This window comes from Actinopolymorpha sp. B17G11 (assembly GCF_040196095.1).
Lineage (GTDB): Bacteria > Actinomycetota > Actinomycetes > Propionibacteriales > Actinopolymorphaceae > Thermasporomyces.
Map to the genome: position 1 here is coordinate 1 of NZ_JBEFTW010000043.1, position 55,100 is coordinate 55,100.

Annotated in this window: 53 protein-coding genes, 1 tRNA gene, 2 pseudogenes and 1 riboswitch; of the genes and pseudogenes, 21 read left to right on the plus strand and 35 right to left on the minus strand. The window is 67.7% G+C overall.

The annotated features are described in order from the left end of the window. A pseudogene (locus ABN028_RS30405) lies at nt 1-212 on the plus strand (hypothetical protein); the annotation flags it as partial. Between the two features lie 547 nt (nt 213-759). On the opposite strand, the gene ABN028_RS30410 reads toward ABN028_RS30405, so the two are convergent. The 5 genes and pseudogenes from ABN028_RS30410 to ABN028_RS30425 form a co-directional block, all read right to left on the minus strand. Beyond that, nucleotides 760-1,479 carry a hypothetical protein gene (locus ABN028_RS30410; protein ID WP_349698984.1) on the minus strand — a complete coding sequence of 240 codons (720 nt, stop codon included), beginning with the start codon at nt 1,477-1,479 and terminating at the stop codon, nt 760-762. Between the two features lie 833 nt (nt 1,480-2,312). Continuing rightward, a complete protein-coding gene (locus tag ABN028_RS30415) occupies nt 2,313-3,056 on the minus strand; it encodes a hypothetical protein (protein ID WP_349698985.1) in 744 nt (247 codons plus the stop codon). Between the two features lie 13 nt (nt 3,057-3,069). Further along, a pseudogene (locus tag ABN028_RS35540) lies at nt 3,070-3,405 on the minus strand (hypothetical protein); the annotation flags it as partial. A 210-nt stretch (nt 3,406-3,615) separates the two neighbouring features. Then, a complete protein-coding gene (locus ABN028_RS30420; protein WP_349698986.1) occupies nt 3,616-4,668 on the minus strand; it encodes a LysR family transcriptional regulator in 1,053 nt (350 codons plus the stop codon). 513 nt (nt 4,669-5,181) lie between these two features. Then, nucleotides 5,182-5,493, minus strand: coding sequence for a hypothetical protein (locus tag ABN028_RS30425; protein WP_349698987.1), 312 nt, complete (start codon nt 5,491-5,493; stop codon nt 5,182-5,184). 226 nt (nt 5,494-5,719) lie between these two features. On the opposite strand from ABN028_RS30425, the gene ABN028_RS30430 reads away from it, so the two are divergent. Continuing rightward, entirely contained in the window at nt 5,720-6,154 is a 435-nt protein-coding gene (locus tag ABN028_RS30430) for a hypothetical protein (RefSeq protein WP_349699015.1), read from the plus strand. A 114-nt stretch (nt 6,155-6,268) separates the two neighbouring features. Here the strand turns inward: ABN028_RS30430 and ABN028_RS30435 are convergent, their stop codons facing one another. Next, a complete protein-coding gene (locus ABN028_RS30435; RefSeq protein WP_349332272.1) occupies nt 6,269-6,559 on the minus strand; it encodes a hypothetical protein in 291 nt (96 codons plus the stop codon). Between the two features lie 724 nt (nt 6,560-7,283). Between ABN028_RS30435 and ABN028_RS30440 the strand changes: the two genes are divergently transcribed. From ABN028_RS30440 to ABN028_RS30450, 3 genes are all read left to right on the plus strand, one after another. After that, nucleotides 7,284-8,702, plus strand: coding sequence for a serine hydrolase domain-containing protein (locus tag ABN028_RS30440; RefSeq protein ID WP_349698988.1), 1,419 nt, complete (start codon nt 7,284-7,286; stop codon nt 8,700-8,702). Between the two features lie 346 nt (nt 8,703-9,048). Next, complete coding sequence (locus ABN028_RS30445) at nt 9,049-9,549, plus strand: GNAT family N-acetyltransferase (RefSeq protein WP_349698989.1); 501 nt, start codon at nt 9,049-9,051, stop codon at nt 9,547-9,549. Nucleotides 9,550-10,080: 531 nt separating this feature from the next. Continuing rightward, complete coding sequence (locus ABN028_RS30450; protein WP_349698990.1) at nt 10,081-10,527, plus strand: hypothetical protein; 447 nt, start codon at nt 10,081-10,083, stop codon at nt 10,525-10,527. A 380-nt stretch (nt 10,528-10,907) separates the two neighbouring features. Here ABN028_RS30450 and ABN028_RS30455 read toward each other — a convergent pair whose 3' ends face one another. Beyond that, entirely contained in the window at nt 10,908-11,294 is a 387-nt protein-coding gene (locus ABN028_RS30455; protein ID WP_349698991.1) for a DUF2750 domain-containing protein, read from the minus strand. A 408-nt stretch (nt 11,295-11,702) separates the two neighbouring features. Here ABN028_RS30455 and ABN028_RS30460 point away from each other — a divergent pair, with 408 nt between their 5' ends. After that, nucleotides 11,703-12,692 carry a formylglycine-generating enzyme family protein gene (locus ABN028_RS30460; RefSeq protein WP_349698992.1) on the plus strand — a complete coding sequence of 330 codons (990 nt, stop codon included), beginning with the start codon at nt 11,703-11,705 and terminating at the stop codon, nt 12,690-12,692. 194 nt (nt 12,693-12,886) lie between these two features. Here ABN028_RS30460 and ABN028_RS30465 read toward each other — a convergent pair whose 3' ends face one another. Together ABN028_RS30465 and ABN028_RS30470 are read right to left on the minus strand one after the other, a co-directional pair. After that, on the minus strand, nt 12,887-13,666 hold the full coding sequence (locus tag ABN028_RS30465; protein ID WP_349698993.1) for a Stf0 family sulfotransferase: 780 nt from the start codon (nt 13,664-13,666) through the stop codon (nt 12,887-12,889). Continuing rightward, nucleotides 13,663-13,914, minus strand: coding sequence for a hypothetical protein (locus ABN028_RS30470; protein WP_349698994.1), 252 nt, complete (start codon nt 13,912-13,914; stop codon nt 13,663-13,665). Before ABN028_RS30470 ends, ABN028_RS30465 begins: the two co-directional genes overlap by 4 nt. A 203-nt stretch (nt 13,915-14,117) precedes the next feature. Between ABN028_RS30470 and ABN028_RS30475 the strand changes: the two genes are divergently transcribed. Next, nucleotides 14,118-14,975, plus strand: a complete 858-nt coding sequence (locus ABN028_RS30475) for a sulfotransferase (RefSeq protein WP_349331836.1) — start codon at nt 14,118-14,120, stop codon at nt 14,973-14,975. 296 nt (nt 14,976-15,271) lie between these two features. On the opposite strand, the gene ABN028_RS30480 is transcribed toward ABN028_RS30475, so the two are convergent. The 4 genes from ABN028_RS30480 to ABN028_RS30495 form a co-directional block, all read right to left on the minus strand. Then, nucleotides 15,272-16,195 carry a sulfotransferase family protein gene (locus tag ABN028_RS30480; RefSeq protein WP_349331837.1) on the minus strand — a complete coding sequence of 308 codons (924 nt, stop codon included), beginning with the start codon at nt 16,193-16,195 and terminating at the stop codon, nt 15,272-15,274. A gap of 686 nt (nt 16,196-16,881) precedes the next feature. Continuing rightward, nucleotides 16,882-17,427, minus strand: coding sequence for a nuclease-related domain-containing protein (locus tag ABN028_RS30485; RefSeq protein ID WP_349331838.1), 546 nt, complete (start codon nt 17,425-17,427; stop codon nt 16,882-16,884). Between the two features lie 398 nt (nt 17,428-17,825). Next, nucleotides 17,826-18,410, minus strand: a complete 585-nt coding sequence (locus tag ABN028_RS30490) for a tyrosine-type recombinase/integrase (protein WP_349698995.1) — start codon at nt 18,408-18,410, stop codon at nt 17,826-17,828. An 86-nt stretch (nt 18,411-18,496) separates the two neighbouring features. Next, a tRNA-Gln gene (locus ABN028_RS30495) sits at nt 18,497-18,567 on the minus strand. A gap of 216 nt (nt 18,568-18,783) precedes the next feature. Between ABN028_RS30495 and ABN028_RS30500 the strand changes: the two genes are divergently transcribed. Next, on the plus strand, nt 18,784-19,278 hold the full coding sequence (locus ABN028_RS30500; RefSeq protein WP_349698996.1) for a GNAT family N-acetyltransferase: 495 nt from the start codon (nt 18,784-18,786) through the stop codon (nt 19,276-19,278). A gap of 112 nt (nt 19,279-19,390) precedes the next feature. Beyond that, on the plus strand, nt 19,391-19,831 hold the full coding sequence (locus ABN028_RS30505) for a hypothetical protein (protein ID WP_349331840.1): 441 nt from the start codon (nt 19,391-19,393) through the stop codon (nt 19,829-19,831). 28 nt (nt 19,832-19,859) lie between these two features. Here the strand turns inward: ABN028_RS30505 and ABN028_RS30510 are convergent, their stop codons facing one another. The 5 genes from ABN028_RS30510 to ABN028_RS30530 form a co-directional block, all read right to left on the minus strand. Continuing rightward, a complete protein-coding gene (locus tag ABN028_RS30510; RefSeq protein WP_349698997.1) occupies nt 19,860-20,672 on the minus strand; it encodes a CPBP family intramembrane glutamic endopeptidase in 813 nt (270 codons plus the stop codon). Nucleotides 20,673-20,744: 72 nt separating this feature from the next. Then, nucleotides 20,745-21,575, minus strand: coding sequence for an NAD-dependent epimerase/dehydratase family protein (locus ABN028_RS30515; protein WP_349331842.1), 831 nt, complete (start codon nt 21,573-21,575; stop codon nt 20,745-20,747). A gap of 5 nt (nt 21,576-21,580) precedes the next feature. After that, on the minus strand, nt 21,581-22,057 hold the full coding sequence (locus ABN028_RS30520; protein ID WP_349698998.1) for a VOC family protein: 477 nt from the start codon (nt 22,055-22,057) through the stop codon (nt 21,581-21,583). Next, nucleotides 22,054-22,698: a GNAT family N-acetyltransferase gene (locus tag ABN028_RS30525; RefSeq protein ID WP_349698999.1), complete on the minus strand. Its 645-nt coding sequence runs from the start codon at nt 22,696-22,698 to the stop codon at nt 22,054-22,056. Before ABN028_RS30525 ends, ABN028_RS30520 begins: the two co-directional genes overlap by 4 nt. Beyond that, entirely contained in the window at nt 22,695-23,693 is a 999-nt protein-coding gene (locus ABN028_RS30530; protein WP_349699000.1) for a trans-aconitate 2-methyltransferase, read from the minus strand. Before ABN028_RS30530 ends, ABN028_RS30525 begins: the two co-directional genes overlap by 4 nt. Nucleotides 23,694-23,855: 162 nt before the next feature. Between ABN028_RS30530 and ABN028_RS30535 the strand changes: the two genes are divergently transcribed. Further along, nucleotides 23,856-24,377: a MarR family winged helix-turn-helix transcriptional regulator gene (locus ABN028_RS30535; protein ID WP_349699001.1), complete on the plus strand. Its 522-nt coding sequence runs from the start codon at nt 23,856-23,858 to the stop codon at nt 24,375-24,377. A 110-nt stretch (nt 24,378-24,487) separates the two neighbouring features. Beyond that, nucleotides 24,488-24,940 carry an RrF2 family transcriptional regulator gene (locus ABN028_RS30540; protein ID WP_349331847.1) on the plus strand — a complete coding sequence of 151 codons (453 nt, stop codon included), beginning with the start codon at nt 24,488-24,490 and terminating at the stop codon, nt 24,938-24,940. 187 nt (nt 24,941-25,127) lie between these two features. On the opposite strand, the gene ABN028_RS30545 is transcribed toward ABN028_RS30540, so the two are convergent. Both ABN028_RS30545 and ABN028_RS30550 read right to left on the minus strand, forming a co-directional pair. Then, nucleotides 25,128-25,472, minus strand: a complete 345-nt coding sequence (locus tag ABN028_RS30545; protein WP_349699002.1) for a hypothetical protein — start codon at nt 25,470-25,472, stop codon at nt 25,128-25,130. Between the two features lie 91 nt (nt 25,473-25,563). Then, a complete protein-coding gene (locus ABN028_RS30550; protein WP_349699003.1) occupies nt 25,564-27,447 on the minus strand; it encodes an ABC-F family ATP-binding cassette domain-containing protein in 1,884 nt (627 codons plus the stop codon). 163 nt (nt 27,448-27,610) lie between these two features. Between ABN028_RS30550 and ABN028_RS30555 the strand changes: the two genes are divergently transcribed. Then, nucleotides 27,611-28,876, plus strand: coding sequence for a mandelate racemase/muconate lactonizing enzyme family protein (locus ABN028_RS30555; protein WP_349699004.1), 1,266 nt, complete (start codon nt 27,611-27,613; stop codon nt 28,874-28,876). A gap of 229 nt (nt 28,877-29,105) precedes the next feature. On the opposite strand, the gene ABN028_RS30560 is transcribed toward ABN028_RS30555, so the two are convergent. Together ABN028_RS30560 and ABN028_RS30565 are read right to left on the minus strand one after the other, a co-directional pair. Continuing rightward, on the minus strand, nt 29,106-29,309 hold the full coding sequence (locus tag ABN028_RS30560) for a DUF397 domain-containing protein (protein ID WP_349331850.1): 204 nt from the start codon (nt 29,307-29,309) through the stop codon (nt 29,106-29,108). Beyond that, nucleotides 29,299-30,183, minus strand: coding sequence for a helix-turn-helix domain-containing protein (locus ABN028_RS30565; RefSeq protein WP_349331851.1), 885 nt, complete (start codon nt 30,181-30,183; stop codon nt 29,299-29,301). Before ABN028_RS30565 ends, ABN028_RS30560 begins: the two co-directional genes overlap by 11 nt. 270 nt (nt 30,184-30,453) lie before the next feature. Here ABN028_RS30565 and ABN028_RS30570 point away from each other — a divergent pair, with 270 nt between their 5' ends. Further along, complete coding sequence (locus ABN028_RS30570) at nt 30,454-30,732, plus strand: hypothetical protein (protein ID WP_349331852.1); 279 nt, start codon at nt 30,454-30,456, stop codon at nt 30,730-30,732. Nucleotides 30,733-30,748: 16 nt separating this feature from the next. On the opposite strand, the gene ABN028_RS30575 is transcribed toward ABN028_RS30570, so the two are convergent. From ABN028_RS30575 to rsmI, 10 genes are all read right to left on the minus strand, one after another. Beyond that, on the minus strand, nt 30,749-31,408 hold the full coding sequence (locus tag ABN028_RS30575) for a pentapeptide repeat-containing protein (RefSeq protein ID WP_349699005.1): 660 nt from the start codon (nt 31,406-31,408) through the stop codon (nt 30,749-30,751). A gap of 169 nt (nt 31,409-31,577) precedes the next feature. Beyond that, a complete protein-coding gene (locus tag ABN028_RS30580) occupies nt 31,578-32,798 on the minus strand; it encodes a serine protein kinase RIO (protein ID WP_349699006.1) in 1,221 nt (406 codons plus the stop codon). Between the two features lie 411 nt (nt 32,799-33,209). Continuing rightward, nucleotides 33,210-34,151 (minus strand): 4-(cytidine 5'-diphospho)-2-C-methyl-D-erythritol kinase, encoded by a 942-nt coding sequence (locus ABN028_RS30585; protein WP_502877661.1) that lies wholly within the window; start codon nt 34,149-34,151, stop codon nt 33,210-33,212. Next, complete coding sequence (gene rsmA, locus ABN028_RS30590) at nt 34,148-35,107, minus strand: 16S rRNA (adenine(1518)-N(6)/adenine(1519)-N(6))-dimethyltransferase RsmA (RefSeq protein WP_349699007.1); 960 nt, start codon at nt 35,105-35,107, stop codon at nt 34,148-34,150. Before rsmA ends, ABN028_RS30585 begins: the two co-directional genes overlap by 4 nt. A 75-nt stretch (nt 35,108-35,182) precedes the next feature. Beyond that, on the minus strand, nt 35,183-36,286 hold the full coding sequence (locus tag ABN028_RS30595) for a resuscitation-promoting factor (RefSeq protein ID WP_349699008.1): 1,104 nt from the start codon (nt 36,284-36,286) through the stop codon (nt 35,183-35,185). A gap of 673 nt (nt 36,287-36,959) precedes the next feature. After that, nucleotides 36,960-37,493, minus strand: a complete 534-nt coding sequence (locus ABN028_RS30600) for a DUF488 domain-containing protein (protein WP_349331857.1) — start codon at nt 37,491-37,493, stop codon at nt 36,960-36,962. A gap of 95 nt (nt 37,494-37,588) precedes the next feature. Continuing rightward, entirely contained in the window at nt 37,589-38,596 is a 1,008-nt protein-coding gene (locus tag ABN028_RS30605; RefSeq protein ID WP_349331858.1) for an aldo/keto reductase, read from the minus strand. A 119-nt stretch (nt 38,597-38,715) separates the two neighbouring features. Continuing rightward, the gene (locus ABN028_RS30610) at nt 38,716-39,600 is read right to left on the minus strand and encodes a TatD family hydrolase (protein WP_349331859.1); all 885 of its coding nucleotides are present in this window, start codon (nt 39,598-39,600) and stop codon (nt 38,716-38,718) included. Between the two features lie 41 nt (nt 39,601-39,641). After that, a complete protein-coding gene (gene metG, locus ABN028_RS30615) occupies nt 39,642-41,258 on the minus strand; it encodes a methionine--tRNA ligase (RefSeq protein WP_349331860.1) in 1,617 nt (538 codons plus the stop codon). A 45-nt stretch (nt 41,259-41,303) separates the two neighbouring features. Further along, nucleotides 41,304-42,191, minus strand: a complete 888-nt coding sequence (rsmI, locus tag ABN028_RS30620) for a 16S rRNA (cytidine(1402)-2'-O)-methyltransferase (RefSeq protein ID WP_349699009.1) — start codon at nt 42,189-42,191, stop codon at nt 41,304-41,306. A gap of 74 nt (nt 42,192-42,265) precedes the next feature. Here rsmI and ABN028_RS30625 point away from each other — a divergent pair, with 74 nt between their 5' ends. The 4 genes from ABN028_RS30625 (at nt 42,266) to ABN028_RS30640 (ending at nt 45,769) form a co-directional block, all read left to right on the plus strand. After that, nucleotides 42,266-43,912, plus strand: a complete 1,647-nt coding sequence (locus tag ABN028_RS30625; protein ID WP_349331862.1) for a dolichyl-phosphate-mannose--protein mannosyltransferase — start codon at nt 42,266-42,268, stop codon at nt 43,910-43,912. A 138-nt stretch (nt 43,913-44,050) separates the two neighbouring features. Continuing rightward, nucleotides 44,051-44,605, plus strand: a complete 555-nt coding sequence (locus ABN028_RS30630) for a DinB family protein (protein ID WP_349331863.1) — start codon at nt 44,051-44,053, stop codon at nt 44,603-44,605. A gap of 242 nt (nt 44,606-44,847) precedes the next feature. Next, nucleotides 44,848-45,051: a dodecin family protein gene (locus ABN028_RS30635; protein WP_349331864.1), complete on the plus strand. Its 204-nt coding sequence runs from the start codon at nt 44,848-44,850 to the stop codon at nt 45,049-45,051. A gap of 97 nt (nt 45,052-45,148) precedes the next feature. After that, entirely contained in the window at nt 45,149-45,769 is a 621-nt protein-coding gene (locus tag ABN028_RS30640; protein WP_349699010.1) for a CBS domain-containing protein, read from the plus strand. A gap of 309 nt (nt 45,770-46,078) precedes the next feature. Here the strand turns inward: ABN028_RS30640 and ABN028_RS30645 are convergent, their stop codons facing one another. Next, nucleotides 46,079-47,515, minus strand: coding sequence for a GuaB1 family IMP dehydrogenase-related protein (locus ABN028_RS30645; RefSeq protein WP_349691421.1), 1,437 nt, complete (start codon nt 47,513-47,515; stop codon nt 46,079-46,081). A 239-nt stretch (nt 47,516-47,754) separates the two neighbouring features. On the opposite strand from ABN028_RS30645, the gene ABN028_RS30650 reads away from it, so the two are divergent. Next, nucleotides 47,755-47,958, plus strand: coding sequence for a tautomerase family protein (locus ABN028_RS30650; protein WP_349331867.1), 204 nt, complete (start codon nt 47,755-47,757; stop codon nt 47,956-47,958). Between the two features lie 106 nt (nt 47,959-48,064). Here the strand turns inward: ABN028_RS30650 and ABN028_RS30655 are convergent, their stop codons facing one another. Then, a complete protein-coding gene (locus ABN028_RS30655) occupies nt 48,065-48,529 on the minus strand; it encodes a hypothetical protein (RefSeq protein WP_349699011.1) in 465 nt (154 codons plus the stop codon). A gap of 818 nt (nt 48,530-49,347) precedes the next feature. After that, a riboswitch (cyclic di-AMP (ydaO/yuaA leader) is annotated at nt 49,348-49,509 on the plus strand. A 7-nt stretch (nt 49,510-49,516) separates the two neighbouring features. Between ABN028_RS30655 and ABN028_RS30660 the strand changes: the two genes are divergently transcribed. Further along, nucleotides 49,517-50,734 (plus strand): transglycosylase family protein, encoded by a 1,218-nt coding sequence (locus ABN028_RS30660; RefSeq protein ID WP_349699012.1) that lies wholly within the window; start codon nt 49,517-49,519, stop codon nt 50,732-50,734. Nucleotides 50,735-51,395: 661 nt separating this feature from the next. Continuing rightward, complete coding sequence (locus ABN028_RS30665; RefSeq protein ID WP_349699013.1) at nt 51,396-51,947, plus strand: HdeD family acid-resistance protein; 552 nt, start codon at nt 51,396-51,398, stop codon at nt 51,945-51,947. 52 nt (nt 51,948-51,999) lie between these two features. Here ABN028_RS30665 and ABN028_RS30670 read toward each other — a convergent pair whose 3' ends face one another. Continuing rightward, nucleotides 52,000-52,572 carry a TetR/AcrR family transcriptional regulator gene (locus ABN028_RS30670; protein ID WP_349331871.1) on the minus strand — a complete coding sequence of 191 codons (573 nt, stop codon included), beginning with the start codon at nt 52,570-52,572 and terminating at the stop codon, nt 52,000-52,002. Nucleotides 52,573-52,828: 256 nt separating this feature from the next. On the opposite strand from ABN028_RS30670, the gene ABN028_RS30675 reads away from it, so the two are divergent. Further along, complete coding sequence (locus ABN028_RS30675) at nt 52,829-54,922, plus strand: beta-galactosidase (RefSeq protein ID WP_349699014.1); 2,094 nt, start codon at nt 52,829-52,831, stop codon at nt 54,920-54,922. Nucleotides 54,923-55,100: the final 178 nt, after the last annotated feature.

The following is a 55,100-nucleotide window of genomic DNA, read 5'->3' on the forward strand; positions in this document are numbered from 1 at the left end:
CAACCAAGTGGAGCGCTGGTTCGCCTTCCTCACCGACCAACTCCTACGCCGCGGCGTCCACAAAAGCGTCCAAGCGCTGGAGAAAGACGTCCGCGAGTGGATCAAGAACTGGAACGAAAACCCCAAGACCGTTCGTCTGGAAGAAGACCGCCGAGGAGATCCTCGACTCCCTCGCCCGATATATCGCACGAATTTCAGGCGGAGGACACTAGTCGATCGCCGGCCTACCCACTGCGGTGCAGGCCACGATGCTCTGCTCCCCCGGATCGATGAACAGGATGTAGTTCCAGCCATCAGGCGTCGGCCCTACCTGGCCCAGCTCTACGGGCGAGGCTCCGAGATCATGTAGACACTGAACCGTCTGGGCAAGTCCGAGAGTCGGGACGTCGTTCGCTCGGGTTTGTCTCAAGCGGACCCCATAGATCTTGGCCAGGGCGTGACGCCGGGACGGCGCCGTACAGGCTGTAGGCGGCGCCGTTGAGCAGGGCGTCGTGGCACTTGCGGCATGCCGGATCCGTCTTCGGGGCGAGGAGCGCCAGAAGTTCCGCACGGCTCATCTCCATCAGTGCAGGATCCCAGGCGAGCGCCATCGGATCCAAAATTCCATCCGGACCTTCTGCCGGCTTCCACAGACGTCCGTCACGCGGCGGCGGACAGACCGGAACGTCCGCGCAAGTCCAGGTCCGTCCAGACCCGGTGTTAGCAGCGGCGTTGGCGCTGATCTCGGCCCTCAAGTACATCGGGACAGGGCCGCGGGAGTTACAGCTGGTGGAAGTCGTAGAACACCGAGACCGGCGCCTCGACGGCGAGTGGCTGCATGGGAAAGCAGCTGGCGATGTCGCGCATATCGGCTTGGCGGTCGAGCCGCTCCAGGAATGTCGCCGCGGCGTCCGGCCGGACCTCGCCGTGGCGGTCGAGGAACTGACCCCAGAGCGGCATGTTGCGGAACCGGGGACCGGCAGGCTTTGCCGTCTCGACGTAGGCCGCTGGGAAGCAGCGCCGGTATGCGGCGAGGTTGTAGAGCCAGGACACGCCAGCTACGCGCGCCGACGCCTCCGCGTGGGCATGGACGTGCCGGAACAGTGCGCGCAGTTCGGCATGTCGCGCCGGCAGGCGGTCGCGGCTGAGTGGCGAGCGGCCGGGCGGCTCGGCGTTGTGAAAGTGCAGCCGGATGCGGTCGTCGCCGAGCTGCGCATAGCCGAAGCAGCCGAAGCGGCCAACCAGCGCCGGGACCTCCACCTCGCGCGGCCGACTCAGGGCGAAGCGATAGGTCCATTCGCCGCCATCGGCCTCGCTTTCCACGCCGACGAGATAGGCCTGCCAGACCGGATGCCTCGGATCGAAATCGCGGCCGAGACCGAAGCGGATGTAGAGGTTGGTGCAGTCGAGCAATGCCTGCTCGAGCGGCAGGCCCGACAGGCTGGCGATGCGGATGGCGAAGCGCCATTGCAGGTCGAAGAACGCCTTGGAGTAGGTCACGGCGAAAACCTAACGACACCCCGACTGGTTCCGGCTGACTGGTGATGCTGGAACAAGCCGCCCGCCGTGAAGGCTCCCCCTGCCGGAGACCTCCCACAGGGAGCAAGTGTCAAGATCTGGGTCACTCCTCTACCGGTAAGACCCGTCGTGCTGGGTTCGCACGAGACCGCACTTTCGCAGAGTCCAGAAGACGTGGCCTAGCAGCTGTCGCTGGTGGTCGTTGTGACGCAGCTGTGCGGCAATCCGACGCCAATGATGGCTGTCCGCGGTCAGGAAGGCGGACCGAGACAACCGCCTATCGCCGCAGTGTGTCTTCAGGGCATGGGATCGTTTTCGACTGCCGCCCGGACGGGCGCGAGCATGGCTTTGGGGATCATGCTGATGCTCACAGCTGGGGGATGTGGCACGTCGCAAGAACCGCTGGGCGAGGTCACACGTGATTCGCCTTGCCCATCGCCTGCCCTGGAGGACGGAAAACTGCCGGCAATGGAGGCGCGGGCGTGTCTTCTGCCAGGACGCAAACTGTCTGTAACCCTCCTAGGTAGTGGATCTTGCAAACCACGGCCGGTGGAGATGAGCGTGGAGTCGCGCCGCGTGCTGCGCATAGCGGTACGCCCTGACGTTGGGTCAGGTGGCGGCGTATGTAGCGCCGACATCTCGCCTGCTCACACGACCCTCCAGCTGCCCGAGGGGGTAGCGGTACAGACTGGTCTGCGGGTCCACGTGGTTGATGGTGATGGGTCTGGGTTCTGGCTCGATGCAAGACCACGGTCAAAGTCTTGAACTGCGCGTCCGAAGCGACACACTGACATAGACAGGGGCAGGCAACATGATCAGGAGTTGGCCAGGCGCACGCCACAGCCAGTCGACCGCGTGGTCATGTGCGGAGACAACGCCCCTGCACTTCGCAGATTCGGACTAGGCGGCGAAGGGCTCGGTGCTCGTCGTAGAGCTGGCCGGTGGCGAGGCAGTGGTGAACCATGCCGCACATTCGGTTGAACAGGTTGCGTTGGGCGGCTGCGTGGCGGTCGCCTCGGTCGCACCGGCGGGAGCTTGGCGCCGGGATGCTGGTGGAAGGCTTCGATGGTGGCTTCGGCCAGCTCCTCGCAGTTGGCGATGGCGGCGTTCAGCATCGCCAGCAGAGCCAGTACCTGGCGAGCGAAGGCACGCTCGACCTGAGCAGGCTGGCGCATGTACTCGGCGCCGAAGATCAGGTGAAGCCGTTCCGCGGAGGCGGACAACCGGCGACTGCGGCCCGCCTTGACCAACAACCTTGTCAGCCTCGCCACAGTGGGCCTGGCTGCCTTTTCCGGGTCCGGAGCGGTCTCGAGCAGCATCCGCGCTACCGGTGCGGCCAGACCGTCCTCCAGGCTGGCGGCAACCTTCAGCATGGCCGGATGGTACTCCCGGAGCAGACTGCGTAGCCGTAACACGACGGCGGTGGGGTCCCACACCGCGTCTTGCTGGGCTCTTGCCAGTACACGGACCGCTTGCGCCAGCTCGCTGTCGGTGGTACCTGCCGTGGACGGCAGCGTCGGTGCGCAGGATGTTAGCCAGCACCAGAGCGTCGCCGGCATCGGACTTCTTCCGCGTCGCCGAGTACCGGTCGCGATACCCCGACACTGCTAGCGGGTTGATCGCATACACCGGACGACCGGTCGCGCGCAGACAGGCGACAAGTAGACCGCGCGAGGTTTCGATCGCTACCGGGATCGGATTTTCGGCCGTGTCGCCGTGCGCGGCCAATAACGCCAAGAGGTCCGCGAACCCCCTGCTGACCTGACCGTTTGCCTGTCTGAGTTGCCACCGATGGCGGGCTTGGCCTTGCAGCCCCACTGGAGTAACCAGGACTGCTGACCTGCGGCGATGCCGAGGTGCCAAGTTGCAGGCTGACAATTGGCGCGACGATTGATGCACTGCCTGCATGGCTGGTTGCGCAATCGGCGGTTGTTCCGGCCGGGTCGTACAACCAGGCTGGTGCCATGGTCAGCGAGGTCATTGTCAAGAACACGGATCGTGGGCGTGCCGGGCGCTTGGTATCGGTCTGTTCGCCCTGGCTCTGGCCACGGTCAGTTCGGATCGAACCGGAGACCGACGCCGAGGCCCGGGAACGAGTGCGCAAAGAGCATGCTCCTGTCATACCTCCGGGCCCTTTTCGACTTCCACGTCCATGTGTCCCTGGACGGGTCTCAGGTGATGCCGACCGACGAACGGGTCACCGGCTGAAGGCCCGATCTCAGGCGGGTTGCGCGAAGAGGCATCTTGCTCGGCCGCGGCCGGCAGGTGGACTGCCGATGACGACTGCGCCGGCGAAGCCGTCGTCGCGTCGGAGACGAGATCGATCAGCCTGGTCAGATGGAGATTGCGAACTCCGTGCCTACGGACCAGGCACAACTCGAGCGGCGGCAGGTCGGTCGCTGGCACGAAAGCGATGTCGTCGCGACGGCATGACTCGGTCAGTGTGTCGACTGTGGCATGGCACAGGTCACCGCGGACAATCCTCATCAGCAAGGGCGGCAGCGTGGTCAGCCCGAGATGAGTGACTCGCACTGGCGTGCCGTCTGGAAGCCGCGGCGGCAGAAGCAGGTCAAGCACCGCCGGTGGTGCCGAGCCGTCATTTCGGATCCAGGAATCGATCTGGGTTGCCGAGATCATCTCCTCGCCGGCGAGTGGGTGGTCGGCCGACATGGCGATCACACGAGCCGGCCGCGCGATGGTGACATCTTCAACCAGGTCTGTGGGCGCCGCTCCGGACCGCCAATAGCACAACACGTCGATCCGATCCTCGCGGAGCGGGTCGTACTGTCGATCGGTCAGGGGAAGTTCAACATGTTCGACCACGGTCTCCGGATAACGGCGGGAGTAGGCTTCGAGCAGCCGGGTCAATGCCCGCCCGCCGGTCGTTGCCGTGAAGCCAACCCGGAGCACGGGACGACAGCCCTTCATCTCCTCCACCGCACCCTGGATCTCGCAGTACGCAGGCTCCACCCTGCTGCGGAACAAGGCACCGGACGCTGTCAGCTCGACACGGCGGCTGGTACGACGGAACAACTGGTTGCCCAACTGTCGCTCCAGCCGAGTGATCACCCGGCTCACGTTCGATTGAGGTATCCGCAGCCGTTCAGCGGTGCGGCCGAAATGGAGCTCCTCACACAGGGTCAGGAAGATTTTCAGCTCGGAAAGCTCCATCGGTATGGCTCCATCTGACTGGGGGCCCGCAGCGGACAGGCTGGCAAACAGTACGCCGATCATGCACGATCTGCGAGCCCGCACGCCAAGATGTCGGGGGAGCTGCCGGCTCGGTACGTGGCGGCGTTCGTCGACTTCTGAATCATCGAGGCCCCAGACCTCGACGTGGCACTCAAGCTCGCCGCCAAGGGGTCGAATGCCTGCAACGCCACGATCGAGGTGCGGCCCTCGGAGGGCAAGGTGAGCCCCGCGGGCATGCTCCCCGAGTATTTCGCAATCGTCGGCGCGGCCATCTCATCCTTCGGCGGTCTCTACTATCTCTACGAAACCACCGTCGGCAAGTCACAGCCCAACCGAGTCACCTGGCTGCTCTGGTGGCTGTTCCCGACGGTCATCTTCGTCGCCCAACGCGCCCAGGGTGTCGACGAAGCGTCTTGGCTGACATTCGCCGCCGGCTTCACTCCGCTTCTCGTCGTCATCGCCTCCTTCCTCAACAAGAAGGCCTACTGGAAGTCACGGCCGACGGATTACGGCCTGATGGCTGCGGCGATCGTCGGCATCATCGCGTGGGCGGTGACGAACGACCCGAACCTCGCGATCGTCTTCGCGTTGGCAGCGGACGTTCTCGCGGGCGTGCCGACATTCATCAAAGCGTTCAGGCACCCCGAAACCGAAAGCTGGATCGCCTACACCATCAGCACTGTCGGGTTCGGCCTGGGAATCCTGGCGATACGCAGCTTCAGCTTCGAGAGCAGTGCTTTTGCTATCTACGTCTTCCTCATGAACGGCGTTCTCGCGATAGTCGCCCGAAAGCGGGCAGGTCAACGATGTCCGTCCTCCACGATTCCTTTGGGAGCAAACCGTGAACCGAACCCAGATAGCCCGAACCATCGCCGTAGTGCTGTCTCTGTGCTCCGTCCTGCTCGGTACCGGCAACGTCGCGGCCGATCTGCCACATCACAAGGGTGGTCCCGGCGCACGCGTCGGGATACAGGACGAACCCAGGGACCTGCTGAGCCAGCTGGATGGGACCTGGAACGTGCAGCAACGCATGTGGACGGGCCCAGACAGCGATCCGGTAACATTGCCGGCCGCGACGGCACATCGCCGGTTCGTCCACAGCTCCTACGTCGAGGAGAAGATGGAGTTGGCGAAAGGTGTGGAGGGCGACTCGTTCACGAGGAGCGCCACGGTCAGCTGGAACGTCGTCACCCAGACCTATGAGTACTTCTCGATCGACTCGCGGCTTCCGCAGATGATGACGTACCCCACTGCCACCGAACACGCCGGCTCTCTCTGGTTCACGCTTCGCGAGCCGTTTGTCGCCCCGACGTGGGGTAACGACTCCGATGTGCCGTTCACAGCGCGACTCCGACTCCAGCCAGGCGCGCACCGCCAGGTCGTCAAGCTGTACCTGAAGCGACTGTCCGCCGAGCCGACCGAGGAGTTCGTCGCCTTCGAGTACATCTACACCCACGCGCGCTGACCCTTGGCCAGTTCCATGCCTGAACACCACAACCCAGCGACACCAGCGGCGGGCGGTTGCTGGGCATCCACTCCCAGCATCGCTCGCGGCAGCGCCGCAGCTGCGCGTAGAACTTCACAAGGGCGCGTGCGCTGAGCGTCCGGATCGGTATGTCGCCCAAGCCCGGTCTGATGACTCGCTCGACGTACCAGCGGTGGTTGTCGGGGTGGTCTCCTCGATGTCGTGGACCTGGATCCAGGAGTCGAGGACGTAACCGAGCGTCGCCTTGGTGGCCGCCTGGCGCTGCTTGTCGACCTGCGCAAGGAGCCGGGTGCGGATCTTCTCCGCCTCGCCTTGGTCCTTCGTCGACTCGGTGAGGTAGCTGTCCTTGCCGGTCAACGGGTCGAGGCCGGCGCACACCCCCAACGAGTCGCCTCGCCGCCGAACCGAGCCGCGTGGGCGCCGTATCGCCCCGCTTCCCGGCCATGCGGGGCATTGTGCTCATGGGCAACGCCATGGGGCACAGACCCGACGCAATGGTGTCCAGCGCACGTATCCGCTGGTCAGGGTGCTGGGGTGGGAGGACTCGAACCCCCATCATCAGATCCAAAAGGCGATGAGCACCTCCAGCATGCTGCTGACCTGCGACGATGCTGAGCCAACCTCTGTCTTCAGTGTCATCCGCGGCACCAGGAGCCTGCAGTTCATTGACAGAGCCATTGACAGCCGATCATGGTCCGGCCTGTGGGGATGACCCCTCGGTAGGAGATGTGGACAGGTAGACGGTGATCGTTCAGGCGTTCGTCACGGCATCGCGGGTCGATGCCGTTCGTTCCCGAAGGTGCGGTCCTGGACGTTGTGACCACAGAGCCGACACGGCTTCGGTCAGAGGTACGGTCGCCAGGCGTCAAACTGGGCGGTCATGCCGTCGAGGGCGGACTTCATCTCGAAGGTTACGTGCGAGCGTCCGGACTGCCGTCTGGACCGTCGTAACGTCCTCGGACCCGTGATCGGCCCTGTCTTGGGCACGCGGAGGGCCGCCGACATCGCATTCAGATCTCTCGCAAAAACAGGACACAACGGTGTCCGGCTTCGCCGGTACGGTCGTGGGCGAGTTCGGGTGCCTATCTGCGTCGGAAGGAGATCGAGGATGACGAGTTTCGGGCTACCTGATCCAAGGAAGCAGGTCGCGCCCGTCATGGGACAGCTGACAGGAATGCGAAGGCGGCTGGAGAAGCGGTTCGCTGACCTGGTTGCCGAGTGTCAGGTGCCTGGAGCTGCGGTGGCCGTGACGGCCGAGGGCGGCATGGTCGAGGCTGCTGCTGGCGTCCTCAGCAGGCGTACTGGTGTCGAGGTGACGCCGGACTCGGTGTTCCAGATCGGGTTGGTTGCCAAGGTGTGGACCGCAACGCTTGTAATGCAGCTGGTCGACGAGGGTCTCGTCGACCTGGACGTGCCCGTGCGTACATACGTCCCGAATTTCCGGGTGGCCGACGACGACGCATCCGAGACGATCACCCTTCGCCACTTGCTATGCCACACGGCAGGCTTCGAAGGCGACTACTATCCCGGGACGCACGGCGGAGCCGCTGAGACCCTCCAGAGGTATGTGGAGAGCGTCCTGCCAAACCTTCCGCAGTACTTCGCTCCTGGCGAGATGTGGTCCTACTCCACCGCCGGTTTCGACGTTCTCAGCAGGGTCGTCGAAGTGCTGCGGAACATGCCGTACGCCGACGCGCTGCGACACCATCTGGTCAGTCCGCTCGGCTCGGGACAATTCGCCTCGTGCGCCGACGAGGCGATCTTGTTTCGTGCTGCCGTGGGTCATGTACCGACGGGACCGGACGGGCCTGCGGAGCCGGTGACGACCTGGGCGCAGCCGTGTTGGCCGAACGGCGGCCTGGCCATGTCAGCACAGACAATGCTCGGCATCGCGCAGCTGCAACTGCGGAACGGCCTGGCGGCTGACGGCAGTCGGCTGCTGTCAGCGGACGCCGCTGCGGAAATGACGCAGCCACAGGTCGAGCAGCCCCGACTCGGAACGTCGGTCAGCTGGCACGGGCTCGGCTGGATGGTGCACGAGTGGGAAGGGCGAGAAGTGCTCGGCCATACCGGCGGAACCGTCGGCCAACACTCGTTTCTCCGGATCGTTCCTGACTGTGACGTTGCCGTCGCGCTGCTGACCAACGGCGGCGACGCGGGCAAGCTCCATAACGACCTCTGGACCCTTGTGCTCGCCGACCTGACGGGTCTCCGTCCGCCACCCGCGCTCGTCCCGCCCACGAAACTCGAGCTCCGCAACCCGGAACGCTATATCGGCTGCTACCAGCTCTTCCAACGGAGCGTCGAGACCGTACTGGCAGACGGCGCCGGCAAGCTCTGGCTTGTAAACGCAGCCGACGACGAGCGCGCCGAACTGGCGCATGTCGAGGGCGATCTGTTCGCCGCTCTCAACCCGAGTGGGCAGGTGACCCGAGCAGTGATGTTTCTCGGCGCCGACGAAAACCATCAAGCCGCGTACCTGCACTCCGGCGAAGCTGCCCCCAGGGTTGCTACAGCGCCCGGATGATGCAGATGTACGCGACCATGCGGAGTGTGGCGTCGGCAGCTCCCGCTCCAATCCTGGAAGGGTCGGGCCGTAGCCGCATTGTCGGCTGGCGCCCAGGGTCGTCCAGCCCGCCTGTTAGCAACGGCGTAAGCAAGGAACGACGCATTACGAGTAGGTTCTCGTGCGCAGGCCACTCCGTCGTCCTGGTGCCTCTGAGCCTGGCCTGGTGCTGGTGAGCGTTGATCATTGACGGCTGGTGAGGGCTGTTCGGGGGACGTGAGGGGCACGGCTAGCGGCTCTCCTGGCATCGTTCGTCCCAGAGAAATCCTGTGGCGCCACAATCGCAGCACAACTACGGTCGCCGGCTATGGCCCCTGCAGGGATCTACCTGGAGATGACCGATCCAAGCCATCTGCGCCCCTCGCCCAGAGTTCCGGAACTCGTCGTTGACGAGGTGTCCCCCTCGGCTGCCCCCACGATCTGCCGGCTGTACCGGGAGATCTGGAACAACAGCGGCCGCAGCGCGTGGTCGCCCGAACGATGGGCCGAAGAGCTGAGCCCTCCACACATCCGCACCTGGATAGCCAGGATCGGAGAAGATCCAGTTGGGTTCGCCGAGATCGGCTGGCAGGCCAACGGCCACGTCGCCATCGTCGTCATCGGCATCGTCCCTCCCTTCCAAGGCCGCGGCATCGGCGGCGACTTCGTGTCCCGCATGACCCACATGGCCTGGAAGACCCCCACGTCGGACGGAAGGCCAACCACCCGCGTGTGGCTGTGGACGGTCCCCGATGAACATCCGCACACCATCCCGAACTACCTCAGCCGAGGCTTCAGCGAGACCGAGCGGGGCAACGAGGCGGACTAGGGGGTCTGTTGCCAGACGAAGGCCCGGAACGAACTGCGCTGCCGAAGCCCAGCTTGGAAGGTGCCGAACGAGCGCTGGTATGGATGGGATCATGCCTTCGTGCCCGGGCCCCGAGTGGTCTGGAGCGGCCTCCGTGTACCTGGTCTGATGGCACGTGGATAGCACGACGACGGTCAGATGGGAATCTTACATATCCGACGCTCAGAGCCCCATCTCAGGCGAGGGGGGGCGGCCTGGAACGGACTGGAGTAGCCACCGTTGTCCTCGGTTAATGGCCCGCTAATGGCCCGGCCTGGACCCCCGATGCGAACTATCGGCGCGACGATCGCGGTCGCCCAGACGTACGTCACGCCATCTCGGGTCGGGACGGGTCGGCCGTGGTCGTTGGCGTTGCTGTACTCCGCTGCTGTACGACCTGCGCGGCAGGTGCGACATCCCGCTGTACGGACAAGTGACTAGCATCGCTCGCCGGGAGCTGGCTGCCGTCTGATGAATGAATCGAGCGAGTGCATGAGCGATGACGTTCTCTCAGTGATTCCGACCGCGCCGTACTGGCAACCAGACCGGGCCGCAGCTGATCGGGCCGCAGCGATCGCAGCGGAGTTGGCCCCGGGCCCGCCGGGCGGCGTCGCCGTCCAGATCGACATCACCTGGCACGACACGCTCACCCTTGTCGACTGCGGCGCGAACCTTGAAAAGATCAGCTGCCCTCTCTGCCGCGCGCCGATCGACACCGAGTGGTGGGCAGACCAGATTGGAGTCCGACACGATGACGGTTATACAACCCTCGTGGTCGAGGTCCCCTGCTGCGGCGGCACCACATCACTCGACGACTTGGACTACGACTGGCCGTGCGGCTTTGCGCGCTTCGAGATCGCCATCTGGAACCCCGAGCGCACCTGGTTCAGCGACGAAGAGCTGGCCACCATTGCCGATGCACTCGGGAACAACGTCCGTCAGATCAGGGCCCACATCTGACCTTGACCGACGCCACGACGAGAGCCGACGATCCCCCCTGGATTGGAAGGCACGCGGAGGGCACGGGACCTTGTGACCCGCAGAGGCAGGCAACTCAATCGCGGCCTGCTCGTCTGCGCTCCGGAGGTCGTCGACCAGGTGCTCATCGTCGCGGGGCGTTGCAGGTCGTTGGGGTCACGCTGGGGTCAATCCTGCGTGCGATGAGAGCCCCAGCTTGGAAGATGTGCCACGTCCGCTGGATCGCGTCACGCGGGTGCCACGCCTGCTGGCGAGCCCGAGCTGGCCCGCACTCAGTCGACCGTGGTAACCGACAATCGCCCTGGCGTGCCGCACGATCGGGCACGTAGCGGGCACGCCGATCCGTGGTCGGCATGACACCACTACCAGGGGTTTGGGCGATCCTTGGCGGATCCCGGCTCACGGCGAGCATCGAGGTTCCTCAGCACGTCTGCAACGGCCAGGTCGTATCCGGTGGCGCGAGCTCCACTCCAGTTGAGTCCGATCCGGAGTCCGTCTTTCTCGAGGTTGGGCAGCCACTTGTCCAACCAGTCCTGTCCAGAGATCTCAACCGGCTCCATTCCGGCGTATGCCGGAACGTTGGCGATGATCTTCTCGGCACGGCTCCGCTTCGACCAGAAGGGCATGGCACGCGCGCCCTCAGGGTTGCGCGGAGCCGGGAAACCGGCGTCGTCTCTCACGGCGAAGACTTGGCCGTTGGTGAGGAACTCCTCGTAGAAGGCGCTTGCCTGTGCGGAGGCTACGGACATGTCGACGATCGTGCGGCTTCGGTCACGAAGCGTCAAGCATCCGTCGGTGTCGGTGCCTGCGCAACGCTCCCGCGCTGCCCGGCGCGACCGGCCGAGCTACGCATTACGAGTGGGTTCTCGTGCGCAGGTCACCCCTCGATCAGAAATTCGCTGACCGTGGACTGTTCCTGGTAGGTGTGGGTTGTTGAGGGCTGGTGACGGCCATTCGGGGGCACCTCGGGGGCATCGGTCGACCAGGGACTGACGCCGCTCGACAGGGTTTGCACCGATGTTGACGTGAGCCTGCGACAGGTGTTTGTACCCATCGCTGTACGTGCTGGCAGGGTTTGGAGTTCCCGATCTCGCGTGATGGTCCGGGTGTGGTCGAGATGCTGGCCGTCGCGCATCTGTCGGTGGAGCATGGTCGCCGTGCCTGACCGCATACCCGCTCGTCCAGAGGCACCTGACGCGGCGTCGGCGACCGAGGTTGCTAGTCCTGTCGATCTCGCCGCGATGGTGTTCGTTCCTGCCGGGTCGTTCGTCATGGGCTCGGATCGAACGGCGGTGTTGCAGCTGTGGGAACGATACGGCTGGGACCATCGGTGGATCGACGGGCAGGTCGGCGGCATTGACTGGATCGGCGAGCTGCTGGCCCACGAGGTGGAACTCGACGGCTTCTGGATGTACCGCGATCCTGTGACGATCGGCCAGTACCACCAGTTCATGCTGGCCACCGAGCATCCCGCGCCGGTCGATGCCGACATCCACGGCCCGTGGAACAGCGCCTGGGCTGACGGAGCGCCGATCCCCGGCAGCCATGACCTACCGGTGAGCTCGGTCAGCTGGGACGACGCCGCCGCCTACTGCAGCTGGGCAGGGGTTCGGCTACCTACCGAGGCGGAGTGGGAGTACGCCGCACGAGGACCTGCCAGCTCGATCTTCCCCTGGGGTGACGACTGGAGACCAGATGCCTGCCGTTCCGCCGAGGACACCGCTGGCCGACCATTCACTGACAACGACGAGTGGCGCCGCTGGCTCAACGGTGGCTCGACCCGACGCCAGTCCGACGGCAGGTTCGACCAGCCCTGCTGGCTCAATGAACACGTCGCCCAACTCGAAGGTCCCACACCTGCAGGCAGATATCCGGATGACCGCAGCTGGTGCGGTGTGCGTGACTTTGCCGGTCAAGTACGGGAATGGTGCGCCGACTGGTACGACCCCAACTACTACGCACACAGCCCGCGCCATAACCCGCCCGGCCCTGACGGCCCTGCCGGAACCGTCGCTTGCCGGTCGCTCCGCGGCGGCGCCTGGCTCTCCTCCGCCTACACCAGCCGCGGCGCGCAACGCCTGTTCTACCCACCGGACTCGCGAGACACCAACGACCACGGCTTCCGCCCCGTGGTACACCCCGGGTAGCGCACGGATTAATCGAGCGACGTCAGGATCGGCTCACCCCTGCCTTGCAAAGGCATATTCGGTGTCCACGCTCAGCTGAGCGTCGACCGATCCGGCGTTCGGGCCGTCCTGACTTGACCGCTGCTGACCGTGACAGACCATGATCGGCCGCTCGATCTGGCACACAAGTGGCACGCCGGCTGCAAGCACAGCGGTCAGCTCCTCGCCGCACGCCCGCGGCGGAAGCGCTGGTACCAATCTTCGGAGGCCTCGTCGGCTAGGCGGTCGAGGGCGGGGCGCGGGATGGTGATGTCGGCGTGCCCGGGAATCTCTAGAAAGTCGAGCAGTTGGCGAACCGTCGGGTCGTAGTCGGCGACCAGATCCTCATAGACCACGGTGTACGGGACCACGCCCCAGCGGTCGAACTGATCCTGCATTTCGGCCTCTTGCCGGTTGATGCCCATGAGCAGAAAGTCGAGATCGTCGTAGTCGTAGTGATGAATCACATCGGCGGCGCTGGTGCGCGGCGGCGCCTCGCCAAATACGGTGTCGGCGCGGTTGGGCCGGTGCCACTCCTGTGATCGGATCGCGCGCAGCCACGAGACCGCCGGGCGGAGCTTGTTTCGCCGGGTCATGAACACGTGTTTGCAAGCGGGAAAGACCGCCTCCCACGCCTTGGATCCATCGGGATCGACCACGCCCGGAATGATCCCCGCGAACAGAGCCGTCAGCTCCAGGTGCCCGTCGGCGTCGATGCCGTACTTGGAACCCATCACGCCGTTGGGCGTGGCAGCCTCGCGCCAGAGGAAGTCGCGCAGCTGCACGGCATCGCGGACGCCATATTTGGCCGGCAGCCCGTGGCCAGCCGGATCCTCGAGCCACTCGCGCGGACGCCCGGCGATACCGGTGTCCTCCAGCGCTTGGGTCAACATGGAGCTGCCCACGCGCTGGCTGAACCAAATGAGATACGACTGTCGGGGCGCTGCGACCGTCATGCGGCGGAGCTATGTGATTCGCTGCCGTTACCTGCGGCCGTCGCAACACCGGCTATGTCCGCAGGATCCTTGACTCCTACCGTGCCAACGGCGGCGTCCTCGTCGAAGACCTGGGGGAGAACCTCTTCGCCCACAAGCTGGGCAGCGAACTCGGCAGACTCGCCGACATGCTTGCCGACGTGCTCGGCGGCCGGCCGATGGCCGGTTGGCAGACCCGCTACAAGGACCCCGACGAAGGCGTCACCCATCTCCTCCAGGAAGTCCTCACCAAGGGAGCCGTCAGGAACCGACGAGTAGGTGTGGGTCTTGGCCCCGAAGTTCTCGTCGGCCGCAAGGGGGCCGTCGGCGAGTTAGGGGCGCTGGGCGGCTCGTGGGCGTACGCCGATGGTGTTCCTGCCGAGGTGGCCGTAGAGCGTGCCGCGGCATCCCCCCTCTGCTACGATGACCCATCGTGTCCAAATCACTACCATTTGTCACGGCTACGCTCACGGCCATTCCCCGAGTGCGGAGACTAGTCGACCATTGTGACCACCTGGTCACGCAAAACGAGCAGCTGCTAGCAGCGGTCGAACTGCTCACCGACGAGCGTGAAGCCGCAGAAGCCAGGGCCGGGCAGCTCGCGTCGGCTCTTCGTCGTCTGCCGGCCATGGATGCCGAGAGTGCCACCGACCTCGACTATCTCTTTATTGTCACGTACGGCCGCTCGGGTTCGACGCTGTTGATGGGGCTGCTCGACGCCATACCGGGATACTGCATCCGTGGCGAGAACGGTGGCGTGCTCTACAAGTTGTTCGAGTATCACTCCACGGCCGCGAAGTTCTGCGCCAAGTGGACGACTGACAACCCCCTCCCACCGCAGCACCCGTGGTACGGCATCGACGACTATCCGGATGATCTCGCCACCCTCCGTATGCGCCAGCTTGTTGTCGACACGCTGCTTCGGCCGGAGCCCGGGACTCGGGTCACGGGTTTCAAGGAGATCCGTTGGTGGATGCAGGAGCCTTTCGAGTACATCGACTTCATCGAGTCGCTGTTTCCCAAGGCTCGCTTCGTACTCAACACGCGCAACCTCGATGACGTCGCGAAGAGCAGCTGGTGGCATAAGGAGCCTAATGCGCGAGGCGATCTCGCCAAGATCGAGGACCGGTTAAAGGCCGCGGTTGGCCTTCGCGGAGATCGCGGTTACCACGTGCATTACGATGATTACATCAAGGATCCGGCGGTCCTGCGTGAGCTTTTCGAATGGCTCGATGAAAAGTACGACGCCGACCGGATCGCATCTATCCTCGCGATACGGCACTCGACCTAACCGCCGCCGCCCAAACGATCACGCGAGCGTGGGGGTCGCCCACACAGCTCGGCGAGATCACGCCGACCGCGCCCCATCACGCCGCCCCATAGTGAAGAGTTCCGGGGAAGCGCCGTCGACGGTCCCCGAGCCGAGCGGGCGTCGTTCGTGCCATCGGCCGACCCGCTGTCGTCCCCGCGTCAGGACGCTCCTCCCCGTCGCTTAATAGGGGGTGTCCAGTAAGGAACGACGCACCCTCTACGGCCACCTCGACAGGAACACCATCGGCGTACGCCCACGAGCCGCCAGAGCGATGTTCAGCTTGGGTAAGCCTGGTAGGAGAGCCGCTCCATGATTGGGCGCAGCTGTGCCTGGAGGGCTGCCGCTTCAGGCGGCGTGATGTAGTCGTGCCAGTTTTTGGTCTTGGTGGTGAGCTCGCCGAACAGGTGCGGATCGGCTGTGCGCCTGGTGGGATTCGGATTGCGTTCTCGGATGATTTCGGGGTCGAATGCTTCGCCGACGAATTCGCAGATCTGTCGACCGGCCGCCTGCGGATCTGCCGTGAACGTCTCGTAGGAGTGCATCAGAAACGACCTCGACACGCTCTCGGCGGCGGCGAGCGCCAGCGTGGAGTTCCGTGCCCATCGCTGGGCGAACGCCTCGGGTGACATGCGCGCCCAACGCGCGGCAGCGGGGTCGACGTTCGCGCGTCGTACGTAGGAGGTGTAGACGTCGACCGGGTGCCGGTGGATGTAGATGAGCCGCGCGTTCGGGTAGCACCGCAGGAGCCGATGGACGTACTTGATGTGAGCCGGTGTTTTCTCGAGCACGCGGCGGGCGCCACGCGCGGCTCGCGCGTGGTGGAAGTAGGAACGGACGACGAGCGGGTGTCCACTGGCCGTCCAGATCCGACTCCGGTGGCGGGTGGGTACGCGCCGAAGGGCGGCCGCGCCCGCGGCGAGGACCGGCCGCAGCGGTGCGATCGAGGCGAGGAACGCCTGGTAGCGATCGTCGTCATGGGCCATGTGGCCGTACATTGTGGGGGGTTCCCGGGGCCCGAACGACGCATGGCTGTCAAGGTGGACCATGATCTTGCTTTCCCACAGGTTCTCCGATCGCGGGCGGAACGCCGGATGCTTCTGCAGCATGCGATAGAGGATCGTGGTGCCGCTTCGCGCCTCGCCGACGATGAAGACGGGGCTGGTCGCTCGCTCGGTCCGGGAGATCTCCAGCAGGTTCACGGTCGCGGACGGTACCGGCGCAAGGTAAACCAAAGGCCATTGCTTCAACTTCACAGATCCACCTTCTCGACGCCCTGTTCGTAGCCCGGGCACAGCAATTGGCCCTCACTGAGGGTCATATTCCATTGCATACCCATACGAAATGCTCTTCACACCCGCGCAGGAGCTCCTTGGCGCCGTCGGCTGACAGCTCGCCTACGGCTGGCTCTGGTGCCTGCAGGTTCACCCGCCACTCACCTCGCCTCCGGACCCCGACTCCGACCGCGCCAAGCCTTGCCCACCTCGCCGTACGCCTCAACCGGTTTCACCCCCGGCAACATGGCCGTCCGAGGGAGAGGAGGACGGCGCTGCGCTCACTGAGACCACCCACAGGGGTGGGTAACCGTCCAGAGAGCCGTTGAGGGCCGGAGTGGAGGCCGGAGACTGGCATGCGAGGACATCGGGCGGCTGACAGCGATGTTCAGCCAGCGCCTACAACATGCTCCGTCTGCCCGCCCGGCGAGCCCGAGGACGGCCGCCCACGGCCGCCCGCAAGGGCGGTAGCCGGGCGGTGCGCCGCGTCAGCGGCGCCTTGACTTACCTCAGAGCTGGATTCCGCAGCGGCCGCGACTGACGTCTCGTACCCGGCCTACCGTGCGGGCTGCGTGCGACCGGAAGGCATCCAGGTGCTCGCCCGCCGTGCCACCTCATACAGCGCGTGCTGCTCGTCGCGAGTGCAGGTGCCACAGGAGCCCGGAGCGGGCGAGGACCAGGACGCTTCGGGTAAGGCGTCCGCGGATGCGGACCGCTCCGACGACGACGACAAGCGGGGAGACCTCGACTGGTCGGCCGTGGGCACGGCTGAGCAGTTTGGCGGCGCGGCGGGCTTCGCCGAGAGCCTTGGCTGCGTAGGCGGTGGGCTGGCCGCGGACGAAGATGACTTCCCGTCCGGCCTTCACGTGCGCTCCACGGTGGTGCTTGGTGTTGATGGTGAGGATCCCGCCCGGCCCGATGAGTAGGTGGCCGATGTCGGCGCCCTGGTCCCCGACCGGGATCGCATGCAGACTCCGCCATCCCAGGGCGCGTGCCCACCACAGCGTGCGACCAACGAGTCGTTCGCCTCGAGCCCCGACCCGCCAAGAGGCGTCACGGGTCCGGAAGCCGAGCAGGCGAGCTAGGCGGGTCCAGGTCGTGCTGCGTGCCTGCGCAGCCTGCAGCGCCGCCTGGCCGGGTCTGTTCCTGGCCAGGTCCATCCACGCACCGTCCGGACCAGACGCGACGACTGCCTCCGACCGGTTCCGACGCGCCCCGCCGCTGCCGTTCCGCACTCCCCTCGCGTGGGCGGACGTCGCCTCAGCGGTCGGCGTCCTTGTGCGCTGTGCGGGGGCTTCGTCGCCCCGACCGCGCGGTACGCCAGGAACGGGCAGACGGACTTCGGTGGGCCAGAGCCCGGCATGCCGGGCGTGCCCGTTGGCGCGGAGCCAGCGGCCGACCTCGACGCCGATGTCGTCGGTCCAGGCCAGACCGTTCTTCGGGTGAGGTTGGCCGGTCTGCAGGTCGACGTACCCACGGTCAGCACCATTGGCCGCCCGAACGTAAAGCCGATCACGCCCGGCCCGGGTCCATCGAGTCAGTCATACACCCATGGTAATCATGGTGCCACTCTCTGCCATCGGCTACAGGCATGCTGCTTGCATTCGACGGTCACGCACCGAGCCTTCGCGCAGTCGTGGATCTCGCGGGCCCGCGCCGAAGGGCGCCCAGTGCCCCAACGGTGCCTCACAGCCCGGCACTCGTGAGGCTCCTCGCTTCGATGCTCGACGTACGGCTTCCCATCGCATCGGTCGCGGCAGTGTCGCAGCTGCGCGTAGAGCTCCTCCAGCGATCGGGCAGTCAGCTTCTTGATCGGCACATCACCAAGCGCCGGGCGGATGACACGCTCGACGTACCAGCGGTAGTTGTCCCGCGTCGTCTCCTCGACGTCGTGCACCTTGAGCCACTCGTCGAGGACGTAGCCGAGCTTCGCCTTCGTCGCGGCTTGGCGCTGCTCGTCGACCTGGGCGAGGAACCGCGTTCGGATCCGCTCGGCCTCGCGCTCGTCTTTCGTCGACGCCGTGAGGTAGCTGTCCTTGCCCGTCAGAGGGTCTGTTCCGGCGTAGACGAGTACCTGGTACGAGCCTCCGCGGCGGCGGATGAAGCCGCGCTGACGACGCTTGGTGCCGTTCTTCGGAGGCATGTCCGGAGTGTACTCATTGACACTCCCATTGACAGCAAACCGTTCACTCCAGCGCAAGTGGATGCATAGGTGCAGGTCAGAGCGGGCTGGGGTGGGAGGACTCGAACCCCCATCATCAGATCCAAAATCTGAGGTCTTGCCCTTAGACGACACCCCACAGAGCGCTCCACAGCCTACGCGGGGGAGGGTCGGCGCCTTCCACCGGTTTATGACCGTACGACGGCACCTCCGGACCCAAGCCCCGGACACACGCGGGGACGAGTTTCGTCACGCATTGGCGACCCGCCGCAACTGCGCGTCACCCAGCGGGACGGCGGTCAGGCCGACGGGTCGACAGCGCGGAGGGCGCGGCGCCGGATGGCAGGATGACCGGGTGCCTCCCGCCTTGACCCTCGCTCCGATACTCGCCGACGATCGACCGGTGGTCGAACGACTCTGGCAGCTGTACAGCCACGACCTGTCGGAGTTCCGTGGTGCGATGCCGACCGACGAAGGGCTCTACAGCAGCGGGCGGCTGCCGCTCTACTTCGGCGATCCCGACCGGTGCGGCTACCTGATCCACACCGACTCCGGGCTGGCGGGTTTCGCCCTCGTCCGCGGGCTGTCGGGGGAGGCTCGGGTGATGGGCGAGTTCTTCGTCGTACGCGCGGCGCGCAGACAGCGCATCGGGCATGTCGCCGCGACCGAGTTGCTCAGCCGGCACCCGGGGCCCTGGGAGATCCCGTTCCAAGAAGCGAATCCCGCGGCCGCCCGGTTCTGGCGGCGGGTCGCGACGGCGGTGGTCGGGTCGGCCTGGAAGGACGAGCTTCGCCCGATCCCGGGCCAGCCCGACCTGCCGCCCGACACCTGGCTGCTCCTTACCACCTGACGACGCCGTACGCATCGCACGCGACCGCACGAGGGTCGCCGGGTCGTACGGCGTCGTCAGGTGGCAGGGGTCCCCGTAGTCACGGCCACCGGTGGGGCGCGACAATCGGGCTATGACCACCCAGGATCACGGCAGTGATCAGCAGGATGAACGCTCGCCCGGCTCCACCGGCGCCGATCAACCCGCCGATGACCTCGCAGCAAGCCCAGGCGCGGACGGCATTCAGCCCCCTCCGGCTCGCAAGCCGCTGAACCTCTCAGGCTGGATCGCGCTCGTCCTCGCGAGCGTCGCCTTCGCCGGGAGCCTGCTCGTCGCCTGGCCGCAGGCCGTCCTCCTCGCCGCGCTGGCGCTGGCCCTGTCGCTGACGGGCGTCGTCCGCGTCTACCGCGGCCGGGCGACCAACAAGGCGGCGACCTACACCGCACTGACCCTTGCGCTGGCGACGATCATTCTGGGCTTCGTCTGGGCGGACCGGGCCCAGCCGTGCATCCCGCTGTCCAACGACACCGACAGGTTCAGCGCCTGTTACGCGGACCGCACCGGACTGCTGTGATCCCCTGAAGACATGCGCTGTACGAATCTCACGGCAGCCAACCGACCCGCCCCTTCAGCAGGGCGTACCCCACGAACGCCACCACGTCCAGCAGGGTGTGCGCGAGCACGAGTGGCCACAGCCTGTTGGTCCGTTGCCAGAGCCGACCGAAGATCACGCCCATGATCACGTTGCCGACGAAGCCGCCGAACCCCTGATAGAGGTGGTACGAACCACGCAGTAGGGCCGACACGACCAGCCCCGCGTTCTCGCCCCATCCGAGCTGACGCAGCCGGGTCAGCAGATACCCGACGACGAGGACCTCCTCCGCCCAGGCGTTTCCGGCCGCGGACAACACCAGCGACGGCACCCGCCACCAGTGGTCGCCGAGCGTCGACGGTTGCACGGTCAGGTTGAGGTCGAACGCCTGCGCCACGAGGTAGAGCCCCAACCCCGGGATCCCGATCAGCGCGGCGAGGCCCACCCCGAGGCCGACGTCACGCCAGATCCGGGTGCGATCCAGGCCGATCATCCGCGCCAGGACACCGGTCCGCCACAGCAGATAGATCGCCAGCCCGCCCCAGGCCACCAGTTGCAGGACACCCGCCAGCTGGAACGCGAAGTCGATCAGCTGTTGCGCCGCCCGCGAGGCGTTCAGGGCGACCGCCTGCTTGCTGAGTGGCTCAGGACGCAGCAGGGCATCAAGGAGGGACAGCAGGCTACGCAGGCCGGCCAGCCCCAGCGTCATGCTGAAGACCAGGACCAACTCGAGCACCAACGCCCGCCGTTCGCGGGGGTCGCTCACGATCTCCGGGTGGTCGGGCCGCCGAGGGTCCAGCCAGGCACGTACGCCGTTTCGCACGAGCCGCACGCTATCGGGCCCGCACGGCGAGGACGGCGGGTTTGCCGGCGGACCGGGTGGCGCGGTCCGGTGTCACCTGCCGTGCAGGAGCTTGGCGATGTCGGCGGCGTACCGCTCCTCAGAATTGTCCTGTGGTGCGTAGCCGATCACCTTGCGTGCGTTGGTGATGCTCCAGAGCGTGCGCGCGTTGTCCGAGACGCCGTAGAAGATGTGGAACGGTACGCCGTGCTCGTCGGCGATGTCCCCGGCCTCGATCGACCTGCAGAACAGCTGCTGCAGGTCACGCTCGGAGATGTAGCCGGCGAGGTCGCGGACGTAGCGTTGGGCCGGCAGGTCGCGGAACTTCTCCGCCTCGATCTCGCGGGGTGCGACGATCCTGATCTGGACGACCTCCAGCGCCCGACCCGCGCCGCCGCAGGCGTAGAGGAAGCCGAGGGACTCGTAGGCCGCCTTCGCCCAGCCGTAGAAGTTGTCCGGCCGTGGGTAGTCCTCGGGGCTCACCCGGTCGCGGAGACCTTTGTAGTAGGGCTGTTCGTACCATTTCGCGGCCTGGTTGGTGCTCGCCGCGACCACCCGGCGGACACCGTGGTCGAGCGACAGCTGATAGACGCGTTGCATCAGGTCGATGTTGAGGCGTTCGCCGTCGTACTTCGACTGCGGGTCGTCACCGCTCGGCCGGTGGTACGCGGTGTGGACCACGGTGTCGACGCCCTCGAAGAGCGGCGCGAGCTCACCAGCCGGAGCGTTCAGCAGGTCGGCGACCTCGACATCGTCGCCGGGGCGGACGTCGACGAGGCGCAGGTCGTAACGCGCGCGGAACTCCGGCAGCAGCTGGCCGGCGATGTAGCCGGTCGCTCCGGTGAGCAGGACGCGCGGGCGCGAGGTGGATCCCGAGTCTGACATGAGCCTTAGCCTGGACCATCCGGGCTGAGGATCTCTACCCGGTTGCCATGACCATCAGCGGTATAGAACCGGCGGTGGCCGGGATAGTGCGGGTCCCACTCCACGGGGAAGCCTGCGGCCTCGATCCGATCCGCCACCGCGTCGATGTCGGCGACGAGGAGAGCCGGATGCGCCTTCCTGGCCGGGCGGAAATCCTGCTCGACGCCGACGTGCAATTCGAGCGCACCACCCGCACTCCCCGCACCGTCGGGCGCGGCGGGGGCGGCAGACGCGGCGGGGGCGGCGGGGGCGGCAGACGCGGTAGACGCGGCGGGGGCGGCAGACGCGTCGGGGGCGTCGGGGGCGCGGAACCACGCCCCACCTCGGGCAGCGAGCGCAGGCGGTTTGTCCACCTCGACCAGGCCGAGCGCTCCCCCATAGAACGCTCGCGCGGCCTCCTCACCGCCGGGTGGGCACGACACCTGGACATGGTGCAGCTTCATCCGGCCGCTCCGGCCGCTCCGCCTCCGTCGGCGAGGTAGAGCTTCATGCCGACATGGCTGGCCTTGAAGCCCAGTCGTTCGTAGAACCGGTGCGCGTCGACCCTGGCGCGGTTGCTGGTGAGCTGCAGGCGTACCGCACCCCGTCGCCGCGACTCGGCGACCACCCAGTCCATGAGCGCGGTGCCGATCCCGTGCCCGCGCAGATGTGCGGCGGTACGGACTGCCTCGACCTGAGCGACAACCCCGCCGTGGTACATGAGATGTCGCAGGAACGTGAGCTGGCAGGTCGCGACCACCTCGCCGCCGCGTCCGGTCGGCACTTCGCCGACGAGGAGCAGCGTGTTCGGATCAGCGGTGATCTTATCGAGCGCCGCCACGTAACCCGGTTCCAGACCGTCGTCCGCGACATCGTGGACGAGCCTGGCGGGTTCGCTGGGCTCGCCGGCTGCGCCAGCGGGGACGGTCTCCCTGACCTCGCGAATCGCATCGGCGGCGATGAGCGCCACGATCGTCGCCAGGTCGGCCCGCCGCGCCTCACGCACGACCAGGCCGGTCCTCGGAGTACCGCCCGACGAAGGCACGTCGTCCCGCGGGGGCACGTCGTCCGGCGGGGGCACGCGGTCCGGCGTACGCGCGCTCATCGGCCAACCCTCCGCGCGACAGCGAACACCCGTCGGTACGGGAGGACTGTGCCGACGTCGCGCGGTGGGTACGCCTCACGGAGCCGGGCCTTGTAGGCGGCCTCGAAGTCCGGTCGTACGTCATCGGGCAGCGCCTGCAGAACGGGCCGCGCGCCGGTGCCCTTGACCCATTCGAAGACGGCGTCCTCGCCCTGAAGGACGTGCAGGTAGGTCGTCTCCCAGGCATCGACCTGGCATCCCGCGGCGGCCAGTACGTCCAGGTAGACGTCCGGTCCAGGGGCGCTCGGCCGCTGGCGAACGGGAACGGTGAGGTGGCGCGCCCAGGGTTCCTCGGCGGCGAGCGCGAACAGCGTCCGGTGGCTCGGACTGTCGAAGTTGCCCGGCACCTGGAGCGCGAGCCATCCGTCCCGAGCGAGGTAGCTGACCCAGGTGGGCAACAGGTCGACATGGCCGGGCACCCACTGCAGGGTGGCGTTGGTGATGAGGACGTCGACGGGACGCTCCGGCCGCCAGTCGCGGAGGTCGCCGAGGCGGAACGACAAGCGCCCGGTCTCGCCCGCGGCAGGCGTGCTTGCGGCGGTCTCACCCTGGTCCCGGAGGGCCTGGGCGCGCTCGATCATCGGTACGGACGAGTCGACACCCTCGATGTCGGCGTCGGGCCAGCGGGCGCACAGTCCCGCGGTGAGTTGCCCCGGCCCGCAGCCCATGTCGACGACGTACCGGGGATCGCGGGCGCCGACGCGGGCGAGCAGGTCGGCGAACGGCCGGCCGCGCTCGTCGGCGTACTTGAGGTATTGGCCGGGGTCCCACGCCAGGCCACTGTCGTCGGCGCTTTCGGCGGTGGTGGCGGCGGTGGTGGCGGCGGCGCTGTCGGCGGTGGTGGCGGCGGCGCTGTCGGCGGTGGTGGCGGTGGTGGCGGCGGCGGCGCTGTCGGCGGCAGGGCTGTCGGCTGTGCCATCGGCAGGACTGTCGGCGGCGGTGCTGCCGGTGGTCATGCGTACTCCCTGGTCAGGTTCATGGGCCCGCGCTCCAACTCGGTGTCCGAAGAATTCGGGTCGCACCGCGAGGTAGATAGCTTGACGTCGAGATAGTTTTCCAGGCCAAGTCTCTTGATGTCAAGAGTCTTGATCGAGTCGACGTCGGGCTAGGCTGTGGCGATGGAGACGAACCAGCCGGCAGGCGACCACCAGGACGAGGTCGACCGGCTGGTGACTGCCTGGCGTCGGGAGCTGCCCGACCTCGACGTCTCCCCCTTCGAAGTACTCTCCCGGATCTCCCGACTTGCCCGCCACCTCGACCGCGCCCGCCGGCTGGTCTTCGCCGCACACGATCTCGAAACGTGGGAGTTCGACGTCCTGACCGCGCTGCGTCGGGCGGGGCAGCCCTACGAACTCTCACCCGGTCGCCTGCTCACCCAGACCCTCGTCACCAGCGGCACGATGACGAACCGGATCGACCGGCTGGCCGCGAAAGGCCTGGTCGAGCGACGGCCCGAGCCCGCGGACCGTCGCGGGGTAAGGGTCCGGCTCACCGACGTCGGCCAGAAGCGGGTCGACGCGGCGCTCGCGGGACTGCTCGACCACGAGCGCGCCCTCCTGGCAGGACTGCCAGACGACGACCGCACCCAGCTGGCCGCACTGCTGCGCCGGCTCGTGATGCCGTTCGACGAACAGACGTGAATGCGACGTGCGTACGACACGTCCCGGCGACTACCGCGGGTCCGGCGGGTACGGCGTCAGCAGGCACGCCGCTCCCCCCTAAGCAACCGGTCGTACGCCATGATGTCGGCGTGCAGATTTCGGCTCGCGCAGACTACGCGGTTCGCGCCATGCTGGTGCTTGCCCAGGCCGGTGACATGGTGACCGCGCAGGCACTGGCGGACGGCCAAGGGCTGCCGCACAAGTTCCTGGAGGCGATCCTGGGTGACCTGCGCCGGGCGGGGCTGGTACGCAGCCATCGCGGCGCGGTCGGTGGTTACCGGCTGGCGGCAGAGGCGGACCGGATCACGGTCGGGGACATCATCCGGGCGGTCGACGGGCCGCTCGCCGGCGTACGCGGGATGCGGCCGGAGGAGGCGACCTACGAAGGGGCGGCCGAACACCTGCAGGTCGTGTGGGTCGCGACCCGGGCAGCAGTGCGCGGCGTCCTCGACGAGACCACACTCGCCACCGTCGTGAGCGGCCACTTCCCCGCCCAGATCCGCAAGCTCGCCAACTCGCCCGGCGCCTGGGAACCCCGCTGACCCCACTCTTGCCTGTGGCGCACGCCCCCTCCCGCATCCCGTCGCGCAGGGCCCCCTCCGACGCCTGGGCCCCCGTCCGGCGCGCACGTCGCCTCCCCGTGATCATGATCGTGATCATGAAGAGTCCAGGGCGGTATGGCCCCGTTTACTTTCATGGTCCGGTCTCGCTTCACGATCATGGGACCAGTCATGCCCAGCGCTGTAGCCGGACGGTGATTGCTGGTAGCTGGGCAGGAAGGCCGGCGCGCCACTGTAGGAGTGGGAGTCCGAGGCCGGCGGCGGAACCCATCGCGGCGAAGCCTGCGTCGGCACCCATGGCGGCGAAGCCTGCGTCGGCACCCATGGCGGCGAAGCCTGTGTCGGCACCCATGGCGGCGAAGGCGGCGTCGGCACCCATGGCGGCGAAGCCTGCGGCGGCACCGCGCCCGTGAAGGTCGCGGCCAGGATCGCCCCGCCGGAGGCCATAACCCCCGAGCCCTCTCAGCCGTTCAACGAACTCAGGTGTCGGGCGGGGTCCCGTGGTGTCGTTCAAGAGGCGAGTGTGAAGGCAAACCGGACCATGAAGCTAAGAGGGGCCATACCGCCCAAGAGTTTTCATGATCACGATCATGATCACGGGGAGGTCAGTCGACGGCTTCAGCGAGCTCCAGCCAGCGGGTCTCGACGCTGTCCTTCTCTGTACGCACAGTGCGGAGCTCCTCGTCGAGCTTCATCAGTCGTTCGTAGTCACTTGCGTGGGCGGCAAGTGCGGCGTGCAACTCCTCTTCGCGCGCACTCAGGCGGGTGAGCTGACGCTCGAGTCGGGCGAGTTCCTTCTTGGCTGCCCGAAGCTCGGAGGCGTCGATCGTGCGTACGCCCGAACCACCGCCGGACTCACCAGCCCGACCAGACTCACCAGCCCGACCAGACTCACCAGCATGCGCTGAAACCGGCGTACGACCCGGCCGCCCTTCGTCCACGTCCCGCCGCCGCGCGAGGTACTCCTCCACCCCACCCGGCAGCATGCCGAGGCTCCCGTCGCCGAGCAGCGCCCAGACCGTGTCGCAGACACGTTCGAGGAAGTATCGGTCGTGCGTCACCACCACGACCGACCCAGCAAACCCGTCGAGGAAGTCCTCCACCACCCGCAGCGTGTCGATGTCGAGGTCATTCGTCGGTTCGTCGAGCAGCAGGACGTTCGGTTCGTCGAGCAGCAGGCACAGCAGCTCCAACCGCCGCCGCTCACCACCGGACAGGTCACCCACCCGGGCGCGCAGCAGGTCACCCCGGAACCCGAACCTTTCCAGCAGCGACATCGCCGTGACCTCCGGCCCGGACGTGGGCACCGGCCGGCGCCCGATCGCGCCCGGTCGCACGTTGCCCGGGCGGAGTTTCACGACCCGCCGAACGCCTTCGGCCGCGTCGACCACGGTCGAGTCGTCGTCGAGCCCGCCCAGCTCCTGCGCGAGATGACCGAGCTGGACCGTACGCCCCCACGCCAGCTTTCCTGCCGCCGGCTCGTCCTCGCCGGCCAGCAGTCGCAGCAGCGTCGTCTTGCCGGCACCGTTGACACCCACGATCCCGATCCGGTCGCCGGGGCCGAGCTGCCAGGTCACCCGCCGCAACAACTCCCGCGACCCGCGCACGACGTCGACGTCCGTTATGTCAATCACCTGCTTGCCGAGCCGCGCCGACGCGAACTTCGCCAGCGCGAGCGAATCGCGCGGATCCGGCTCGTCCGCGATCAGCGCGGACGCCGCGTCGAGGCGGAACTTCGGCTTCGACGTCCGGGCTGGCGCGCCCCGGCGGAGCCAGGCGAGCTCCTTGCGCAGCAGGTTCTGCCGCTTCGTCTCGGTCGCGTCGGCCATCCGTTCCCGTTCGGCCCGGGCAAGGACGTACGCCGCATAACCTCCGTCGTAGGCGGCCACCGAGCCGCCGTCCAGCTCCCACGTCGTCGTACACACCGCGTCGAGGAACCACCGGTCGTGCGTCACCGCGACCACAGCTTCACCCCGCGCCACGAGATGCCGGGCCAGCCAGTCCGTGACCTCGAGGTCGAGGTGGTTGGTCGGCTCGTCGAGCAGCAGCAGGTCGTGCTCGTCGACGAGAAGCGCCGCCAACGCGACCCGCCTGCGCTCCCCGCCCGACAGCCCGCCGACCACCCGGTCGGTCGGAACGTCGGCGAGCAGACCCGCCAGCACCTCGCGGGCCTTCCGGTCGCCCATCCACTCGTGCTCGGCCCGCCCGCCCAGAACGACCGACGCCACCGTCGCGCCAGGATCCAGGTCGTCGCGCTGGCCGAGCCTGCCCACCCGCAGGCCGCGGTTCAGCGTGACCCGACCGGCGTCCGGTACCTCCTCCTGGGCGAGCAATGCCAGCAACGTGGTCTTGCCGGCACCGTTCCGCCCGACGATGCCGATCCGCTCGCCCGCTGCCACGCCGAGGCTCACGCCATCGAGGAGCCGCTCGACGCCGTACGCCTTCTCGACGCGTTCGAGGTTGACGAGATTGACCGGGTTGACTGCCATGCGACCTTCCTGTCGTACTCCTGTCGTACGGGCGACGTTCGAGGCTATCCCGGGGTCCAGGTACCGCCACGAAGGCGCTGGTCGCCGGCTGGTCCGAACCTGGCCCCGACGGCTGCCATCACTCCCTCGGCAAGGACCCTCGATCCACGTCAGGATGGAACGCATGGTCGCCCGCCTGAAGATCACCGAGGTCGAACGCATCGTCGTCGACGTACCGTTCACCGACCGCTGCCAGGAGTGGAACGCGCTGCTTCCCAACGTCTGGAACTGGTCCGTCGTCGAGGTCATCAAGCTCAGCACCGACGCGGGAATCACCGGCTTCGGCGAGACCCTGCTCCACTACAGCTGGGGCAAGGTGTCCGACAAGGCGATCGCCCGCGTCCGCGGCGGCAACCCGGCCGACTTCCTCGCTGACGACTCGCTGGGACCCGGCCTGCAGATGGCGATGTACGACGTGGTCGGCAAAGCGCTCGGAGTTCCTGTCTCGGCGCTGCTCGGTCCGCGGGTCCGCGACTGGTGCCCGATCGCCTGGTGGAACACGAAGATGGCGCCCGCCGCACTCGCTGCGGAAGCGGCCGACGCGGTGGCCGCCGGTTACGCCTACCACAAGTTCAAGGCCCGCCCATGGTTCGACGTGTACGAACAGGTCGCGGCGATCGGCGCGGCGACGCCATCGCACTACCGGCTCGACATCGACTGGAACGGCATGCTCCTGCACGCCGGCGAGGCCGTCCCGGTGCTGCGCGAACTCGACCGCGACGAGCGGGTCGCGATCTACGAGACGCCGATCCCGCACGCCGACCTGGAGGGTTACCGGCAGATCCGCGCCAAGGTCGCACGCCCGGTCGCGGTCCACCTGCACGCCCAGCCGTACCAAGCGATGCTCCGGCAGGAGACGTGTGATGGCTTCGTCGTGGAGCGGGGCATCGCCGCGATGCTCCGGCAGAACACGCTGAACGCCGAGTTCGGCAAGCCGTTCTGGCTGCAGATGGTCGGGACCGGCCTCACCACGGCGTTGTGCGCCCACCTCGGCGCCGTCCTTTCCCACGCCCGTTGGCCGGCGGTCACGGCGATGAACAACTACGCCGACGATCTCATCGTCGACCCGCTCCTCATCCGGAACGGCTTCGTCCAGGCACCGACCGGGCCGGGTCTCGGCGTGACCGTCGACGAGGGCGCGCTGGAGCGGTACCGGATGGACCCGCCATACTCGCGACCCGAGCGGCGGCACATCCTGTCCGCCGGCTGGCCAAGCGGCCGGCTCGTGCACTACGCCCACATGCCGGATCTGTGGAAGGACTGCCTCGCCGGCAACTACCCCGTGCAGGACCGTGGCGTGACCTTCGACGTTCGTACCGACGACGGCTCACCGGAGTTCGCCGAACTGTACGCCCGCGCGGACCGCGCACCGGTCCACGACGCCCGATGAGGTCCGCGCGCGATTGCGCCGTGACGTCCTCGTGCGCGTCGGCCGTCTCAACCAGCATGCGAAATTCCGCGGCCCGGACATTCGGGCGAATTCGGGCATCTCCGTACGCACTTTTCGGTACTTATGCGGCTATGCGGAAACCCCCGGACAAGCCGGGGGTTTCCGTTCTTTCATCATATGTAGCGATATTTTGCCGGCACAGAGTACGCACCGAGCAGGACGGCGGCGCTCAGCGCAGGTTGAACTCGCCCTTCTTGGCGCTGCCGACGAAGTTGGACCACGAGCCAGCGCTGAAAACCAGCGCCGGGCCACGCCGGTCCTTCGAGTCGCGAACGGCGATCCGGGCGCCCAGGTCGGCCACTTCGACACAGTTGGACATGCCGATGGACGCGGACGCCTTCCGCCATCTCGCTTTGGTCAGGTCATCCTTCATTTTCGCCTCCTTGTAATTTGGCCATCTCCGAGAGGATGGCCAAGATCTTCTTCCCGGACTGCGCCGGGCTGAGAGCCATCGCCGCCATGTGGTTGAACGCCCGCCCCGCGCGCTCGACGTCCTCCTCCTTCTCCAGGTAGGCGATGCCGGCCTGCCCGTCGGTGTAGACCACGGGAGAGTGAACGTTCTCGTCGAACTCGCAGATCGTGAACGGGCCGATCGTGCCGGGATAGCTGCCCACCTCGAACGGCACGATCTGGAAGATGCACTGGTCGCTCAGCTCGAGCAGCCGCATCAGCTGGCCGCGCATGACGCCAACCTTCCGTCCGGCCGGCCGACGCAGGGCGGCCTCGTCGACGATCACCCAGAGTCGGCTCGGGTCGGTGCGCCCCCTCCAGAACGCCTCCTGGCGGGCCATCCGGATCTGCACGGACCGCTCGAGCTCCTCCGGCGACTCGAATGTGCACATCGCGTCGAGGGCATTGGAATACTCCTCGGTCTGCAGCAGGCCGGGAACGACCATCGGCTCGAAGGTGCGAATCCGCTTGGCGTCCGACTCCAGCGACAGGAAGAACGCGTACTGCTTGGGCATCGAACCCAACGGGGCCCACCAACCGCGCTGCTTGCCCAACCTCTGCAGCTCGTGCAGGAGGTATCTGAGGTCGTCGTCCTCGAGCTTGTACAGCTCGAGGAGAGAGTCGAGCTCAGCCCGGACGACCCCGACCTCGGACGCTTCGATCTTGCGGATCTTGGACTCGGAGCAGTCCAGCCGGTGTGCGGCGTCCAGGTAGGAACACCCGGCGGACTCCCGGAGCTGCTTGAGCTCCTTGCCAAGCCGCCAGCGAGCGATCGTCGGTCCGGTCACTCTGGGCATGCAAACCTCCCCGGTGAGTAACTGCGCCCAAGTGTGACCCCTTGCCCATAGATGTCGCAAGTCCTTTCGCATCGATCAGTTTGGAAATTGTCATTCGGAACTCCCAGGACAGATCAGGAAAATTTACATTGGAAGAGTTACTTGACCATCCGTGGTGATCCTGTCACTCTGGGGGTCCCTACGGGCCGTCGTAGACCCCGGCCCATTCCCTGCGCGGCGGCCCGTAGGACCCAACATCGTTGGGCCGCCTTCACGTCAGATGGAGGGTCAATGCCCGTCGTCACGACAGTTATGCCGTGCCGCTTCCAGCTTTACCGGCATCGCGACGCGAGCGGCGTCTCCGGAACCGGTGTCGTCGCCTGGGGGACCATCTACCCCAACGGGAAGGTCAGCCTCGCGTGGTGCGGCGCCCGTCCGTCGGTCAACGTGTACGAGTCACTCGCCGACGTCACGGCGATCCACGGCCACGACGGTTGTACGCAGGTGATCATGTGTGACGAGCCGCCGCGGACAGCCACCGATCACGCACCCGGCTTCGACTGGTCGTAACACCCGGCAAACGGGGTCAGGGTGTGGTGTCGACCCGCGCACCGTGTGACTCGGCCAGGGCGACCGCGCCCGCCAGGTCGACGTGCGTGCCGTCGAGCTTCGCCGAACTCAGGTCGACCGCCCGCAGGGTGGCACCGCGCAGATCGACTTCCTTCAGGACCGCCCCACGAAACGTCGTGTAGCTGAGGTCGCAGTCGCGCAACTTGGCGCCGGTGAGATCGGCCTCGGACAGGTCCGAGTCGCCGAGACGTACGCCGGTGAGGTCGACGCCGGTCAGGTCTGCGCCCCGCAGCAGCACACTCGACCAGAGGCCACCCGTCACCGTGATCGGCCGCAGGACACAGTCGACGAAGCTGCTCCCTGTGAGCTTGCAGCCGTCGAGCCTGGCCGAGAAGAACGACGTACGCCGAAACTCGCAGCCGACGAACGCCGAATCCGTGTGCGCGGAGGCGTTGAACTTGCAGTTGCCGAACTCGCACCGGTCGAAGATCGCGCCCCTGCTCCGGGTCTCGGTGAGGTCGACGTCGTAGAACACGCACCGGACGTAGCGATGACCGTCGAGCTCACGGCCGTACCAGTCAACTCCGTTGAACGACTCCTCGATGTGCTGCTCAGCCTGGCCCGCCTCCTCGGCTCGCCCGGCCTGCTCAGGCTGCCCAGACTGCTCGTCACTCACGTGCTCATCCTGACTCATCGGCTTCATCTTGACTCGTACCACCGACAAGCCGGCACCACTCCGGTGCCCCGCTCACCTCGGTTCATGATCATGTGGGGATCATGCGCGCGCTCCCGTAGGGAGAACCCCAAGGTCCGCGCACATGATCAGAAAACCGAGGCGCCCACCGTCACGTCACGCCGGCCTCGGCGAGCACCATCGCGACCACCTGGCCCGGGTCCGCGACGTCTGGCGCGAGCCCGCGCGACACGAACCAGGCGCAGATCGTCTGCGCGTCGCGTTCGAGGAATCGGACACCCTGCGGGTTGGTCACGACATCCACCAGCTGCGGCAGGTCGATGAGGACCAGGGTGTCCTCGTGGACGAGCAGGTTGTACGCCGACAGGTCACCATGCGTGTAACCCAGCCGCGCCAGGACCATCAGCGCGTCGAGCAGTTGGTCCCAGAGGGAGGCGAGCTCCGCCGGTTCGGGTCGCAGCTGCGCCAGCCGGGGCGCGGCGGCACCGTCGTTCGTACCCACGAACTCCATCAACAGCTCGGTCCCGATGTGCTGGACCGGGTAGGGCACCGGAGCGCCCGCGGACCACAGCTCGCCCAGCGCGGCGAACTCGGTGACCGCCCACTGCTGTGCGATCAGGTTGCGGCCGAAGTTCGTCCGGTTGGAGAGCGCCCGGGCCTCACGTGACTTGCGGGCGCGGCGTCCCTCGAGGTAGCCGGAGTCCCGGTGGAACAACCGGTGGTCGGCGCTGCGGTAGCGCTTGGAGGCGAGCAGACACGCGCGATCGGTGTCGGGCCCATCTCCTCCGTGCTGCTGGCGCAGCGTGGCCCGTTCGATCAGGAAGACGTCCGCCTCCTTGCCGGTCTTGAGGACGCCGAACTCGGTGTCGACAGCCGCGAGATCGGTGACGAGCCAGTCCGGGTACGGCTCGGGGCCGCGGGGAGCTCCGAGGTCGTCCCAGGTGGTCCACCGGTATCCGGAGGGCGGCCCGTCGGCGATCGTGGCCGCCTCACGTTCCGTGGCGAGTCTGGCGCGGGCCTCCTCGGTCATCCGCCCCCGCGCCCTTGGAGCGGGACCACTCTCGTCCCGTCGACGGCGCATCCGCGTCGCCCTGGGCGCATCGTCGTCGTACGGGTCGAACTCGTCGAAGTCGTCGGCGTCATCCCAGAGGGCACTCGCCAGGCCGGCACCGTCCTCGGCGGGACTGTCCTCAGTGGCGCTGTCCTCGGTGACGCTGTGCTCGGTGACGCTGTGCTCGGTGTCGCCGTCGGTGAGGTCGTACACGACTGCGTCGTGCGGACCGCCGCGTGTCAGGTTCAGGTCGTTCTGGGGGTCGTTCAGGTGATCGTCGGGACGCTCGGAAGAATCAAGATCGAGATTGCGCTTGCGCACAGAAAGCTCCTTCGAGGGAACGCATCCCTCCAGGCGCGCCGCGACGCGAGGGGAGTGCCCGGCGTCAGCGCGGGAGGAGATGCACGTGAGGGCGGGTGCGATACCCAGCCCAGGCGACGGACTTGGCCATGACGCACCTCCTCGGTCCCTCGAACCCGATCACCACGGGATCGATCCTGCCGGCGTGACGCCGACGCTGCTGCGAGCATCGCGGACCGCGATGCCGTCCGGGCAACCTTGCCCGAACGCGGCGACGAGGCGCAACCGATTTCGTCAACCCGCGCGCGGTCAGTCCCCGGGCGTTCCCTGAATGACCTCACCTTGCGCCGCAGTTCCCCACGATGCGGGGCAAATTCACCGCGCATCGTGGGGAATGATCACGTATACGTGATCACTCCCTACGCGGGCGGGTCAGGCGTCGACGATCCGGGCGCCTGGGACTGGGCCGGAAGCCCTGCGTACGGTCGTGCACACGCCCGACCCCGCGAGCCGGGCCGCCAGATCCGTGGCATGCTCCTCGCTGCGGGCGAGGAACGCGCAGGTCGGGCCCGACCCTGACACGATGGCGCCGAGCGTGCCGAGTTCCTCACCGGCCGCCAGCACCTGCCCCAGCCGACTCCGCAGGCGCAACGCCGCCGGTTGCAGATCGTTGGCCAACGCCTGGCCGACGCCCCTGGTGTCGCCGGTACGCAGTGCCGACATCAACGGCCCGGGGACGCGCGGCGGAAGGACGGCGAGGTCCCCCCGCAGCCGGTCGAGCTCGGCGTAGACGGCGGGAGTCGACAGGCCGTTCCCGTCGAGCGCGAAGACCCAGTGGTAGCTGCCGCGTGCGAGGGCCGGCGTCACGATCTCGCCGTGACCGGCACCCACCGCCGTACCTCCGACCAGGCAGAACGGCACGTCGCTGCCCAACTCCGCCGCGAGCTCGAGGAGGTGCGACCGGTCGAGTTTCGTCCCCCACAACGCATCGCAGGCCACGAGTGTCGCGGCCGCGTCGCTGCTCCCGCCGGCCATGCCGCCGGCGACCGGGATCCCCTTCCGGATCTCGAGCGCCACGCCCGCGTCGATCCTGGTCCGGGTGGCCAGCAGGGCAGCCGCCCTGACAGCCAGGTTGTCGGCGTCGAGCGGGATACCGGCCACGGTCTCCGGCGACTCGTCGGCGCCGCGGACCGTGACCGTGATCCCGCCGCCCGGGAGAGGGGCAGCCGCCACCTCGTCGTACAGGCTCACCGCCTGGTAGACCGATGCCAGCTCGTGGAACCCGTCGGAGCGGGGCGGCCCGACCATGAGCGCCAGATTCACCTTCGCCGGCGTACGCACGACCACGGCACGTTCCGCACTCACCGCACTCACCGGCTGGGCTTCCTCTCACTCGTCCGTGCATCGTCAGACTGGTTGTGCTCGATCCTCGTCGCCCGAAGTCCCTCGGCGATCCGGGCGAACGCCGCCACGTCGAGTCGTTCGCCTCGGTCGGCCGGGTCTACTCCGGCGCTCCGCAGCGCCTCCTCGGCCAGCCGTGGCGAACCGGCCAGCCCGGCCAGCGCCGAGCGGAGGGTCTTGCGCCGCTGCCCGAACGCGGCGTCGACCACCGCGAAGACCTCGTCCCGCGACGCGCTGGTCGAAGGCGGTGGGCGCCGGGTGAACGCCACCAGACCGGAGTCGACATTGGGCTGCGGCCAGAAAACGGTACGCCCCACCAGGCCGACCTTGCGGACCTGTGCGTACCACGCGGTCTTCACGCTCGGGATGCCGTAGATCTTCGACCCGGGCGCGGCGGCGAGCCGCTCGGCGACCTCCAACTGGACCATGACGAGGCCGTGCTGGATCGACGGGAGGTGAGCGAGAACCTCGAGGAGCACGGGTACGGCGACGTTGTACGGCAGGTTGGCGACCAGCGCCGTCGGCGCCCCCGGACCGGTCAGGGCACCTGCCCGCTCGGGCAGCCGGGTCAGCTGGAGCGCGTCAGCGTGGACGACGGAGAGCCGGTCGGCCTGCCCCGGCGCGAACCGCGCGACCGTCCGCGGCAATGCCGCCGCCAGCGCCTCGTCGATCTCCACCGCCACGACCTGCGTGACCGCGTCGAGCAACGCCAGCGTCAGCGAGCCGAGCCCGGGGCCGATCTCGAGGACGACATCACGCGAACCCACGCCGGCGGTCCGTACGACGCGCCGGACCGTGTTGGGGTCGGTGACGAAGTTTTGGCCGCGCTGCTTGGTGGGGCGAATCCCCAGCTCACCGGCCAGCGCACGCACCTCCGCCGGCCCGAGGAGCCTCGGGCCGGCGGAGGTCGCGCCAGACGCCTCGCTCACGGTGGGAACGCTATCGGTCTCCCACCCGGGCGCCTGCGCGTACTCGCCCTCAGCTGAAGGTTTCGGTCCTGCCTCTCAGCTGAAGAGCCGGCTCCCGCAGACGGGCCACTGACCTGCGCCCGACCGCTGGTAGAGGAGCTTCGCGCGGTAGGTCTGCTCCGCCGAGGAGTTGTCGACCGGGTTCCCGGACCCGCCGACCGACTCCCAGGTCGACAGCGAGAACTGGTACAGCCCGTAGTAACCCGCGGGGTTGACCGCGTCCGGGTTGCCACTGGACTCGCAGTCGGCGAGGGCCGCCCAGTTGAGGCTGTCGACCGAGCCGCCGACCGAGCCTCCGCCCGAGGGACGCTCCTTGGTGCCGACGACGACCACCCTGTCGACCGGCTTGGACACCACCCGCTGGGAGAGGACCTTGGTGCTGGCCTTCTTGCCGTCGACGTAGACGATCCGAACGACCTGCGCCTTCGTGCCTCGCTCGCCCGAGCGTTCGACCTTGCTCTGGTCGTCGTACATCGACGAGTCCTCCTTGCGGACCGTCTTGTACGGAATCGCGACCGTGATCTGGCGCGTACGGGTGTCGATCCGGTTGATCGAGATCGTGACGCCGTCGTCGACCATGGTGGACAGGGCGGGTCTGATCCTGTCGTCGGCGTCGATCTTGACCTTGGCGGCGGCCAGCGCCTCCTCGACGGTGAGGACGGGTGCCGAGATCCCGGTCCGGGTGCCGTCGTGCTTGACGACGATGCGTTTGACCGTACGCACGTCGACGCCGAGACCCTTCCGGCCGATCCCGACCGAACGGCTGGCCGACATCTTCGCTCCGGCGAAGCGGACGCCGAGATCGTTGAACGCTTCCCCGACGCTCAACGCGGTCACCCAGTGGGTCTGCTTCCTGCCGTCGACCATGAGTGTCAACGGGCGGGAGTAACGGACCGCGATCCGGCTACCGTCCGTGATCTTGGTGGACGGACCCGGCGCCACGAGATCGCGATCGCTGACCGGGATCTCCGCTGCTTGAAGAACGTCGGCCACTGAGGAGCCGAACGTGTGGACGGTGCGATCCTTGCCGTCGACCGAGACAGTGACGGCCTTGTCAAGTGTGGCGTAGGCGGCGCCGCTGAGACCAAGTGCCCCTACGACTGCGATGCCAACGGCACCGATCAAACCCTTCTTATGCACGGTGCTCCGATGCTTGCGCTTTCCGGGCACGGGCACGAGTGGCGCCAGCAAGCGGCAGTGTCGGCGCCCTCTCCCCTCCCCTTGAGAGGACACGACAACTGACGTGCTCTTCAGCGTCGTCGGAGCGCCTTGCGAAACCCCCCTGGTACGCCGCCCGAGGCTTCCCGACCCCGGCCAACGCTTGGCGACGATACGGGAGGATCCCGCACTCATCAACCCAGTGTGTAAATTCTCTCCCCAATACACTACGCACCGTAGCCAATACGGCCCGAAGGGGCAGGAGGCCCGCATCCGGCCATTGGTACGGACCTGGCGCGCGTGACACCTCGGGGCTTGCGCAGATGACCACGCTGACCATGCCAGCGTCCCTGGTCGGGCAGGGCACGCACCTGGCTGGGAGGGCAGCCACACCTGGCTGGAGGGACATACACCTGGCCAGCTAGGGGGTGTCTGATGGATCACGATCGATCAGTGAGCGGCGTATCCGCGCCCGGCTGGCAAGGCCGAGGAGGAAGGCGCACTGGTCTTGTGCGCCGATCGACGAGAACGCAGCCAGGCGGGATGCGGGACGCCGCGAGCCGATCGCGATCCATCAGACACCCCCTAGGAGCGTGGCCCCGGGCAAGGGGTCGACGCCTGTCCCGGGTACCGCGAGCCTCGCTGGCCAGGACAGTCAGAGGGTCTGCTGGCCGGCGTCGTAGACGGGCAGCCCGTCCGGCCCCACCCGTACGACGTCGGTGGGGCGGTGCACCTCCAAGCGACCGTCGTGGAACAGGTGACGCACTGTCACATCCCGAACGAGCACGAGATAGTCCGCGAGCATCCGCCGGTGGCAGCGCCACCACACGCTCTCCGCACACATCACGGTCGTACGCCGGCCCGTGGCGTCGACCAGCAGCGTGTCGACCGCCTCGGCGAACTCGGCCGAGCGCATGTGCGCCGCATACCCCGCGAAGGCAGGCTGCCGGAGCGCCACGTCGGGCGAGTCGGCGGGAGCCTTGCGCCAGCCACCGAGCCGGCGCTCCCACCGGTAGTCGATCCCGTGCTCGGGCAGCCACTCCTCCAGGGCAGACCGGGCGACCTGCGGGTTCCGGCGGCTACCGGGGGCCGTCCGGACGTCGACGAGAAGCCGCACGCCGGCGGCCCGCAGGAGCGCCGCCAACTCGTCGGCCGACGCGGTGCCATGGCCGACCGTCAGGACCTCCATGCCACCTCTCTACCCGACTGCCGGCCCGCCTCGTTCGCTGTGCGAGCGCGATCGACACGGACCCGGGCGACCAGGAGAACCCGATCCGACGGGCGTCAGCGCCGCCTGAAGCGGGTCAGCAGTCCGAACGGGTACGGCATGGGGCGGTCGCTGATGGTGGTGAGTTGTTCCATGTGGTCGTCGGAGAGTGGGCTGTCGGCGGTGGCCAGGTTGTCCTCGAGTTGTTCCGGTGTCCGCGCTCCGATGATCGGCGCGGTCACGCCGGGGCGCTGCATAACCCAGCGCAGTGCCACCTGGGCCGGGGTCCGGCCGGTCTTCTCGCCGATCTCGACAAGCGCGTCGATCACGTCCCACGTACGCGCGTTGGCGTAGGTCTGCCAGGCTTCGGGCCAGCCGCCCGCGTCAGGATCCGCATCCACCCGGCTGCCAGCCGGCGGGGCTTCCATGTCACGCTGGTACCGGCCGGTCAGCCAACCACCCCGCAGCGGGCTCCACGGGATGATCCCGACACCCTCGTTGCGGCTGACCGGGACCAGATCCCATTCCGCCTCGCGGTCCAGCAGGTTGTAGAGCGGCTGGAGGCAGGAGAACGGCTCCCAGCCGTGCTGGCGGGCCAGGTCGATGGCCTTCTGCAGCTGCCAGCCGGCGTAGTTGCTGGCACCGAGGAAGCGGACCTTGCCGCTGCGTACGAGACCGTCGAGCGTGGACAGCGTTTCCTCGAGCGGCGTGGCGTCGTCGAAGACGTGGGTCTGGTAGAGGTCGATGTAGTCCGTGCGAAGCCGACGCAGGCTCGCCTCGACAGCGCTGAGCAGATGCTTACGCCCACCGCCGCCATCATTGGGGCCGGGACCCATGTCGCCGTACGCCTTCGTCGCGATCACCAGGTCATCGCGCGACTGCCGTTCCAGCCAACGTCCCAGGATCTCCTCCGAGACACCGGCGCTGTAGACGTCGGCGGTGTCGATGAACGTCCCACCCGCCTCGACGAACCGGTCCAGCATCCGATGGGCGGTCTCCTCGTCGGTCCGCGCGCCGAAGGACATCGTCCCGAGGCACAACTCACTGACTTTCAACCCAGTACGGCCGAGATATCTGTAGTCCATGGGCTGGACGGTAGGAGCTGGAGTGCGCTCAAGGTCAAGAAGGACGACGACGGCACCGACCAACCCGCGGGCCGGCCGGTCCGTCCCCTGCAGGGACCACCAAGGTGGCTACCAGGTGCCTACCAGGCCCCGAAGGCCGCCTCGGTCGCGGCGTTGATGGACGTGCAGAGGGTCCGCTCGTCCACGCCGCGGATCTCCGCCATACACCGGACCGTGAGCGGGAGGAGGTAGCTCGCGTTGGTACGCCCGCGGTACGGATGGGGCGTGAGGTACGGCGCGTCGGTCTCGACGAGGAGCCGCTCCTCCGGAACGACAGCCAACGCCTCCCGCAACGACGAGGCGTTCCGGAACGTCACCGTGCCGGCGAACGACAGGAAGTAGTCCCTGCGCACGCACTCGCGCGCCATCGCGACGTCACCGGAGAAGCAGTGCATCACCACCCGGTCCGGCGAACCCTCCTCGGCGAGCACCCGCAGCACGTCGTCGTGGGCGTCCCGGTCGTGGATGACGAGCGCCTTGTCGTGCGCCTTCGCCAACCCGATGTGCGTGCGGAACGCGTCCTCCTGGACCTTCCACCCCGACTCGGGCGTACGAAAGTGGTCGAGGCCCGTCTCGCCGACCGCCCGCACCCGCGCACTCGCCCCAGCCAGCCGGTCGATCTCGGCGAGCGCGGCGTCGAGCTCACCCGCCTCCGCCAGCGCCGGGACTTCGTTAGGGTGCAGCGCCACTCCCGCAACCAGGGCCGTGAACCGGTCGGCCACCTCCACGGCCCACTGCGCGCCGGGCAGGTCGCAGCCGATCTGGACGATCCGGGGCACTCCGGCCGAGGCCGCGCGCGCGAGCGCAGCCTCGACCTCCGGTTCGTCGATGGGTGCGTCCGGCCGGCCGTCCGCCGTCCGGCGTACGACGTCGAGGTGGCAGTGCGAGTCGACGACCGGCGACACCAGAGGCGCCGGAATGGGCGGTGGATCGGACCGGCCACCGGTGCTGCCGGCGGGGCTCACAGGGACTCCGGCTGCACTCTCGTGGCCACCGGAAGGGCTGGTCACAGGGACTCCGGTTCCTCCTCGATCCGCGGGAACAACGGGCGTCCCTTGGTCACCACGGACCCCGCCGGAAGGATCCCCCACCGGCCCGCGTTGGTGAGCGGCTGGACGTCGAGTTCACCGAGGGAACCGGCCGCCCCCAGCTGCGCCCACAGGGCCGCCGCGGCCTTCGGCATCACCGGGTTGAGCAGCACGGCGATCGCCCGCAGCGACTCGGCCGCGGTGTAGAGGATCGTGCCCAGCCGGGAGTGTGCGCCGGGCGAGTCGTCCTTCGCGACCTTCCACGGCTGTTGTTCGGTGAGGTAACCGTTGACCGCCGACACGAACCCGTCGATCGCGGCGAGTGCGTCCTGGAACCGCAGGGCGCTCACCGCGTCGTCGGCGGTGCGTACCGTCTCTGCGAGCTTGTCGGCGAGCACCTGCTCGGCGGGACCGTGGTCAGAGGCGCGCGGCAGCGTGCCGCCGAAGTACTGCCCGACCATGGCCGCCACCCGGGACGCGAGGTTGCCCAACCCGTTGGCCAGCTCGGAGGTGTAGACCGCGCGCAGGTGCTCCCACGAGAAAGAGCCGTCCGCGCCGAACTGGATCGCCCGCAGCAGGTAGTAGCGGAACGCGTCCGACCCGAACGTGTCGACGATCTGGCTCGGCGCGATGCCGGTCAGCTTCGTCTTGCTCATCTTCTCGCCGCCGACCAGCAGCCAACCGTGGGCGAAGACCGTCTGCGGCAGGGGCAGGCCCGCCGCCATCAGCATCGCCGGCCAGATCACCGCGTGGAAGCGAAGAATGTCCTTGCCCACCAGGTGAACGTCGGCGGGCCACACCCGCTTGAACAGGAGCGGGTCGGTGCGGTAGCCGGCGGCGGTGACGTAGTTGAGCAGCGCGTCGATCCAGACGTACAACACGTGGTCGTCGTCCCACGGCACCGGAATGCCCCAGTCGAACGTCGACCGGGTGATCGACAGGTCCTGCAGGCCCTGCTTGACGAACGCCACGACCTCGTTGCGCGCGCTCGACGGCTGCACGAACTCCGGGTGCTCGTTGTAGTAGGCCAACAGCTTGTCGGTGTAGGCCGAGAGCCGGAAGAAGTAGTTGGTCTCCGAGAGCATCTCGACCGGACGGCCGTGCACCGGGCAGAGCTTCTCGCCGCCCACACCGTCGACCAGCTCCGCGGGGATCTTGAACTCCTCGCAGCTCACGCAGTAGGGGCCCTCGTAGGTGCCCGGGTAGACCTGGCCGGCGTCGTACAGATGCTGCCAAAACTCCCGAACCCGTTCGGTGTGCCGGGTTTCGGTCGTACGGATGAAGTCGTCGTTGCTCGCGTCGATGGTCTCGAGCACCGGCTTCCAGGCCGTCTCGACCAGGCGGTCCGCCCACGTGCGGGGGCCGACGCCGTGCGCCTCCGCGCTCCGCATGACCTTCTGGCCGTGTTCGTCCGTGCCGGTCAGGAACCACACGGCCTCGCCGCGCTGGCGGTGCCAGCGGGCCAGGACATCGGCGGCAATGGTCGTGTAGGCATGCCCGATGTGGGGTGCGTCGTTGACGTAGTAGATGGGCGTCGTGACGTAGAACGCCTTGTTGCCCCCGGTGTCCGGGCGGTGCTGTGCGGCATCGTCCATGTCCGTGATCCTAGTAAGGCCGGCCAGACGATCAGCCGATGACCTTCACCGCGTGGGTGGCGAGGCGACGGCGGCGGCGTAGACGGTCCGGCGTGGTGTGCCGGTGACCTGCGCGACCTCGGTGATCGCGTCCTTACGGGAGGCGCCGGCGTCGACCAGGGAGTCGACCTGGCGCCGGAGTTCGGCCACGTCGACGGCGGCTCGTACGGTTTCCGGAGCTCCCTCCACCACGACCGTGATCTCGCCGCGTACGCCCTTGTCCTCGACCCACTCCGCCAGCGCGGCCAGCGGTTCCCGGCGTACCTCCTCGTGGATCTTGGTGAGCTCACGGCACACCGCGGCCCGGCGGTCGGGGCCGAAGGCGGTCGCCATCGCCTCGAGGGTGACGGCCAGCCGGTGGGGCGCCTCGAAGAAGACCATGGTCCGGCGTTCGGTGGCGAGGTCGGCCAGCCGCCTCCCACGCTCGGATGCCTTCCGCGGCAGGAACCCCTCGAAGCAGAACCGGTCGACCGGCAGTCCGGAGACGGCGAGGGCGGCCAGCACCGCGGACGGGCCGGGGACGACGGTGACGTGCACGCCGGCATCGACCGCGGCGGCGACCAGCCGGAACCCTGGGTCGGAAACCGACGGCATGCCCGCGTCGGTCACCAGCACGACCCGCTGGCCGGCGGCGAGCGCGTCCAGGAGTTCGGTCGTACGCCTGGCTTCGTTGCCTTCGAAGTACGACACGATCCGCCCGGCCACCTCGACACCGAGCCCGGTCAGCAACCGGCTCAGGCGGCGGGTGTCCTCCGCGGCCACCACATCGGCGCCTGCGAGCTCGGTCCCGAGCCGGGGTGGCGCGTCGGCGAGAGACCCGATCGGCGTGGCGGCCAGGACGAGCACCCCGCCGTGGCGATCATCGCGGGCGGGGGGCTGCGTACGCGGTGTCACCGATCCATCCTCGCACCCAGGTTCTGCCTGGTGTTGCCGGCGACAGGCCGGACGCTATCCGTACGATGACCGGGATGACGACGACGTCCGACCGTGCCGGCGGCCCAGAGCCGGCATCCGGCCAGGCCAGCTTCGCGCAGTCGACCGCCGTGGTGGTCGGTCGCGACAGTGAGGGCCGGCCCCTCCCGTCCCTGCGCGAGCGCCTCTGCCCGCCGATGCCCGACGACGGTATCTGGGGGTGGGTCGGCCCGCTGCTGATCACGGTGTTCGCGGCGGTCCTGCGGCTGATCGACCTCGGCCGGCCGGCGAAGTTCGTCTTCGACGAGACCTACTACCCCAAGGACGCGTTCAGCCTGCTGCGCTACGGCGTGGAGCACCAGTTCGTCGACAAGGCGAACGAACGCATCCTCGCCGGCGACCTCGACGTCCTCGACGGTCCGGCGTTCGTCGTCCATCCACCGGCGGGCAAGTGGCTGATCGCCCTGGGCGAGTGGGCGGTCGGGATGGACCCGTTCGGCTGGCGGGTCGCGATCGCGCTGTTCGCCACCCTGTCGATTTTGGTGATGGCCCGCGTCGTACGCCGACTCACCCGCTCGACACTGCTCGGCTGCCTGGCCGGCTTCCTGTTCGCCCTCGACGGCCTGCACCTGGTCGAGAGCCGGATCGCTCTGCTGGACATGCCGGCGATGGTGTGGCTGCTGCTGGCGTTCGGTGCCCTGCTGATCGACCGCGACTGGGCCCGGCGCCGGTTCGTCGACGCCGTGGAACCCATCGGCCGCGTCGCCACCGGTGCCTGGGGCCCTGACCTCTGGTGGCGACCGTGGCGGCTCGTCGCCGGCGTGTGCTTCGGCGTCGCGGCCGCGACGAAGTGGAACGCAGCGTTCGCGCTGGCGGCGTTCGGCCTGCTCACCTGGGCGTGGGACATCGGCGCCCGGCGGGCGATCGGAGTCAGCATCGGCCTCGCCCACGCGGGGCGGATCGCACGCGACGCGGTACTGGCGTTCACCACGGTCGTCGGCACGGCCATCGCCGTGTACCTCCTCTCATGGGCCGGCTGGTTCGCCTCGCCCGACGGCTACGACCGGACGTGGGCGCAGGACCGGCCGGCGAGCGGCCTGGCGGTGCTGGTGCCCGACGCGCTGCGGTCGTTGTGGCACTACCACGCCGAGATCATGTACTTCCACACCCACCTCACCGAGAAGCACCAGTACGCCTCTGATCCGTTCGGCTGGCTGGTCATCGCCCGGCCGGTGTCCTTCGACTGGGTAGACAAGATCGGACCCGACCAGGGGTGCCCCACCAGCCGCTGCGTCCAGGAGATCCTCGGCATCGGCACTCCCGTGCTGTGGTGGGGAGCCGTCCTCGCACTGGCCGCCTGCGGCATGTGGTGGGTCGCGGCCCGCGACTGGCGCTTCGGCGTCCCGCTGGTGGGAGTCGCGGCGACCTGGCTGCCGTGGTTCGCCTACACCGACCGGCCGATCTTCTACTTCTACGCGATCGTGATCCTGCCCTGGCTCGTCATCGGGGTGGTGCTCGTCCTGGGCAAGATCCTCGGGCCCGCCGACGCTTCGCCGACCCGCCGGATGTGGGGCGCGGCCGCCGTCGGTGGATTCACCCTTCTCGTACTGCTGAACTTCGCCTATCTCTACCCGATCCTCACCGATCAGGTCATTCCGTACGACGAATGGCTGAACCGGATGTGGTTCCGCTCCTGGGTTTAGCCGGATGCCCGTCGCCGCCGCGTTTGGTGGCGCCCGATAATTCGATGGGTACGGCCGCGAATTGATGACATGATCCTCCCGCCCGTGCTGGCCAAGAAAATGGGCCGCACATCAGGTTGCGACGAGGGAGGCGGGCACATGTCGGGTGGCAGTCGGATCACCTTGTTGCGTTGGCAGCTCGACGTCGCGTGGTCGTTGCTCGAGTTACATCTGGGCGATCTCAACGACGAGGAATGCCTGTGGGAACCCACCGTCCACTGTTGGACCGTACGTCGTCAGGGTGGTGGTCGATGGTGCGCGGACTGGGAGGTTCCCGCACCACAACCGGCACCGGCGCCCTCGATCGCCTGGCTGCTGTGGCACATCGGTTTCTGGTGGACACAAACCTATGACAGCTGTTTCGGTACGCACGGCCGCCTCTTGCGTACCGACTTCGAATGGCCCGGAAGCGCCGACGCGGCAGTGCACTGGATCCTGGACTGCAAGGAACGCTGGAGCGCGGCGGTGGACGCACTCGACGAAGCGGAGCTGGACTCCCACGCGCGCAGTGGCTGGTTCCTCCGCGGCACAAAGCCGTTCGGCCATGTCGTGGCCTGGGTCAACACCGAGCTGATGAAGAACGCGGCGGAGCTTGGGCTCCTGCGCAAGCTGCACGCGGCCGCGTCGTACGAAGAAGAGTCCGCCGCCTGCTGACGCGTCCTTGGCAGGTCGTGCAACGGGACCTTCGACCCTGGGGTGCGGAGAATGCGGCGACGAAAGTGAGAGATGACCACTTTCGCATCCGCGAGAAAAATGGTCACACCTGGGAAAGACTCGGCACACACGGGGGAATACCTCGTACATCAGAAAGCGACTGGAGCCAGAACGCATTCTGATACCCAGAAACGGTCGTCATCGCCGGAGCGGTCGTCGAGTGGGAAACGGGAGGCTCACTCATGGGTGACGTCGCGCGGATCACCGAGATCTCGGCCCGGTCCGCACAGAGCTTCGACGACGCGATTCGGGTAGGGATCTCGCGGGCGACGCTGACCCTCCGCAACGTCACCGGCGCCTGGGTAAAGGAACAACAGGTGAAGGTCCAAGACGGGCAGATCACCGAATACCAGGTCAATCTGCTCGTCACGTTCGTCCTGGACTGACAGCCGTCCGCAGGCCGGACCAGTTCCGCACCCGCGCGGGCGACCGTCATCGTGGGGCAGGATGCCTCGCGACGATTCGTGCGGAAGAAGGCCTGACATGCACGCGTCTGTCGGTGATCGCATCGTGGTTCGGACCGAGAGCCTCGGCCTGCCGCCACGGGAGGGAACTGTCCAGGAGGTCCTCGGCGGACCGGACGCCGAGCACTACCGCGTGGCCTGGGACGACGGTCACGAGTCCGTGCTGTCTCCGGGTCCGGACACCCGCGTGCTACCCGCCAGGGGTGGAGTCCCACGGCAGCAGGCGGCACCGGCGGCGAGGACCCGGCCCGCCGGCCCGCATGACCCGGTCGAACGCATCATGAGCAGCCCGGTCGCCACGATCGACGGCCACGACTCGCTGCGGGTCGCCGCCGAGACCCTGACCGCCGCCCACATCGGGGCGCTGATCGTGACGAGCGACGAGGACGACAGACCGCTCGGCCTCATTTCCGAACGCGACGTCGTACGCGCACTCGCCGCGGGTGGCGACCCCGACGAGGTCTGGGCGGCGGACGTGGTGGGCCTCGACACGGTGTGGGCGAATCCCACCGACTCCACGTTCGATGTGGCGAGGCTGATGCGCGACGCCGAGGTCCGGCACATGCCGATCCGATCCGGCGAGAACTGCGTCGGGATGGTCTCGATCCGCGACGTCCTCAGGATCCTGATCGGCTCGTAACCGTCGACCGCCAAAGCAATTCTCGGGGTGCATGCGCAAAGAAAGAGGGGAGCCCTTCGGCGCCCGCGGTTCGAGTCACCTTGCGCCCCCCGTTCCCCGAACCGCTTCCACCAAAGGGCTTCCCTGTCCGAATACCTCACCATCACCACGGGGTGTGCCGGACGGGCCGTTGGTCCCGAGGCGGTCGGGACATTGGCCATCGCGGGAGAACGCGTCGCCGCTCGCCTCGTCTCCACTCGGGCGTACACGGGGCGCGTCGCCGCTCGGCGCAGGCGCGGCGACGTCGCCAGTCGACGTCGCCAGTCGCTGTCACCAGCTGGAGTCGAGCGGCATCCCCTCGGTGTAGCCGGCCGCACTCTGGACACCAACAACCGCGCGTTCGTGGAACTCCTCGAGATTCGTCGCCCCGACGTAGGTGCATGAGCTGCGGACCCCGGCCACGATGGCGTCGAGGAGGTCCTCCACGCTCGGATGCTCCGGGTCGAGATACATCCGCGCACTGGAGATGCCCTCGCCGAACAACCCCTTGCGGGCGCGTTCGAACGGCGTGTCCTCGGCGGTACGGAACCGCACCGCGCGGGCCGACGCCATCCCGAAGCTCTCCTTGTAGAGCCGGCCCTCGTGGTCGCGTTGCGCGTCGCCCGGCGACTCGTACGTACCGGCGAACCACGAACCGATCATCACGTTGGCCGCCCCTGCGGCGAGTGCGAGCGCCACGTCGCGTGGATGGCGTACGCCGCCGTCGGCCCACACATGCTTGCCGAGCGCACGTGCCCGCGTGGCGCATTCGTACACCGCGGAGAACTGCGGCCGGCCCACCGCCGTCTTCATCCGGGTGGTGCACATGGCGCCGGGGCCGACGCCGACCTTCACGATGTCGGCGCCCGCGGCCACCAGGTCGCTGACACCTTCGGCGGTGGCGACGTTGCCCGCCACGATCGGCACGGACGGCTGGAGGGCGCGAAGGAGCCGGAGGACGTCGAGAGTGCGTTCCTGATGTCCGTGCGCGGTGTCGACGACCAGGACGTCCACACCGGCGTCGAGGAGCGCCTTGGCCTTGGTCTCGACGTCGCCGTTGATGCCGAGCGCGGCACCGATCCGGAGCTTGCCGGCCGCATCCGTGGCGGGTTCGTACAGGCTCGCGCGAAGTGCCCGGAGGCGGGTGAGGATGCCGACGATCCGTCCGTCCGCGTCGACGACCGGCGCGAGCCGGTGCCGGCCATCGTGCAGCTGGTTGAACGCGTCCTCGGCGTCGATGCCGGCCGGCAGGGTGAGCAGTTCGGTCGACATGATGCCGCCGAGCTGGGTGAACCGGTCGACTCCTTCGCAGTCGGCCTCGGTCACGACACCGATCGCCCGGCCGTCCTCGACGACGATGACCGCGCCGTGTCCGCGCTTGGGGAGCAGGTTGATCGCCTCGCCCACCGTTCCTGTGCGGACCATCGTGATGGGCGTGTCGTAGACGGTGTGCCGTCGCTTGGTCCAGGACACGACGTCGGCGACCACGTCGACCGGGATGTCCTGGGGGATGATGGCCAACCCGCCGCAGCGGGCCACGGTCTCGGCCATCCGGCGGCCGGAAACGGCGGTCATGTTCGCGGCGATGATGGGGAGGGTCGTGCCGCTGCCGTCGGCGGTCGCCAGGTCGACGTCGAGCCGGGACGCGACCGCCGAGCGGTTGGGTACGAGGAACACATCCGAGTACGTGAGATCCTGCTCAGGAACCCGGTCATGGAGGAAGCGCATGTCCACCCCCTTGCGTCGTCGGCGGCTGGGGTGGCCCCCAGGTAATCGAGTGTGACCGTCGCCCTCAGCATGGTCCTCGACCACTTGCAGGCTACGACTGCTCCGCAACCCGCCGCGTGGGTGTCCCGTCCACCATGCTGCCAGTCCTACGCCGGTCCCGCGACCAGGAATGTCCCGGCTGCCCGGTTGGTTGGGTCATCGGCGAGAACCCGACCGAAAGTCCGATTCGAGGAGGCCCCATGCCGTACGTCAATGTCCGGATCACCCGCGACGGCGCCACCGCCGAGCAGAAGGCCGAGTTGATCAAGGGCGTGACCGACCTGCTCGTGCGGGTCCTCGACAAGGATCCGGCGCGGACCTTCGTCGTGATCGACGAGGTGGACACGGACAACTGGGGCGTCGGAGGGATCTCCGTCAGCGAGTTCCGCCGGAACAGCACTTGACGGTACGCACGACGCGATCCATCACCCGGTTCGACCACGGCATGGGTGCCACTGCGGCAGGTGCCGACAGGTGGCGCTGCGATCAGGACCCCGGCGACGCCGGACGTCAGGCGCCCTTCGCCGTGTCGACGGCTTCGGCCACTTCGGCGTCTTCCGCGTCTTCGGCGTCTTCCGCGTCTTCGGCGTCTTCGGCGTCTTCGGCCGTGAGCTGGAACACCCGGGACTTGGAGATCCCCAGGATGCGAGCGGCGTCGCGTCCCGGCATCCCGACGCCACGCAGGAGCCTGGCGGCCCGACGCAGCGACAGCATGCGCTCGTGATGCGCTTCCTGCTCCTCGCGGGCATGCGTGTCCGCGGCGTCCAGGGCGTCGGCCACCTCATCCGGGAGCAACCAGTCGACCCGCATGTCGACCGCTGAAGCATCCCCCCCGGATGCTTCAGCGATCAGGCGGGCGGCGACGGAGGTCACCTCGTCCCATGACTTCGCGGCCGCCGCTCCCACACCGTCGACACGGATCACCCAGGCGCTGGCGTCCGGCATGTACTCGGCCGACACGTCGAACGTGGCCACGGCCAACCCCCCTTTTGCTCTCCCGTGCAGGGGCCCGCCCCCCGTAAGCGGGCCCCGCTGGCGACGCACGCTGGTCCCGCACCGTTCCCGCCGGCAGATCCCCCTGGATGTGAACCGGTTGCACGACCAACTGGACGAGAGGAAATTATCTTCCTCGCCGACTGGCGTCCAGCGGCCTGGACGTCAGGCGAGCAATCCCATTGCCCTCTCGTTGACCAGAGATTTGGCCGAAACCGCAAATCCTTCGAGCGCCGCGACCGGAAGGACTTCCAGAGGGGTCTTCAAACGGGTGACATGTCCGGTAAGAGAGAAAATCTTCCGAAGAACACGAAATGGCAACGATTGGCGATGCGGGTGCCACCTTGAAGAGACCCCGGCGGGCTGCGGTCGCCAGGACGAGCGGCAAGTTGGCGAGCGCGCCCACTCCCACCTCGGGGCCAAATGTGATCTGCATCACATGGCAGGTTCCACCGCTATCGATCATAGTAGGCGGCGGAATCCGCGAAGTCAGCCGTCGGTAGGGAGCCACAAATCGGGCTATTTCTTGCTATGAGGTATTCGTTCAATCCCCAACGGGCCTGAGGTCAAGAAGGTCTTTCTCGCAGAACGTACGCGGCAATGCGCCTAACGTGCGTCGCCATCATCGCCACGGGATGCCGGACACGCGCGGGCCGGAATTCTGGCGTACTACGACGCGCGATCGTAGCTGATGGTGACGAGGTCACTGGATAGGAACAAAGATCCTCTGTTAGGACTATCTCACCATCGATCGTGCCTATCCGGGCGCGTGACGACCCGCTTCGCCGAGCTCCGCCCAGTGGTGTCGTGTCCCCATCTCGGTTGGGCGGAGACGGAGGACCCAACGTGAGTGGAACCCCATCGCTGGTGGGGTTCTGGGGTTAAGCCGCCGTCACAGGCAGGCCGGGCATTCCTCTCGCCCGAACCCGACAGCTAACTCCGCGGGCGACGAGAGGGAACGGATCCTGCATGCCCTATAAGGCAAAACACCGCGGCACCACCCGGCGCCGAAAAGTGGCGAAGAAAGTCACCAGGACAGCCGCACTCACCGGCGTCGCCGCGGCGGTACCCATGGTCGGTTTCGCGGCACCTGCGCACGCCGCCACGGCCGACACCTGGAATCGCCTCGCGCAGTGCGAGAGTAGCGGCGACTGGAGCATCAACACCGGCAACGGCTATTACGGCGGCCTGCAGTTCGCCGGTCCCACCTGGCGTGAGTTCGGCGGCACGAAATATGCGTCCCGCGCAGACCTCGCGACCAGGGCCGAACAGATTGCCATCGCCGAGAAGGTTCTCGACGTCCAGGGCTGGAACGCCTGGCCCGCCTGCTCCCGCAAGCTCGGCCTCGACGAGGGCGACAAGGCAGGGAGCGCGGGGAGTCCCTCCAGCACCAAGACCACCAAACAGCAGCGAGCCCGGGACGGCGCGAGCGCGCGCGCCGCCAGGTCCGCCCGCGCCGCTCGGTCGGCGCCGAAGTCGGCACCGGCGCGCAAGCCGGCAGCGGGCACCTATGTGGTCCGGCCGGGCGACACCCTCTCCGGCATCGCCCGGGCGAACCGGGTGCCGGGCGGCTGGAGTGCGCTGTGGAAGATCAACCGTGGTGTGATCGGATCGAACCCGGACCTGATCCTCCCCGACGCCCGGCTGCGTCTCGTGGGCAAGGCCAGCCCGGCGAACGGTCGCGCTCCCAGCAAGAAGAGCTCGGCGCGCGACGCGGGCGCCCAACGGTCGTCGCGGTCCTCTGACCGGTCGTCGGACCAGCAGGCCGCGAAGCCAGCAGCCAAGGGTTGGGTCCTGCCACTCACGTCGTACCGCCTGACCGCGCGGTTCGGGCAGAGCGGGAGCAACTGGTCGTCATCGCACCACGGGCTCGACTTCGGCGCCAGCAGTGGTTCGCCGATCCGCGCCGTCGGAGCAGGTCGGATCGTCAGCGCGGGATGGGACGGCGCCTACGGCAACCGGATCAAGGTCCGGCACGCCGACGGCACCGTCACCCTTTACGCGCACATGTCCCGCCTGGCACGGACCTCGGGCGAGGTCGGCGCCGGGACCGTGATCGGTTACGTCGGCGCCACCGGCAACGCGACTGGCCCGCACCTGCACCTCGAGGTCCGGCCCAACGGGGGCGGTCTGAACACCGCGATCGACCCGTACGCCTGGCTCGAGAGCAAGGGCCTGCGCCCCTGAGTCGAGGAGTTCCTCCCCCGTGGCAATTCGCCTCACGGGGGAGGAATTCCGCATGAGGCCTTATGTCGGTGTCGCTCGGGTCATCAGACCACGAATTTCTGCCAGACGGCACTCGAAACTTGCCGAACTGCTGCGTAACGTGGCGCTTGGAATGACGGAGGCGCAGGTTTCCGGCGAAGACTTCACGTGAGATTCTCCGTTGACGTCGGCGCCCGCCCGTTCGTCGTCACCGACAACACCAGAAGTCCAACGCAGCAAGGACAATTGCGTCGCAGACGCTCGACTTCCACAAGGGCGTGGCGACCCGAGAGATCCCCTTTGTGGATGGTGCTGGCGGGAGATCTCGCTGACCACCGGACAGGAAACTCAGCCAGACCCCTCACCGCCGATTTCGACTCCGCACAAAGGGGGCGAAGGGGCGAGAGCAATGACAACGGATCCGCATGATCCCAGAAGGGATCAAGCACCTGGGACACGGGAGACCGAAACTGCCCAGGCTCCGGGAGTACCAGCCCAGGCAAAGCCTTCGGAGGAGACGTCGGAGCGTTCGTATGGCCGGACGACCGAACGGCCGGCCGAGCGCACCGAGCGGAGGACCGAACGGCCGGCGGGCGAGCGCGGAGAAGGGAAGGCCGGCGCTCTCGCGAAGATGCGCTCGTGGATGCCGCTCTTCGCACTCGGGTGCGTCAGTCTGATCGTGGGCATCATCGCGCTGGCATGGCCGGGCATCTCCCTCACCGCCGCGGCTGTCCTCTTCGCGATCCAGGTCCTGGTGTACGGCGTCTTCTGCTTCGCACGGGCGGCAGCCGGGGAATCGGACCGTGCCGGACCGGTCGTGATGGGATTCCTCGGGACCTTCGCGCTCATCGTCGGCGTTCTCGCGTTGCGCGATGGCGGGGCTTCGGTCGCCACCCTGGCCACGTTGTTCGGGGTGTTCTGGTTCGCCGCTGGAGCACTCGCCGTGCTGGCGACGCTCTTCGGTCCGGACCGTGGGCCTCGGTCCATGGGCCTTCCGACGCTCGCAGGGTGCCTGGCCGTCGTCGTGGGCATCATCACCCTTGCGATCGGCGGAACCTCGCTGGGCGTTCTCACGGCGATTCTGGGGATCTGGCTGCTGGTGTTCGGGGCGCTCACACTCGCCATGGCCGTCATGGCGAGATCGGCCGGGCGCGGCGCGAAAGGACGGCGGCGCGAGGCTGCTGCCGCGCACTGACCAGCGTCAGGCCTGCGGCTGGGGCGCGCCCAAGGATGGCTTGGGCGCGCCCTTAGGCTCGGTCCGCGCCGAGCATCTGGTGGGCAAGACGTTCGAGACCAGTACGGATCCGCCTCGCCGAAATCCGGCGTTCATGACGTTGGTAGGAGTAGACGTCGGGAGCGAGCGGGGCAAGCAGACTGTCGACGAGCGGGGCGGGATCGGGTACCTGCGCGTCCTTGAGCAGGGTCCGCACATGAACCCGCCAGAAGCCGTAGGCACCTGTCGCGAACCGCGCCTCCCCGACCTCTGCACCGAGCGCGAGATGGATGTGGCTCTCGAGCAGCTCGACCATCGCGGCATAGAAGGCGGCGAGCCGCTCGGCCGGCGGCGCCCCCGGGCCGAGTGGTGGATCACCGCGGAGCAGCTGCTCCTGCAGACTGCGTTCGTGTTCGTCGAGGAGGGCGCGTGCGATCGAGGCGATGTCGGGATAGCGGCGGTAGAGGGTGCCGCGACCCACACCTGCCGCGGACGCGACATCTCCCATGGTGACGTTGCGGGCTCCCCTAGCGGCGAAGAGTTCGGCTGCCGCGTCGAGTACCCGCTGGCGGTTGCGCGCGGCGTCGGCACGCTCGGGCCGAGACATGGCGAGCAGCCTATCCAACCGGTCACCGTGTCCAGGTTCGCTCGGCCTGTTCCGCCCAACGCCTTGCGGCGCTGGAAGGCCGCTCGTTATCTTCTCGTACAGCAGAGTAGTAATTCCGAATAGCGAAACTTTCGAGTTGGTTGAGACGTTCGGTCCGTCGTCCGTCCAGCGCTCCTCGGCCCGGACGACCCGACGTCACGATGGAGGGGCGGTCGTAGTGCCAGCCGGCAACCTGCCTGCATTTCCTTATGGTGCGGTGTATTTCCGCAAGTCGAACCCACCTCGCGAGGACTGGACACGGGACTACCAGACAGCGGCCGAGGACGGCCACAACGCCTTCCGGCACTGGTTCCTGTGGTCGGCCGTCGAGATCGCGCCCGGAGAGTTCGACTGGGCCGACTACGACCGCCAACTCGACCTCGCGGCCGACAACGGCATCAGGACCATCGTCGCGGAGATGATGACGTCGGCACCGGAGTGGGCGTTCCGTTCGCTGGCGCACGCGCGATTCGAACGCCGCGACGGCACACCGGTGCGTTCGACCATCAGCCCGAGCTGTGCGATCGGCGGCTTCCCCGGCCTCTGCCTCGACAACGAGGACGCGCGGGACCATGCCGGAGCCTTCCTGACCGCGCTGGTGACCCGGTACCGCGGCCACCCCGGCCTCGGCGGCTACGACATCTGGAACGAATGCGGTTACGGCGAGGACGTCTGCTACTGCCCGGCCACAGCCGAGAAGTTCCGCTCTTGGCTGCGCGAACGCTACGGGGATCTGCGTAGCCTCGGCGAAGCCTGGGGCCGGCACAGCTACGCCACCTGGGACGACATCGACCCACCGCGCACCATCGAGCCCTACGCCGACGTGCTCGACTGGCTCACCTTCCGCCAGGACAACGCCTACCGCCTGATGCGCTGGCGGGCGGAACTGGTTCGCTCGATCGATGGTGACTGCGCGCTCACCGCGCACGGAGTCGCGGGGAGCTTGACCCATGCCGCGCCGCGCGGCACCGACGACTGGCGTGCGGCGGCCGAGGTCGAGTCGTACGGCCTCACCTGGGGGTCGAGCCGACACGGTGACGAACCGTGGAAGCAGCTGCACGCGATGGATCTTGTCCGGTCGGCGTGCCGCGGCAAACCGTTCTGGCACGCCGAAGCCTATGCGGGACCGCTGTGGATGCAGCGCCAGGTGATCGGAAAGCCACGCGACGAAGGCCGGATCGCCTCGGTCGAGGACATCCGCTACTGGAATCTCGCGAGCTTCGCCGGCGGGGCGTCGGGGCTCTTCTATCTGCGGTGGCGGCCGTTGCTGGACGGGCCACTGTTCGGTGCGTTCGGTGCGTACGGCATGGACGGCTCACGCACAGACCGGTCGGCGATGGTGTCCTCCCTCGCTGAGTGGGCGACTGCGCCTGCGCAGCGACAGCTGTGGGAGTCCGGGCCGGCGCCGGCCGATGTCGGGATTCTCTACGTGCCGGAGACGCAGCTCTTCACCTATGCCCAGCAGGGAAGTACGGATCACTATGCGCGGGCGATGCAGGGCGCCTATCAGGGATTCTTCGCGAACAACATCCACGCGACCTTCGTACACATCGACGATCTCGAGGCCGGGGACGGCGCTGCCGCACCGGGCACTGTCAACCCGACCTTGCTCTACCTTCCGTTCCCCGTGATGTTGACGAAAGCGACCGCGGACAAGCTGCGCGCCTGGGTCGAGGCCGGCGGGACCCTTGTCGCCGAGGGGTGTCCGGCGTACTTCTCCGACCACGGCAAAGTCGGTACGGCTCAACCGCACCAGGGGCTCGACGCGCTGTTCGGAGCGCGCGAGTCCTATGTCGAGTTCACGCCCGACCTGCTCGACGACCTCTCGCTCCGCGTGGACGGCTCGACGGTGCACGGCGGTGTCTTCCTGCAGGCGTACGAACCGACGACGGGCACGCCGGTCGGGTGGTACGCCGATGGGAAGGTCGCGGCCGTCGACCACGCTGTCGGCGAAGGGCGGACGCGGCTGGTGGGAACGTTCCCGAGCGTGGGTTACCACCGCCATCATGCGCAGGGAACGCGAAGCTATTTCGCTCGGCTGCTGGACTGGGCGGGGCAGCGGCAGCGGGTCAGGGTCAGTGATTCGCGGGTGACCGCACGGGTCCACGACGGTGCCGGCGGTAGGTATCTCTGGTTGCTCAACCCGACCCGGGAACCGGTGCGGGTCACCGCCACTCTCGCCGCCACCGCGAAGGCCGTCGGCGAACTGGAGGTCCTGTGGGGTGGCGGCGAGAGCGCCGTCCTGGTTGACCAACATTCGATCGACGTCCAGTTGCCCGCCCGCGATGCCGTGGTGGTGGAACTCGGCTGAACCCGAGAAGCACCAGTCGCGCGTCCGGACGTTCGAGTGGTTCTGCGTGTCCTAGATCGTTGATCGGAAATTTTGACCAGGTCGGGACATGTGTGCGACACGCTGGGTCTGACCTGGGGTGATAGGGCGAAGGGTGTCCAGGATCGGCGTGTCTACACACGCCGACTTGGAGGTCTTC

Coding starts and splice junctions, on each gene's coding strand:
- ABN028_RS30415 (WP_349698985.1), bottom strand. CDS start 3,056: ATGCCGGCGACGCTCTGGTGCTGGCTAACATCCTGCGCACCGACGCTG.
- ABN028_RS30420 (WP_349698986.1), bottom strand. CDS start 4,668: ATGGAGCTTTCCGAGCTGAAAATCTTCCTGACCCTGTGTGAGGAGCTC.
- ABN028_RS30430 (WP_349699015.1), top strand. CDS start 5,720: ATGTGGACGGGCCCAGACAGCGATCCGGTAACATTGCCGGCCGCGACG.
- ABN028_RS30440 (WP_349698988.1), top strand. CDS start 7,284: ATGACGAGTTTCGGGCTACCTGATCCAAGGAAGCAGGTCGCGCCCGTC.
- ABN028_RS30445 (WP_349698989.1), top strand. CDS start 9,049: ATGGCCCCTGCAGGGATCTACCTGGAGATGACCGATCCAAGCCATCTG.
- ABN028_RS30455 (WP_349698991.1), bottom strand. CDS start 11,294: ATGTCCGTAGCCTCCGCACAGGCAAGCGCCTTCTACGAGGAGTTCCTC.
- ABN028_RS30465 (WP_349698993.1), bottom strand. CDS start 13,666: ATGACGGTCGCAGCGCCCCGACAGTCGTATCTCATTTGGTTCAGCCAG.
- ABN028_RS30470 (WP_349698994.1), bottom strand. CDS start 13,914: ATGGGTGACGCCTTCGTCGGGGTCCTTGTAGCGGGTCTGCCAACCGGC.
- ABN028_RS30485 (WP_349331838.1), bottom strand. CDS start 17,427: ATGGACCTGGCCAGGAACAGACCCGGCCAGGCGGCGCTGCAGGCTGCG.
- ABN028_RS30490 (WP_349698995.1), bottom strand. CDS start 18,410: ATGCCTCCGAAGAACGGCACCAAGCGTCGTCAGCGCGGCTTCATCCGC.
- ABN028_RS30505 (WP_349331840.1), top strand. CDS start 19,391: ATGACCACCCAGGATCACGGCAGTGATCAGCAGGATGAACGCTCGCCC.
- ABN028_RS30515 (WP_349331842.1), bottom strand. CDS start 21,575: ATGTCAGACTCGGGATCCACCTCGCGCCCGCGCGTCCTGCTCACCGGA.
- ABN028_RS30520 (WP_349698998.1), bottom strand. CDS start 22,057: ATGAAGCTGCACCATGTCCAGGTGTCGTGCCCACCCGGCGGTGAGGAG.
- ABN028_RS30525 (WP_349698999.1), bottom strand. CDS start 22,698: ATGAGCGCGCGTACGCCGGACCGCGTGCCCCCGCCGGACGACGTGCCC.
- ABN028_RS30530 (WP_349699000.1), bottom strand. CDS start 23,693: ATGACCACCGGCAGCACCGCCGCCGACAGTCCTGCCGATGGCACAGCC.
- ABN028_RS30535 (WP_349699001.1), top strand. CDS start 23,856: ATGGAGACGAACCAGCCGGCAGGCGACCACCAGGACGAGGTCGACCGG.
- ABN028_RS30550 (WP_349699003.1), bottom strand. CDS start 27,447: ATGGCAGTCAACCCGGTCAATCTCGTCAACCTCGAACGCGTCGAGAAG.
- ABN028_RS30555 (WP_349699004.1), top strand. CDS start 27,611: ATGGTCGCCCGCCTGAAGATCACCGAGGTCGAACGCATCGTCGTCGAC.
- ABN028_RS30560 (WP_349331850.1), bottom strand. CDS start 29,309: ATGAAGGATGACCTGACCAAAGCGAGATGGCGGAAGGCGTCCGCGTCC.
- ABN028_RS30565 (WP_349331851.1), bottom strand. CDS start 30,183: ATGCCCAGAGTGACCGGACCGACGATCGCTCGCTGGCGGCTTGGCAAG.
- ABN028_RS30570 (WP_349331852.1), top strand. CDS start 30,454: ATGCCCGTCGTCACGACAGTTATGCCGTGCCGCTTCCAGCTTTACCGG.
- ABN028_RS30600 (WP_349331857.1), bottom strand. CDS start 37,493: ATGGAGGTCCTGACGGTCGGCCATGGCACCGCGTCGGCCGACGAGTTG.
- ABN028_RS30605 (WP_349331858.1), bottom strand. CDS start 38,596: ATGGACTACAGATATCTCGGCCGTACTGGGTTGAAAGTCAGTGAGTTG.
- metG (WP_349331860.1), bottom strand. CDS start 41,258: ATGGACGATGCCGCACAGCACCGCCCGGACACCGGGGGCAACAAGGCG.
- ABN028_RS30625 (WP_349331862.1), top strand. CDS start 42,266: ATGACGACGACGTCCGACCGTGCCGGCGGCCCAGAGCCGGCATCCGGC.
- ABN028_RS30630 (WP_349331863.1), top strand. CDS start 44,051: ATGTCGGGTGGCAGTCGGATCACCTTGTTGCGTTGGCAGCTCGACGTC.
- ABN028_RS30635 (WP_349331864.1), top strand. CDS start 44,848: ATGGGTGACGTCGCGCGGATCACCGAGATCTCGGCCCGGTCCGCACAG.
- ABN028_RS30640 (WP_349699010.1), top strand. CDS start 45,149: ATGCACGCGTCTGTCGGTGATCGCATCGTGGTTCGGACCGAGAGCCTC.
- ABN028_RS30645 (WP_349691421.1), bottom strand. CDS start 47,515: ATGCGCTTCCTCCATGACCGGGTTCCTGAGCAGGATCTCACGTACTCG.
- ABN028_RS30650 (WP_349331867.1), top strand. CDS start 47,755: ATGCCGTACGTCAATGTCCGGATCACCCGCGACGGCGCCACCGCCGAG.
- ABN028_RS30660 (WP_349699012.1), top strand. CDS start 49,517: ATGCCCTATAAGGCAAAACACCGCGGCACCACCCGGCGCCGAAAAGTG.
- ABN028_RS30665 (WP_349699013.1), top strand. CDS start 51,396: ATGCCGCTCTTCGCACTCGGGTGCGTCAGTCTGATCGTGGGCATCATC.
- ABN028_RS30670 (WP_349331871.1), bottom strand. CDS start 52,572: ATGTCTCGGCCCGAGCGTGCCGACGCCGCGCGCAACCGCCAGCGGGTA.